Annotated in this window: 54 protein-coding genes (2 of these 54 running past the window's edge); 31 read left to right on the top strand and 23 right to left on the bottom strand. The window is 71.0% G+C overall.

All coding sequences use genetic code 11. The features are described from left to right. The 4 genes from ACGFIB_RS27935 to ACGFIB_RS27920 all read left to right on the top strand — a co-directional run. Positions 1-762 carry the 3' portion of a F0F1 ATP synthase subunit gamma gene (locus ACGFIB_RS27935; protein WP_142571528.1) on the top strand. It extends 138 nt beyond the left edge of the window, so 762 of the gene's 900 nt are visible here — the last part of the coding sequence; its start codon lies beyond the left edge, outside the window; its stop codon occupies positions 760-762. A 1-nt stretch (position 763) separates the two neighbouring features. After that, complete coding sequence (atpD, locus tag ACGFIB_RS27930) at positions 764-2,191, top strand: F0F1 ATP synthase subunit beta (protein ID WP_191053444.1); 1,428 nt, start codon at positions 764-766, stop codon at positions 2,189-2,191. Between the two features lie 71 nt (positions 2,192-2,262). After that, positions 2,263-2,664: a F0F1 ATP synthase subunit epsilon gene (locus ACGFIB_RS27925; protein WP_079320504.1), complete on the top strand. Its 402-nt coding sequence runs from the start codon at positions 2,263-2,265 to the stop codon at positions 2,662-2,664. A 22-nt stretch (positions 2,665-2,686) separates the two neighbouring features. Next, positions 2,687-3,085 (top strand): DUF2550 domain-containing protein, encoded by a 399-nt coding sequence (locus tag ACGFIB_RS27920; RefSeq protein WP_393376088.1) that lies wholly within the window; start codon positions 2,687-2,689, stop codon positions 3,083-3,085. 26 nt (positions 3,086-3,111) lie between these two features. Here the strand turns inward: ACGFIB_RS27920 and ACGFIB_RS27915 are convergent, their stop codons facing one another. The 7 genes from ACGFIB_RS27915 to nucS all read right to left on the bottom strand — a co-directional run bounded on the left by ACGFIB_RS27915 (position 3,112) and on the right by nucS (position 9,121). Next, the gene (locus ACGFIB_RS27915; protein ID WP_393376086.1) at positions 3,112-3,729 is read right to left on the bottom strand and encodes a cob(I)yrinic acid a,c-diamide adenosyltransferase; all 618 of its coding nucleotides are present in this window, start codon (positions 3,727-3,729) and stop codon (positions 3,112-3,114) included. A gap of 55 nt (positions 3,730-3,784) precedes the next feature. Beyond that, complete coding sequence (locus ACGFIB_RS27910) at positions 3,785-4,396, bottom strand: TetR/AcrR family transcriptional regulator (RefSeq protein ID WP_142571523.1); 612 nt, start codon at positions 4,394-4,396, stop codon at positions 3,785-3,787. Positions 4,397-4,609: 213 nt separating this feature from the next. Then, positions 4,610-5,227, bottom strand: a complete 618-nt coding sequence (locus tag ACGFIB_RS27905) for a response regulator transcription factor (protein WP_357244833.1) — start codon at positions 5,225-5,227, stop codon at positions 4,610-4,612. Positions 5,228-5,292: 65 nt separating this feature from the next. Next, on the bottom strand, positions 5,293-6,588 hold the full coding sequence (locus ACGFIB_RS27900) for a sensor histidine kinase (protein WP_357244716.1): 1,296 nt from the start codon (positions 6,586-6,588) through the stop codon (positions 5,293-5,295). Continuing rightward, positions 6,585-7,427, bottom strand: a complete 843-nt coding sequence (locus ACGFIB_RS27895) for an ABC transporter permease (RefSeq protein WP_357261349.1) — start codon at positions 7,425-7,427, stop codon at positions 6,585-6,587. The genes ACGFIB_RS27900 and ACGFIB_RS27895 overlap by 4 nt, the downstream gene beginning before the upstream one ends. Next, on the bottom strand, positions 7,424-8,305 hold the full coding sequence (locus ACGFIB_RS27890; protein WP_393376083.1) for an ABC transporter ATP-binding protein: 882 nt from the start codon (positions 8,303-8,305) through the stop codon (positions 7,424-7,426). Before ACGFIB_RS27890 ends, ACGFIB_RS27895 begins: the two co-directional genes overlap by 4 nt. Positions 8,306-8,446: 141 nt before the next feature. Further along, positions 8,447-9,121: an endonuclease NucS gene (nucS, locus tag ACGFIB_RS27885; protein ID WP_142571519.1), complete on the bottom strand. Its 675-nt coding sequence runs from the start codon at positions 9,119-9,121 to the stop codon at positions 8,447-8,449. Between the two features lie 208 nt (positions 9,122-9,329). Between nucS and ACGFIB_RS27880 the strand changes: the two genes are divergently transcribed. The 3 genes from ACGFIB_RS27880 (at position 9,330) to ACGFIB_RS27870 (ending at position 11,239) form a co-directional block, all read left to right on the top strand. Continuing rightward, positions 9,330-9,656, top strand: a complete 327-nt coding sequence (locus ACGFIB_RS27880) for an ATP/GTP-binding protein (protein ID WP_223867987.1) — start codon at positions 9,330-9,332, stop codon at positions 9,654-9,656. Positions 9,657-9,676: 20 nt separating this feature from the next. Continuing rightward, on the top strand, positions 9,677-10,381 hold the full coding sequence (locus tag ACGFIB_RS27875) for an alpha/beta hydrolase (protein WP_142571518.1): 705 nt from the start codon (positions 9,677-9,679) through the stop codon (positions 10,379-10,381). 78 nt (positions 10,382-10,459) lie between these two features. Then, positions 10,460-11,239, top strand: coding sequence for an alpha/beta fold hydrolase (locus tag ACGFIB_RS27870; protein ID WP_393376081.1), 780 nt, complete (start codon positions 10,460-10,462; stop codon positions 11,237-11,239). 212 nt (positions 11,240-11,451) lie between these two features. Here the strand turns inward: ACGFIB_RS27870 and ACGFIB_RS27865 are convergent, their stop codons facing one another. Further along, a complete protein-coding gene (locus ACGFIB_RS27865) occupies positions 11,452-12,753 on the bottom strand; it encodes a DivIVA domain-containing protein (protein ID WP_142571516.1) in 1,302 nt (433 codons plus the stop codon). Positions 12,754-12,934: 181 nt separating this feature from the next. Beyond that, a complete protein-coding gene (gene mce / locus ACGFIB_RS27860) occupies positions 12,935-13,357 on the bottom strand; it encodes a methylmalonyl-CoA epimerase (RefSeq protein ID WP_393376079.1) in 423 nt (140 codons plus the stop codon). Between the two features lie 105 nt (positions 13,358-13,462). Here mce and ACGFIB_RS27855 point away from each other — a divergent pair, with 105 nt between their 5' ends. Further along, positions 13,463-14,692, top strand: coding sequence for an acetyl-CoA C-acetyltransferase (locus tag ACGFIB_RS27855; protein ID WP_142571514.1), 1,230 nt, complete (start codon positions 13,463-13,465; stop codon positions 14,690-14,692). 12 nt (positions 14,693-14,704) lie between these two features. Further along, positions 14,705-15,763: a methylmalonyl Co-A mutase-associated GTPase MeaB gene (meaB, locus tag ACGFIB_RS27850; protein ID WP_393376078.1), complete on the top strand. Its 1,059-nt coding sequence runs from the start codon at positions 14,705-14,707 to the stop codon at positions 15,761-15,763. Between the two features lie 131 nt (positions 15,764-15,894). Here meaB and ACGFIB_RS27845 read toward each other — a convergent pair whose 3' ends face one another. Together ACGFIB_RS27845 and ACGFIB_RS27840 are read right to left on the bottom strand one after the other, a co-directional pair. Further along, positions 15,895-16,614 carry a DUF4230 domain-containing protein gene (locus ACGFIB_RS27845; protein ID WP_357261370.1) on the bottom strand — a complete coding sequence of 240 codons (720 nt, stop codon included), beginning with the start codon at positions 16,612-16,614 and terminating at the stop codon, positions 15,895-15,897. A 187-nt stretch (positions 16,615-16,801) separates the two neighbouring features. Beyond that, complete coding sequence (locus ACGFIB_RS27840; protein WP_393376076.1) at positions 16,802-18,901, bottom strand: hypothetical protein; 2,100 nt, start codon at positions 18,899-18,901, stop codon at positions 16,802-16,804. A 377-nt stretch (positions 18,902-19,278) separates the two neighbouring features. Here ACGFIB_RS27840 and ACGFIB_RS27835 point away from each other — a divergent pair, with 377 nt between their 5' ends. Beyond that, positions 19,279-19,824 carry a MarR family winged helix-turn-helix transcriptional regulator gene (locus ACGFIB_RS27835; protein WP_142571512.1) on the top strand — a complete coding sequence of 182 codons (546 nt, stop codon included), beginning with the start codon at positions 19,279-19,281 and terminating at the stop codon, positions 19,822-19,824. Positions 19,825-19,977: 153 nt separating this feature from the next. Here the strand turns inward: ACGFIB_RS27835 and ACGFIB_RS27830 are convergent, their stop codons facing one another. Further along, positions 19,978-21,708: a S8 family serine peptidase gene (locus ACGFIB_RS27830; protein ID WP_393376075.1), complete on the bottom strand. Its 1,731-nt coding sequence runs from the start codon at positions 21,706-21,708 to the stop codon at positions 19,978-19,980. 196 nt (positions 21,709-21,904) lie between these two features. Here ACGFIB_RS27830 and ACGFIB_RS27825 point away from each other — a divergent pair, with 196 nt between their 5' ends. Next, positions 21,905-23,587, top strand: a complete 1,683-nt coding sequence (locus tag ACGFIB_RS27825) for an acyl-CoA mutase large subunit family protein (protein WP_393376073.1) — start codon at positions 21,905-21,907, stop codon at positions 23,585-23,587. On the opposite strand, the gene ACGFIB_RS27820 is transcribed toward ACGFIB_RS27825, so the two are convergent. Continuing rightward, positions 23,584-24,975: a pyridoxal phosphate-dependent decarboxylase family protein gene (locus ACGFIB_RS27820; RefSeq protein WP_357244737.1), complete on the bottom strand. Its 1,392-nt coding sequence runs from the start codon at positions 24,973-24,975 to the stop codon at positions 23,584-23,586. The genes ACGFIB_RS27825 and ACGFIB_RS27820 overlap by 4 nt on opposite strands. Before the next feature lie 66 nt (positions 24,976-25,041). On the opposite strand from ACGFIB_RS27820, the gene ACGFIB_RS27815 reads away from it, so the two are divergent. Then, positions 25,042-25,509, top strand: a complete 468-nt coding sequence (locus tag ACGFIB_RS27815) for an Lrp/AsnC family transcriptional regulator (protein WP_393376071.1) — start codon at positions 25,042-25,044, stop codon at positions 25,507-25,509. Between the two features lie 35 nt (positions 25,510-25,544). Here ACGFIB_RS27815 and ACGFIB_RS27810 read toward each other — a convergent pair whose 3' ends face one another. Beyond that, a complete protein-coding gene (locus ACGFIB_RS27810; protein WP_357244835.1) occupies positions 25,545-26,045 on the bottom strand; it encodes a DinB family protein in 501 nt (166 codons plus the stop codon). Between the two features lie 134 nt (positions 26,046-26,179). Between ACGFIB_RS27810 and ACGFIB_RS27805 the strand changes: the two genes are divergently transcribed. The 3 genes from ACGFIB_RS27805 (at position 26,180) to ACGFIB_RS27795 (ending at position 29,415) form a co-directional block, all read left to right on the top strand. Then, complete coding sequence (locus tag ACGFIB_RS27805) at positions 26,180-27,094, top strand: tetratricopeptide repeat protein (RefSeq protein ID WP_142571508.1); 915 nt, start codon at positions 26,180-26,182, stop codon at positions 27,092-27,094. Positions 27,095-27,329: 235 nt separating this feature from the next. Then, positions 27,330-28,739, top strand: coding sequence for an NAD-dependent malic enzyme (locus ACGFIB_RS27800; protein ID WP_357261381.1), 1,410 nt, complete (start codon positions 27,330-27,332; stop codon positions 28,737-28,739). 100 nt (positions 28,740-28,839) lie between these two features. Continuing rightward, positions 28,840-29,415: a YqgE/AlgH family protein gene (locus ACGFIB_RS27795; protein WP_142571506.1), complete on the top strand. Its 576-nt coding sequence runs from the start codon at positions 28,840-28,842 to the stop codon at positions 29,413-29,415. 147 nt (positions 29,416-29,562) lie between these two features. Here the strand turns inward: ACGFIB_RS27795 and ACGFIB_RS27790 are convergent, their stop codons facing one another. Further along, positions 29,563-30,978, bottom strand: a complete 1,416-nt coding sequence (locus tag ACGFIB_RS27790) for a cellulase family glycosylhydrolase (RefSeq protein ID WP_393376069.1) — start codon at positions 30,976-30,978, stop codon at positions 29,563-29,565. A gap of 261 nt (positions 30,979-31,239) precedes the next feature. On the opposite strand from ACGFIB_RS27790, the gene ACGFIB_RS27785 reads away from it, so the two are divergent. Then, positions 31,240-32,277, top strand: coding sequence for a leucine-rich repeat domain-containing protein (locus ACGFIB_RS27785; protein ID WP_393376067.1), 1,038 nt, complete (start codon positions 31,240-31,242; stop codon positions 32,275-32,277). Between the two features lie 15 nt (positions 32,278-32,292). Here the strand turns inward: ACGFIB_RS27785 and ACGFIB_RS27780 are convergent, their stop codons facing one another. After that, entirely contained in the window at positions 32,293-32,934 is a 642-nt protein-coding gene (locus ACGFIB_RS27780) for a TetR family transcriptional regulator (RefSeq protein WP_167748254.1), read from the bottom strand. A 135-nt stretch (positions 32,935-33,069) separates the two neighbouring features. On the opposite strand from ACGFIB_RS27780, the gene ACGFIB_RS27775 reads away from it, so the two are divergent. From ACGFIB_RS27775 to ACGFIB_RS27750, 6 genes are all read left to right on the top strand, one after another. After that, a complete protein-coding gene (locus ACGFIB_RS27775; protein ID WP_357244745.1) occupies positions 33,070-34,635 on the top strand; it encodes a DHA2 family efflux MFS transporter permease subunit in 1,566 nt (521 codons plus the stop codon). Positions 34,636-34,721: 86 nt separating this feature from the next. Continuing rightward, positions 34,722-34,982, top strand: a complete 261-nt coding sequence (locus ACGFIB_RS27770) for a DUF3039 domain-containing protein (RefSeq protein ID WP_142571501.1) — start codon at positions 34,722-34,724, stop codon at positions 34,980-34,982. A 71-nt stretch (positions 34,983-35,053) separates the two neighbouring features. Continuing rightward, positions 35,054-36,475 (top strand): zinc metalloprotease, encoded by a 1,422-nt coding sequence (locus ACGFIB_RS27765; RefSeq protein WP_393376065.1) that lies wholly within the window; start codon positions 35,054-35,056, stop codon positions 36,473-36,475. A gap of 150 nt (positions 36,476-36,625) precedes the next feature. Further along, on the top strand, positions 36,626-37,552 hold the full coding sequence (locus tag ACGFIB_RS27760; RefSeq protein ID WP_167748253.1) for a hypothetical protein: 927 nt from the start codon (positions 36,626-36,628) through the stop codon (positions 37,550-37,552). Positions 37,553-38,064: 512 nt separating this feature from the next. Continuing rightward, positions 38,065-38,619, top strand: a complete 555-nt coding sequence (locus ACGFIB_RS27755; protein ID WP_357244751.1) for a hypothetical protein — start codon at positions 38,065-38,067, stop codon at positions 38,617-38,619. Positions 38,620-38,863: 244 nt separating this feature from the next. After that, a complete protein-coding gene (locus ACGFIB_RS27750; RefSeq protein WP_142571497.1) occupies positions 38,864-40,621 on the top strand; it encodes a DEAD/DEAH box helicase in 1,758 nt (585 codons plus the stop codon). 46 nt (positions 40,622-40,667) lie between these two features. Here ACGFIB_RS27750 and ACGFIB_RS27745 read toward each other — a convergent pair whose 3' ends face one another. The 6 genes from ACGFIB_RS27745 to ACGFIB_RS27720 all read right to left on the bottom strand — a co-directional run bounded on the left by ACGFIB_RS27745 (position 40,668) and on the right by ACGFIB_RS27720 (position 47,955). Then, the gene (locus ACGFIB_RS27745; protein WP_393376064.1) at positions 40,668-41,321 is read right to left on the bottom strand and encodes a hypothetical protein; all 654 of its coding nucleotides are present in this window, start codon (positions 41,319-41,321) and stop codon (positions 40,668-40,670) included. A 243-nt stretch (positions 41,322-41,564) separates the two neighbouring features. Further along, the gene (locus ACGFIB_RS27740) at positions 41,565-42,242 is read right to left on the bottom strand and encodes a hypothetical protein (protein WP_393376062.1); all 678 of its coding nucleotides are present in this window, start codon (positions 42,240-42,242) and stop codon (positions 41,565-41,567) included. A gap of 109 nt (positions 42,243-42,351) precedes the next feature. Beyond that, entirely contained in the window at positions 42,352-43,581 is a 1,230-nt protein-coding gene (locus ACGFIB_RS27735; RefSeq protein WP_393376060.1) for an MFS transporter, read from the bottom strand. A gap of 24 nt (positions 43,582-43,605) precedes the next feature. Beyond that, the gene (locus tag ACGFIB_RS27730; RefSeq protein ID WP_357261402.1) at positions 43,606-45,516 is read right to left on the bottom strand and encodes a KedN5 family methylcobalamin-dependent radical SAM C-methyltransferase; all 1,911 of its coding nucleotides are present in this window, start codon (positions 45,514-45,516) and stop codon (positions 43,606-43,608) included. 509 nt (positions 45,517-46,025) lie between these two features. Continuing rightward, positions 46,026-46,598 carry a nicotinamidase gene (locus tag ACGFIB_RS27725; RefSeq protein ID WP_357244761.1) on the bottom strand — a complete coding sequence of 191 codons (573 nt, stop codon included), beginning with the start codon at positions 46,596-46,598 and terminating at the stop codon, positions 46,026-46,028. 79 nt (positions 46,599-46,677) lie between these two features. Then, entirely contained in the window at positions 46,678-47,955 is a 1,278-nt protein-coding gene (locus ACGFIB_RS27720; RefSeq protein ID WP_191053516.1) for a nicotinate phosphoribosyltransferase, read from the bottom strand. Between the two features lie 45 nt (positions 47,956-48,000). On the opposite strand from ACGFIB_RS27720, the gene clpS reads away from it, so the two are divergent. The 5 genes from clpS (at position 48,001) to ACGFIB_RS27695 (ending at position 50,725) form a co-directional block, all read left to right on the top strand. Continuing rightward, a complete protein-coding gene (gene clpS, locus ACGFIB_RS27715; RefSeq protein ID WP_142571492.1) occupies positions 48,001-48,288 on the top strand; it encodes an ATP-dependent Clp protease adapter ClpS in 288 nt (95 codons plus the stop codon). Further along, a complete protein-coding gene (locus tag ACGFIB_RS27710; protein ID WP_142571491.1) occupies positions 48,288-48,812 on the top strand; it encodes a DUF2017 domain-containing protein in 525 nt (174 codons plus the stop codon). The genes clpS and ACGFIB_RS27710 overlap by 1 nt, the downstream gene beginning before the upstream one ends. Before the next feature lie 10 nt (positions 48,813-48,822). After that, positions 48,823-49,239 carry a M67 family metallopeptidase gene (locus ACGFIB_RS27705; protein WP_142571490.1) on the top strand — a complete coding sequence of 139 codons (417 nt, stop codon included), beginning with the start codon at positions 48,823-48,825 and terminating at the stop codon, positions 49,237-49,239. Positions 49,240-49,498: 259 nt separating this feature from the next. Then, positions 49,499-49,777 (top strand): MoaD/ThiS family protein, encoded by a 279-nt coding sequence (locus tag ACGFIB_RS27700; RefSeq protein ID WP_142571489.1) that lies wholly within the window; start codon positions 49,499-49,501, stop codon positions 49,775-49,777. Then, complete coding sequence (locus ACGFIB_RS27695) at positions 49,778-50,725, top strand: PLP-dependent cysteine synthase family protein (protein ID WP_393376058.1); 948 nt, start codon at positions 49,778-49,780, stop codon at positions 50,723-50,725. A 288-nt stretch (positions 50,726-51,013) separates the two neighbouring features. Here the strand turns inward: ACGFIB_RS27695 and ACGFIB_RS27690 are convergent, their stop codons facing one another. Next, entirely contained in the window at positions 51,014-52,636 is a 1,623-nt protein-coding gene (locus tag ACGFIB_RS27690; protein ID WP_393376057.1) for a DUF3352 domain-containing protein, read from the bottom strand. 239 nt (positions 52,637-52,875) lie between these two features. Here ACGFIB_RS27690 and ACGFIB_RS27685 point away from each other — a divergent pair, with 239 nt between their 5' ends. The 4 genes from ACGFIB_RS27685 to rph form a co-directional block, all read left to right on the top strand. Continuing rightward, positions 52,876-53,670: a thioesterase family protein gene (locus tag ACGFIB_RS27685; protein WP_357261411.1), complete on the top strand. Its 795-nt coding sequence runs from the start codon at positions 52,876-52,878 to the stop codon at positions 53,668-53,670. Positions 53,671-53,836: 166 nt separating this feature from the next. Continuing rightward, positions 53,837-54,673, top strand: a complete 837-nt coding sequence (gene murI / locus ACGFIB_RS27680; protein ID WP_393376055.1) for a glutamate racemase — start codon at positions 53,837-53,839, stop codon at positions 54,671-54,673. Further along, entirely contained in the window at positions 54,670-55,422 is a 753-nt protein-coding gene (locus tag ACGFIB_RS27675) for an MBL fold metallo-hydrolase (protein ID WP_191053480.1), read from the top strand. Before murI ends, ACGFIB_RS27675 begins: the two co-directional genes overlap by 4 nt. A gap of 5 nt (positions 55,423-55,427) precedes the next feature. Next, positions 55,428-56,095: the 5' portion of a ribonuclease PH gene (rph, locus tag ACGFIB_RS27670; protein ID WP_393376053.1), read on the top strand. It continues 49 nt past the right edge of the window; 668 of the gene's 717 nt are visible here — the first part of the coding sequence; it begins with the start codon at positions 55,428-55,430; its stop codon lies off the right edge, out of view.

The raw sequence follows: 56,095 nt of genomic DNA, 5'->3' as shown, positions 1-56,095 counted from the left end.
GAGCGGGAGATCACCCACGCGGTGTCGGCGGTCCTGTCGAACACGACCAACGTCGACCACCCGCTCACGGTGGCCAAGGAGCAGCCGGCCACGGCCGGCGTCCTCATCGTCACGAGCGACCGCGGCTTCGCCGGCGGCTACAACGCCAACATCCTCCGTGAGGCCGAGGCGCTGAAGGGCCACCTGGTGGGTCGCGGCCTGACCGTGAAGCCGTACGTCGTGGGCCGCAAGGGCCTCACCTGGCACCGCTTCCGCGGCCGGGAGATGTTCGGCGAGTGGGACGGCTTCTCCGACAACCCGTCGTACGGCAACGCCAAAGAGATCGCCGGCGCGCTCATCACGGCGTTCAAGGCGGAGGACGGGATCGACGAGATCCACATCGTCTACACCGGGTTCGTCTCGATGCTGACGCAGAACGTGATCGTCAAGCGGATCCTGCCGCTCGAGGTCGAGGAGGCGGAGACGCCCCCGGAGGGCATCCCGCCCTACTACGAGTTCGAGCCGACGGCCGGTGACGTGCTCGACTCGCTGCTGCCGCGCTACATCGAGTCGCGCATCTACAACGCGCTGCTCCAGTCGGCCGCCTCCGAGCACGCCGCCCGGCGCCGCGCGATGAAGTCGGCCACCGACAACGCCAACGAGCTCATCCGCGTGTTCACCCAGCAGATGAACCAGGCGCGTCAGGCCGAGATCACCCAGGAAATCAGCGAGATCGTCGGTGGCGCGAACGCGCTGGCTGACGCCGCAGCGGGGAAAGAGTGAAATGACCGCACAGACTGTTGAGACCACCGTGGGCCGTGTCGCCCGCGTCACCGGTCCGGTCGTCGACGTGGAGTTCCCCGTCGAGGCCATGCCGGACATCTACAACGCGCTCACCGTCGACGTCGCGCTCGGCGGCGAGACCAAGACCCTGACCCTTGAGGTCGCCCAGCACCTCGGCGACAACATCGTCCGGGCCATCTCCATGCAGCCCACCGACGGCCTGGTCCGCGGTGCCGCCGTCACCGACTCCGGCGCCGCGATCTCGGTGCCGGTCGGCGACGTGGTCAAGGGCCACGTGTGGAACGCGCTGGGCGAGCCGCTCGACGCGGACAAGGCCACCATCCAGGTCAGCGAGCGCTGGCCGATCCACCGTCAGGCGCCGGCGTTCGACCAGCTCGAGGCCCGTACGGAGATGCTGCCCACCGGCATCAAGGTCATCGACCTGCTCACGCCGTACGTTAAGGGCGGCAAGATCGGTCTGTTCGGCGGCGCGGGCGTCGGCAAGACCGTTCTGATCCAGGAGATGATCCGCCGCGTCGCGCTGAAGTTCTCGGGCACCTCGGTGTTCGCGGGCGTCGGCGAGCGTACCCGTGAGGGCAACGACCTGTGGCTGGAGATGGAGGAGGCGGACGTCCTCAAGGACACCGCGCTCGTCTTCGGCCAGATGGACGAGCCCCCGGGCACCCGTCTGCGGGTGGCGCTGTCGGCTCTGACCATGGCGGAGTACTTCCGCGACGTGCAGAAGCAGGACGTGCTGCTGTTCATCGACAACATCTTCCGTTTCACCCAGGCGGGTTCGGAGGTGTCCACGCTGCTCGGCCGCATGCCGTCCGCCGTGGGTTACCAGCCGACCCTCGCCGACGAGATGGGTGTGCTCCAGGAGCGCATCACCTCGACCCGCGGTCACTCGATCACCTCCATGCAGGCGATCTACGTGCCCGCGGACGACATCACCGACCCGGCGCCGCACAACGCGTTCGCGCACCTCGACGCGCAGACCGTGCTGTCCCGGCCGATCTCGGAGAAGGGCATCTACCCCGCGGTGGACCCGCTCGACTCCTCCTCGCGGATCCTCGACCCGCAGATCATCGGTGAGGAGCACTACGCGGTCGCCCAGGAGACCAAGCGAATCCTGCAGAAGTACAAGGAACTGCAGGACATCATCGCCATCCTGGGCATCGACGAGCTCTCGGAAGAAGACAAGGTCACCGTTCAGCGGGCGCGCCGCATCGAGCGGTTCCTGTCCCACCCGATGTACGCCGCGGAGGCGTTCACCGGCCAGCCGGGCGAGTTCGTCCCGCTGGACGAGACCATCGCCTCGTTCAAGGGCCTGTGCGCCGGCGAGTACGACCACCTGCCCGAGCAGGCCTTCTTCATGGTCGGCGGCATCGAGCAGGCCATCGCCAAGGCGAAGGAACTCGAGCGCTAGGACGCCTTCGACGCCTGTACGGCACGGCCGTGGCCGCGCCGTACAGGCGTCCGTCGAAAGGGAGCTGAGAAGTGGCAAAGCTTCGCGTGGGCGTCGTGTCGCCGGAACGTGAGATCTGGACGGGCGAGGCCGACATGGTCATTGCCAAGACCGTGGACGGCGAGATCGGTATTATGCCGAACCACGCCCCCGTTCTCGGTGTCCTCGTCGAGGGCGGGGTGCTGCGCGTCAAGCGCGGCGACGAAGGCGACCTCGTGGCCGCGGTGCACGGCGGATTCATCTCCGTCGCCGACAACGACGTGTCGATCCTGGCGGAGGCGGCCGAGCTCGGCTCCGAGGTCGACGTCGCGCGGGCCAAGGACGCGCTGCAGCGTGCTCAGGCCTCGATCGAGGCCGACCAGGAGGACGCGGACGCACGACTGCAGGCCAAGCGTGCGGCCGCCCGGCTGCGGGCGGCCGGCGAAGAGGTCTGACACGACAGGAGGAGGGCGGCCAGTGGCGGCGCTTGGGATACTCACGGGCGTCTTCGCCGTGGTCGCGCTCCTCGTCATCCGGGGCTTCGTCCTGGCACGGGCCCGGGGCACGATCGTCTGCCGGGTCCGGGACGGCCAGGGGGGCTGGAAGAGCGGGGTCGCCCGCTACGTAGGGGGAGAGCTCCACTGGATCCCGTTCCTGGGACTCGGGCTGAGGCCGCGCCACGCGATCGCGAGGCGCGGCCTCACCATTTCCAGCCGGAGGATGCTCGACACGGGTGAGGGCCCCGCCGGCTACTGGACCGTCGTCTGCTCCGTCGAGCGCGGCCCGCTGTCCCTCGCGATGAGCGAGGACGCCCTCACCGGCTTCCTCGCCTGGCTGGAGTCGGCCCCGCCCAGCGCCCACCTCGACGCCGCCTGACCGCGCGCGGGCGGTGTCCGAACGACTCAGCGGGTCGCGCCGGGCTTCCAGAGGATCTCGTCCCCGGCGGAGGCCACGCGGCAGAGGATGAACATCAGGTCGGACAGGCGGTTCAGATACGTGGCGGTCCGGGGGTTCACGTCGTCGTGCGCCTCCAGCGCCGCCCACGCCGACCGCTCGGCCCGCCGTACGACCGTGCGCGCGACGTGGAGGTAGGCGGTGGCCGGAGCCCCGCCGGGCAGGATGAAGCTGCGCAGCGGCTTCAGTTCCGCGTTGAACAGGTCGCACTGCTCCTCCAGCCAGGCGACGTACGACTCCTCGACCCGCAGCGGCGGGACGTAGTCCCTGTGCGCGGCTCCGCCACGACCCACGTCATCGACGACCGGGGTGCACAGGTCCGCGCCGACGTCGAACAACTCGTTCTGCACCCGGCTCAGGACGGCCGTGACGTCCTCGGACAGGCCGCCTGTGGCGAGAGCGACGCCGATGGCGGCGTTGGCCTCCTCCACGTCCGCGTAGGCGGCCAGGCGGGGGTCGGTCTTGCGGGTGCGGCTCATGTCGCCCAGTGCGGTCGTGCCGTCGTCGCCCGTCTTCGTATAGATCTTGGACAGGACGACCGGGTTGTCGTTGTCGGCTCGGGTCATGCCGCTCAGCGTAGCCGCCGGGCCGCGCTCCACCGGGCGCAGCCCGCCACCGGGATCACTGGGCGGAGGCCGCCAGGGGACCCCCGGAGGAGAAGATGCGGCGGAAGATGTACACGGCGGTCTCGATCAGCTGCTCGGTGGGCGGGGACGGTTCGGTCATCACCCACTCGATGAGTAACTCGGTGATGGCGCCGATGACGCAGAGCGCCAGCAGGTGGAGGTCGAGGGGAGGCATGCCGGCCGCCGCGCCCCGCGCCGAGGACTCTATGACCTTGGTGAACGACGCCACCGCCTGCTGACGGGCGCCGCTGAGCACGTTGCCCGCCCGCCGTACCTCCAGATGCATCAGACGGGCGCGCCGTACGTCCTTGGTGACGAAGCGGATGTATTCGGCGATGCCGGCGACGATTCGGTCGTCCAGTGTGGGGGGCGCCGTGTCGATGGCCTGGGTGACCGACGCGAGGGTCTCCTCGATGCACCGCTCGTAAACCGCGCGCATCAGGTCCTCGCGGCTGGAGAAGCATTCGTAGAAGGCGCGATTGGAGATGCGTGCGGTCGCGCACAGCCTCTCGATGGTGGTGGCGTGGAAGCCGGGCTGGGCGAACAGGGCGTATGCGGCCGTTATGAGCCTTTCCCTCCTGTCTGCAAGCCTTTCGGCAGCCGACATCCCCCGATAGTCCCGTCCCGCCACTTTTCACCTCACCCTGTCATGGTCCCCCCAGAAGTCCCCATTATGAACGCAAGATCCTTTTTGTGGAAGTGCTGACAAATAAGCACTTACGGGCTATGCCAAAGATGGTCATTTGCTTGACAAGACCGTCAAGAGGTCAGCAGTCTTACCAATTACGACATGCAGATCACGCTGCAATTGCATCGGCAATTACAGCAGCCCACGCGCCAGAGCGGTGGTCACCGCGGCGGTGCGGTCGGAGACGCCGAGTTTGGTGAAGACCCGCAGCAGATGCGTCTTCACCGTGGTCTCACTGATGAACAGCGCCCTGCCGATCTCGGCGTTGGTCAGACCCCGCCCGACCAGGGACAGCACCTCCGTCTCACGCCGGGACAGCGTCTCGGTCGCCGGCGCCCGCATCCGGGTCACCAGCCGGGTCGCCACGGACGGCGACAGCACGGTCTCGCCCCGCGTCGCCGAGATGATCGCGGCCAGCAGATCCGCCCGGGAGGTGTCTTTCAGCAGATATCCGGCGGCCCCGGCTTCGACGGCCCGGACGATGTCCTGGTCGTTCTCGTAGGTCGTGAGCACGATCACCCGGGTCTCGGGCCGGGCCGCGAGGATGCGCGTCGTCGCGCTCACGCCGTCCCCGCCGGGCATCCGCAGGTCCATCAGGACGACGTCGGGTGCGAGCGCCGCGGAGCGGACCACGGCCTCCTCGCCGGATCCCGCCTCACCGGCCACCGTGATCACCGGATCGGACTCCAGCATCCCGCGCAACCCCTCGCGTACGACGGGGTGGTCGTCGACGATCAGCACGCGGACCACGGGGGCGGCGGACGCGGACGAGGCGGGCGGAACGGGCGTGGCGGCCATGGCGTGCTCCCTGCGGCTCACGGGACTGTCATGTCGGATTCGGCGAGATCACCGGGATGGGCGGCGGGGGAGGGGCGCAAGGTGACGCTGAGGGTGGTGCCCCGGCCGGGGACGCTCTCCACGCCGAATGTGCCGCCCTCCTGCTCGACCCGCGACCGCATCGCCCGCAGACCGTATCCGTGCTCGGCGCCCGTGCGGAATCCCGCCCCGTCGTCGCCGACCCGGAGCGTGACGTGGCAGGGGCCGTACTGCAGGGTCACCGCGACCGACGAGGCCGCTTCGGCGTGCCTGCGCACATTGGCCAGGCCCTCCTGGGCGGCCCGCAGGAGCACCACCTCGACTCCGGCGGGCAGCGGCCGCGACTCGCCCTCCACCGTGAACACGGCGCCGATGCCCGCCTCCTCCCCGAGCCTGGCGGTGACCCGCCGCAGCGCCTCCTCCAGCGTGGAGCCGTCGAGCGGCGCCGGTGTGAGCGCCTCGATCAGGCCGCGGGCCTCGGTCAGGTTCTCCCGTGCGGTCCGTACGGCGAGGGCGAGATGGCGCGAGGGGTCGGGCTGGGCCTGGGCCGCCTGGACGAGCATGATGATGCTCGTCAGCCCCTGGGCCAGAGTGTCGTGGATCTCCCCGGCCAGCCGCTCCCGCTCGGTGAGCGCGCCCCGTTCCGCCGACAGGCGCGCGATCTCGGCCCGGCTCGACTCCAGTTCGGTGATGAGCCGGGCGCGCTCCGCGCTCTGCTCGATGATCCGGGTGATCCACGGCCCGAAGACCAGAGTGAACGTCAGGATCAGCGCCATCGAGCCGGCGAACATCACCACCTCGTCCCGGTCCCACCGGGCGTTCACCAGGAACCGGCAGATCGGGGCGAGGTTGAGGATCAGCGCGACCACGACGGCGCGCCGCACCCGCAGCATCATGAACGCCTGCGGGCACAGGGCGAACAGCACGAACGACGCCGACGAGACCAGGATCGTCGCCGGCACGAAGACCGTCACCACCAGGGCCCAGTAGAGCAGGGCCCGGCGCTCCTCCTCGCCGTCCAGCATCATCGACCGGCGCCCGAGCAGCACGTATGCCACGGTGAGCACCGCGAGCCCGCCGACGGCCGCGGCCCTGGCCGCCACCGGCGCGTCGGCCACGGCGACGAACGCGACGGTGACGGCCAGGGTCAGGCCGAACAGGAGCTCCCACCCGGCCGAGGTCTTCCAGGCGTGCGCGTCCGTAGCGGCCCCTCCGGGCCTCTCGCACGCGGCGCCAGGGCCGGGGCCCCGCCGGATCCGGAACCTGCCGGCGTCGCGCTCCGCGATCGGGCTCATCCGTCGCGCCGCCCCTTCCAGCGGAACGTCGTCGCGCACAGCACGAGACCGCCGACCAGCCAGGCGGCCAGGACCAGGGCGATCTTGCCCAGCTCGTACGACCCGGTCAGCTCCAGGGCGGCCCCCGCGTCGCCCTGGAAGACGGACCGGAACCCCTGGCACATCCACTTCAGCGGGAAGATCGAGGCCGCGTTGACCAGCCAGTCGGGCAGCGCCGTGATCGGGATGAAGACCCCGGAGACGAACTGAAGCACCACGAAGGGCAGGGTGATCACCGCGGTCGCGCTCTTGCCGGAGCGGGGCAGGCCGCTGATGGCGATGCCGAGCACGGACGCCGCCGACACGCCGAGCACGAACACCCAGGCGAACGTCGCCCAGGCCGACACCTCGGCCGGTAGCTCCAGGCCGTAGAACAGCACGGCGATGGCGAGCAGGATGGCCACCTGGAGCACCGTCATGACCAGCACGCTGGCGATCTTCCCGATGAAGTACGCCGCGCGCGGCATCGGCAGCCCGACGAGCCGCTTCAGCGTGCCGTCCTCCCGGTCGCCGGCGATGCCGATGCCGAGGTTCTGGAATCCCGTGCCCATCACGCCCGAGCCGATCAGGCCGGCGGTGTAGAGCTGGGCGACGGTGACGCCGGTCCCCTCGGCGCTGTCGGAGAAGATCGAGGCGAACAGCACCAGGAACACGATCGGTAAGGCGAAGGTGAAGACGACGGCGTCCCGCTCCCGGAACAGCACCTTCGTCTCGACGGCCGCGCGGGCCAGCGCGATCCTGAGCGGGGACGGCAGGGGTGCGGCCGCGCGCGGGACGACGGCCGCGGGGGTGGCGGTCATGACGCACTTCCAATCGTGACGGCGGTCTCCGGGACGCCGCCGGCAGGCGGATCGGCTGAGTCGATGAGGCGGAGGTAGACGTCCTCCAGCGTGGGCCGGGCTACGGACAGTGCGGGGATCTCCCCGTCGTACCTGCGCGACAGCTCCAGGACCGCCGCTGTGGGGTTGTCGGTCTCGATCTCGCCGTCCGACCAGCTCACCCTGGCCTTCGCGCTCGCCCGGCCGCCCAGGGTGGCGGGGTCGCCCTCGGCCACCACGCGTCCCCGTGCCACGACCGCCACCCGGTCGGCCAGCGTCTCGGCCTCCTCCAGATAGTGGGTGGTCAGCACGATCGTCGTGCCGTCGTGCGCCAGCCCCTCGATGAGCTCCCAGAACCGGCGCCGCGCCTCGGGGTCGAAGCCCGTCGTCGGCTCGTCCAGGAACAGCAGTTCGGGACGGCCGATGACGCCGAGGGCGACGTCCACCCGCCGCCGCTGGCCGCCGGAGAGCTGGCGGATGCGTTTGCCCGCGCTCTCGGTGAGCCCGACCTGCTCCATGAGCTCGTCAGGATCGCGAGGGTCGGCGTAGTAGGCGGCGAAGTGCCGCAGGGTCTCCCGCACGGTCAGCTCCGCCCGGTCGTCGGCGGTCTGCAGCACGATGCCGATGCGGGACCGCCACTCGCGCGTCGGCCGGGCCGGGTCCTGCCCCAGCACGGTGACCTCCCCCGCGTCGCGCTTGCGGTAGCCCTCCAGGATCTCGACCGTCGTCGACTTGCCGGCGCCGTTCGGACCGAGGACGGCGAACACCTCGCCGTGCTCGATGTCGAGGTCCAGGCCCGCGACGGCCTGCACCTCGCCGTATCGTTTCGTCAGGCCCCGTACGCGTATGGCGTGTTTCATGCCCCAAGAATCCACCGCGCGAGGATCACGGAACACCCTCGATCGGATGATGGCCCGTGTCCTCCGAACGGTGGACACGGTGGACCCAGCGGACACGGTGGACACGGTGGATACGTGGACCCGGCGGACAGTGGGCCGGGGTCAGAACAGCGTGGGGTTCTCCGGCTCGATGCCGCGCAGGGCGTCGTAGTCGAGCGTCACACACTCGATGCCGCGGTCGGCGGCGAGCACGCGGGCCTGCGGCTTGATCTCCTGGGCCGCGAAGATCCCCTTGACCGGGGCCAGGCGCGGGTCGCGGTTGAGCAGTTCGAGGTAGCGGGTGAGCTGCTCCACGCCGTCGATGTCGCCGCGCCGCTTGATCTCGACGGCGACGGCGCCGCCGAGGTGGTCGCGGCACAGGATGTCCACGGGACCGATGGCGGTCATGTACTCCCTGCGCACCAGCGTCCAGCCGTCCCCGAGCGTGGTGATGTGCTCGGCGAGCAGTTCCTGCAGGTGCGCCTCGACGCCGTCCTTGCGCAGACCCGGATCGACGCCCAGCTCGTGGCTGGAGTCGTGCAGGATCTCCTCGATCGTCAGCACGAGCTTCTCGCCGGTCTTGCCGTGCACGACCGACCAGGTGACCACCCCGTCGATCGACTCCTCGCGGACCTTGCAGGGAGGGTTCATCCAGTTCAGGGGTTTGTACGCGCGGTCGTCGGCGTGTATCGACACGCTTCCGTCCGCCTTCATCAGGATGAGCCGAGGGGCCATGGGGAGATGGGCGGTGAGCCGTCCCACGTAATCCACGCTGCACCGCGCGATGACCAGCCGCATGTGCGCCAACCCTACCGGGGTTGCGGAGGTCAGGAGACGTTCTGGGACACTGTCCGGCATGGCGCGGACGTCGCAGGCGCTCGGAGCCGCCGGGCCCCGGGGCTCGTCACGGCCCCCGGCCGGGGCATCCGTGCGTACGCCGGTTGAGCAAGTGCTGGAAGAATGGGCCGTCATCTCCCGTTCTGCCTGACATGAACCCCCGGGAAGGATGCCCGCCGTGAGCCCCCGCCGTGCCCGCCGCCGCGGCCCGTTCGAACGCCAGGACGGCCGTGCCGTACGGCCGGTGGGCCCGCAGGTGGCCGGGGTGGACCGCGTGGAGAGCGCGCACGACGGCGAGTGGGTCGTCCGCAACGTCTCCGGCGCCGCCCAGGGCAAGGCGTACCGGTGCCCGGGGTGCGAGCAGGAGATCGGGCCCGGGCTGCCGCATGTGGTGAGTTGGCCGGCCTGGTCCGGGGGAGAGGACGAGCGGCGGCACTGGCACACCACGTGCTGGCGCAACCGGGCCAACCGCGGTCCGGGCCGCAGCCGTTACTGACACGAGCTTTCGGAGTGGGAATGGACATCAGGGCGTCCACGGTGCTGCCTGCCCGGCGCAAGGACATCGAGCTGCAGACGGCCGACGGGCTGACCCTCGTCGGCGAGGTCGCGGTGCCGGACAGCAAGCCGCCGGTGGCGACGCTGGTCTGCCTGCATCCTCTGCCCACCCACGGCGGGATGATGGACAGCCACGTGCTGCGCAAGGCGTCCTACCGGCTGCCCGCGCTCGCCGACATCGCGGTGCTGCGCTTCAACACCCGGGGCACGGCCTCCGACCGGGGCACCTCCCAGGGGGCCTTCGACGGCGGTGAGGGAGAGCGGTGGGACGTCGCCGCCGCCCTGGAGTACGCCGACTTCCACGACCTGCCGAACCCCTGGCTGGTCGGCTGGTCGTTCGGCACCGAGCTGGCGCTGAAGTGGGGCCGCGACCCGATCGTGCGGGGCGCGATCCTGCTGTCGCCGCCGCTGAAGCGGGCCGGCGAGAAGGACCTCGTCGCCTGGGGCGAGTTCGGCCGCCCTCTGGTGGCCCTGGTGCCGGAGCACGACGACTACCTGCGGCCGGAGGAGGCCGTGCGCCGGTTCGCGGCGGTGCCGCAGGCGGAGGTCGTCGGGGTGGAGGGGGCCAAGCACCTGTGGGTCGGCGAGCCGTACGTGCGGATCGTGCTGAACGAGATCGTCAAGCGCGTGAACCCGGCCGCCGCGCCGCTGCCGACCACCGTCTGAGCGTGGCGGGCGAGCCGCTGGGGTCGCGAATCGGTGACGAACGGCGGCGGCGGGCGCGCGGCGCGTTACCGTGACCTGATGCAGCTCTACTCGCGTTCCGCCGGGAGCGGCCTGCCAGTCGTCCTGCTCCACGCGTTCCCGCTGTCCTCCGCGATGTGGCTCGCCCAGCGCGAGGGCCTCGCGCCCGTCTGCCGGGTGATCACCCCGGACCTGCGCGGCTTCGGCGGAACGATGCTCGGTGACGACGAGCCCTCGATCGACCTCATGGCCGACGATGTGGCGCACCTGCTCGACCAGGAAGGTGTCGACCGTGCCGTGGTCGGCGGCCTGTCCATGGGCGGCTATGTGGCGATGGCGCTGTGCCGCCGCCACCCGGACCGCGTACGCGGCCTTGTCCTCGCCGACACCAAGGCCCAGGCCGACGCCGAGCCGGCCCGGGCGAACAGAGAGCGGATCGCCGCAGCGGTCCTGGAGAGCGGCACGGGCATCCTCGTGACCGAGTCGCTGCCCCCGATGCTCGGCGAGACCACCAGGGCGCGCAGGGGGATGGTCCTCGGGCGCGTCCGCGGGCTTGTCCAGGCGGCGCCGCCCACGGCCGTCGCGTGGGCGCAGCGGGCGATGGCCGCCCGTCCCGACGCGTTCGGCACGTTGCGGTCCCTGACTGTTCCGGCGCTGGTCGTCGTCGGCGACGAGGACGAGCTGTCGCCGCTCCCGGACGCCGAGGCGATGGCGGAGGCCATCCCGCAGGCCCGGCTCGCCGTCATCGAGAAGGCGGGCCATTTGTCCGCCGTCGAGCAGCCCGAGGCGTTCAACCACGTCGTCGCGGAGTTCGTCAAGTCCCTCGACCGGCTCGACTGAGCCCGGAAGCGGGCACGGCGACACGGGTACCGCGGCACGGGCACGGCGGCACGGGCACGGCGTCGCGGATTCGACAACGCGGACACAGCGATACGGGCCCGATGAACGCGGACATGATGCCCACGGATGCGATGAATACGGACATGAGAACGGGGCCCGGCGGTGCCGGGCCCCGTTCATTCAGCCGTCAGACTCCCCGAATGTCCCAGTGACTACTCCTGCCACCACTCCGCGTCGTCGTCGGTCTTGGCGGAGCTGATCGGCTCGACCACCGGCGTGACGGGCACGGCCGGCTTCTCCACGACCGGCGGGGCCGACAGGGCCGGCTTCGGCGGGGCCGCGGTGACGGGCGCCGGCTCCGAGTCCATGCCCGGCAGCGGAGCGCCGCCGAGCAGCTGACGGAGCTGGGCGAGGTGGCTGGTGATGCTGTCGCGCTGACGGGTGAGCTCGTCCACCTGGCGCTGCATCGACGTACGGGTGCGCTCGGCCTCGTTCTTGGCCTCGGTCACTATCGTGTCGGCGCTGGTCTTGGCGTCGGCCACGAGCTGGTCGGCGTTCTTGCGAGCGTTGGCCAGCAGCTGCTTGGCGTGGGTGTCGGCCTCGCGGCGGGTCTGCTCGGCCTGCTGCGTGGCCTTGGCGGCCCGCTGCTCGGCGGTGGCGGCGCGCTGCTCGGCCTCGGCGACCAGCTTCTGGGTGTTGGCCTGGGCGGTGGCGTGCCGCTCGGCCTCCTGCCGCTCGGCGTCCTCGCGGCGGGCGGCGAGCTGGATCTCGAACTCCGCCTCGTCCTGAGCGCGCTTGGCCTCCGACTCCTCCAGGATCCGCTGCGCCTGGGCCCGCATCTCGTCCGCCTGACGCTTGGCCGTGGTGAGCACCTCGTCGCGCTCGCGCTTGGTCGAGGCCCGCAGCTGGGCCACCTCGCGCTCGGTCGTGGTGCGCAGCTTGGCGATCTCGCGCTCGGCGTCCGCCCGCTTCTCCGCGACCTCGTGGTCGGCGGTGGCACGGATCTTGGCGACCTCGCGCTCGGTGGTGGCGGTCAGCTCGTCGGACTCACGCCGGGCCGTCGACCGGATCTCCTCCGCGTCGCGCTCGGCGGTGCTGCGCATCTCCTCGGCCTCGCGCGTCGCCAACGCCCGCTTCTCCGCCGCCTCGTTCTCCGCTGCCGCCCGCAGGTCGGCGGCGTCCACCTTGGCGGCGGCGCGGATCTCGTTCGCCTCCGACCGGGCAGCCTGGACGAGCTCGGTGGCCTGCTCCTCCGCGAGCCTGAGCAACTGCTCGATGCGGGCGCCGAGACCCGAGTACGTCGGACGCTCCTGCTCCTGCAGCTGGCGCTGAGAGTCGGACAGCTCCCGCTGGAGGGCGCCGACCTGTTCCTTGGCCTGACGCAGTTCGGTGTCGAGAGTCTTCAGGTGGTCGTGGACCTGGTGCCGGTCATAACCCCGGAGCACCACGTCGAATTCGCGAGATGGGGCGTCCTCGAAGAAGTTGTTGAGCTGGGCGTCGATGTCGGACTGCATGAGGCTCGATCCTGGTTGTCGAGACGGCTACAGGGGCCGGACGGGGGGTCGGTTCCGAGGCGGGGAAGCCGGTTTGGCGTCCACGTCCGGTGGTACGCCAGCGTACTCCGGTACTGCCGCCTTGGAGGCCCCCTCCGACTTTCTGCGCGACTTGTTACGTATGAACGTTTCTTGCGTTTGTCTAGCGCCTGGACGTCTCGACGAGCTCGGTGAGAACCCCTCCCACGTCCTTTGGATGCAGGAACGCGATCGAGGCCCCCATCGACCCGTGTCTGGGCCGCTCGTCGATCAGGCGCACGCCCTTCGCCCCGATCTTCTCCAGGGCCTCGGTGACGTCCGCCACGCCGTACCCGATATGATGCACGCCCTCGCCCCGCTTGGCGAGGAACCTGCCCACGGCGGTGTCGGGGTGTAGCGGTTCGAGGAGCTGGACATACGACGCGCCCTGGTCGCCGTCGGCCACGTGCAGCATGGCCTCGCGGACGCCCTGCTCCTCGTTCACCTCGCGGCTGACGACGGTCAGGCCGAAGACGGACTCGTAGAACTCGATCTTTTCTTCCAGGTTGTGGCAGGCCACGCCCACGTGGTCGATGCGCAGCAGCATCGCCGTCTCCCCTCGCCGTTCCCGTCTCACCGCCCGTTCCCGGGCGGCCTCACTACTCCTGGGTATGGTGACACCGTCGCCCCGATCTCGTAGTGGAGGGTCTCAATGTCTGGTTCCGTCATCGTCGCCGGAGCACGCACACCGATCGGACGGCTCCTCGGCTCGCTCTCCGACCTGTCCGCCGTCGAGCTGGGCGGGATCGCGATCAAAGCGGCGCTGGAGCGGGCGGGCGTCTCTCCGGACCAGGTCCAGTACGTGATCATGGGGCAGGTGCTCCAGGCCGGTGCGGGACAGATCCCCTCGCGACAGGCGGCGGTGAAGGCCGGCATCCCCATGACCGTGCCGTCCCTCACCATCAACAAGGTCTGTCTGTCGGGCCTCGACGCGATCGCGCTGGCCGACCAGCTCATCCGCGCGGGCGAGTTCGACATCGTCGTCGCGGGCGGCATGGAGTCGATGACCAACGCGCCGCACCTGCTGCCGGGGCTGCGCAAGGGCGTGAAGTACGGCAACGCCGGGATCGTGGACGCGATGGCCCACGACGGCCTCACCGACGCGTTCGACCAGATCGCGATGGGGGAGTCCACCGAGCGCCACAACGCGCGGCTCGGCCTGACCCGGGAGGAGCAGGACGAGTTCTCGGCGCGGTCGCACCAGCGCGCCGCCGAGGCCACCGAGAAGGGCCTGTTCGACGACGAGATCGTCCCGGTGCCGCTGCCTCGGAGAAAGGGGGCGGCGGGGCGTAGCCATGGGGGTGGGACACAGGGGGACCCGGTGCTGTTCTCCGCCGACGAGGGAATCCGCGAGGACACCACGGTCGAGACCCTGGCGAAGCTGCGCCCGGCGTTCACCAAGGACGGCACCATCACGGCCGGATCGGCCTCGCAGATCTCCGACGGAGCCGTCGCCGTGGTCGTGATGTCGAAGGCCAAGGCCGAGGAGCTGGGCCTCGAATGGCTGGCCGAGATCGGCGCGCACGGCAACGTGGCCGGGCCGGACAACTCGCTGCAGTCCCAGCCCGCCAACGCCATCACGCAGGCGCTGGCCAAGCAGGGGCTGACCGTCGGCGACCTCGACCTGCTGGAAATCAATGAGGCGTTCGCCCAGGTCGTGCTGCAGTCGGCGAAGGAACTGGGCGTTCCGCTCGACAGGGTCAACGTCAACGGCGGCGGAATCGCGCTCGGCCACCCGATCGGCGCGTCCGGCGCCCGGATCGTGCTGACGCTGGCCCACGAGCTGAAGAGGCGCGGCGGCGGCCTCGGCGCGGCTGGCCTGTGCGGCGGTGGCGGCCAGGGCGACGCGCTGATCATCCGGGTTCCCGCGCCCGGCGCCTGAACGGAGCCGCAGGTGGACGTCCGTGAGCTAGTCGGCCAGGCGCGACAGGGACGGCCGCGCGCGGTGGCGCGGCTGATCTCGCTGGTGGAGAACGCCGTCGAAAACGCGGAGAACGCCGCGAAGGCCGCGAACGCCGCGCGGCCCGCCGGTTCCGCCGGTCCTGCTGGTTCCGCTGGTTCCGCGGGGGGAGACCCGGCGGCGCCCGCGGCGGCGAGCCGTGCGCTGCGCGAGGCGATGGCCGCGCTCGCCACCGGCGCCGCGCGGGCACACCCCGCCCGGGTCATCGGCCTGACCGGATCTCCCGGCGTCGGCAAGTCGACCTCGACCGGCATGCTCATCCGGGCGTTCCGCAAACGCGGCAGCACGGTGGGGGTGCTCGCGGTCGACCCCTCCAGCCCGTTCACCGGCGGGGCCCTGCTCGGCGACCGCGTCCGCATGCAGGACCACGCGACCGATCCGGGGGTCTTCATCCGCAGCATGTCGAGCCGGGGGCACCTGGGCGGGCTCGCGTGGGCCACGCCGCAGGCGCTGCGCGTGCTGGAGGCCGCCGGATGCGACGTGATCCTCGTCGAGACGGTCGGCGTGGGGCAGGCCGAGGTGGAGATCGCCCGTCTGGCCGACACGACCGTCGTCATCCTCGCGCCGGGCATGGGCGACGGCGTGCAGGCCGCCAAGGCGGGCATCCTCGAGGTCGCCGACGTCCTGGTGGTGAACAAGGCCGACCGCGACGGCGTCCAGGCGACCGTGCGGGAACTGCGGAACATGACGGGCCTCGTCGAGACGCCGTGGCGGCCGCCGATCGTCACCACCGTCGCCTCCAAGGGCGAGGGCGCGGACGACCTGATGGCCGAGCTGGACAAGCACCAGGCATACCTGGAGGAGTCGGGCGAGGCCCGTAGGCGGCGGCTGGCCAGGGCCCGCGACGAGATCGAGGCGATCGCGCTGGCCCAGCTCCGGTCGCGCTTCGCCGTGCTCCACGGTGACCGCCTCGACGCGCTCGCCGAGCGGCTGCTCGGCGCGCAGACCGATCCCTACGCCGCCGCCGACGACCTCATCGCCGCGCTGCGATGAGACGCCGGTCCGAGGTGCCGCGCCGCGCTGCGGCGCTGGGTCGGGGCGCCGCGCTGCGCTGAGAGGCAGGGCCGAGGCCGGGCCGGTCCGGGCCCGGCCCGTACGGCTCTCGCCTCGCGGCGGCCGACGGGTCAGGGCTGGCCGTCGTATTTGACCGTGACCGTCGTGAAGCCGAGGGACTTCAGCACGCCCTCCAGCATGGCCTTGGTGTTCTGGTCGGCACGGGAGCGCAGGTCACTGGCGGTGGCCGCGTCGGCGATCTTGCGTTCGGCCAGCATGTAGAGCTCCTGCTGGTTCTGCGGCGACGACGACAGGAAGTCGGAGATCCGGTCGAAGATGCCCCGCTCCTGTGCGAAGACGTACGACCGTTTGCTGTCGAGGTTGGGCTTTTCCAGCTCGGCGTGCGGCAGTCGCACCGTCACCCTCGTGCGGTCGGGGGAGACGGTGAAGGCATCTTTGGGCAGCGTGGTGAAGTCCACATATGCGTCCACGGTGCCGGCGCCCACGAAGAGCGTGCGGGTGCCCTTGATCGCGTCCGGCACGAACTTCGCGTCCTTCTCCAGGTCGACGATGACCTGGAAGTCGCCGGTCGCGGCCTCGAAGCGGCTCAGGTTCTGCACGGACCGGAGCAGCGCGGGGCCGCTGCGGTCGATGGTCTGCTCGCCCAGCGGGTTGAGCCAGGACCAGGTCAGCCGGGCGCCGACCACGAGCAGCAGGACCACGAGCAGCAGGCCGGCGAGCACCCGCCAGCCGCGCCGGGAACGGGGTGCGGGGGCCCCGGCGCGTGCCGTGGCGTCGGTGGCGGCGCCGGAGTCGGCCGGCGTGAACGAGGGACGGGTCTGACGGTCCACGGGGGGAATCTTCCCCCTATTCCCGCGATCTCACGTTCGAGAAGATCATTTCTGTCCATAGACGGTGCTTCGGTCCTCCCCAACCCGCCTTTCGTCCGGACCGATGGCCGGACCGGCCCGCCCCGCGGCCGATTCGGCCAGTCGGCCGGTTCTGCCCCGCGGCCGGTTCTGTCGGGCGCGGGGCGGACTACGCGGCGGGCGCCAGGAGCGTGCCGGGGACGCCCATCACGCCAGGGTCGTCCCGGGGGCCCGCGTCGCGGGCGTCGGTGTCGTCCGTGGCAGGCAGGCCGGGGTCCGTGCGACCGGCGTCACGACCGGCGTCTGGACTGTTGCCCGGACCACTGCCTGGACCGCCGGAGCGTACCCCCGGTCGCGCGGTGTGTCCGGGGCGCGCGTCGTGCCCGTCCCGGCCGCGGACCGTGCCGGTGGACCGGGGCCGGCCGGGCCGGTGGTCCTGGACGGGGGAGGTGCTCGCGCCGCCGGGCCGTTCCTGCACGCCGGGTTGCGGGCGGCCGGGGCGGTCCTGCGCAGGTGACGGGCTCGCGCCGACGCCGCCGGGCCGTTCCTGCGTACCGGGCGCACCCGGACGGTCCGGGGATGCGGCGTCGTCACCGCCCCTGCCGGGCCTTCCGGGCCGCCAGGGGTGCGGCGACCGTCCCGGGCCGGGGATCCAGGGGCCGCCTCTCCGGGCGCCTTCGCCGTGCGGCGCGTCCCACGGACCGGGGTAACCCGGGCGGCCCATCGGACCCTGACCCATAGACCCCTGACCCATAGACCCCTGACCCATGGGGCCTTCACCCGTCGGATACCGGCCCGTGGGATACCGGCCGGCGGGGCTCGCGGCGGGAGACGGCCACAACGATGCGGCCGGACTCGGGCCGGTCCATCCCGGACCGGTCTCGCCGCGTGGGTCCGTCCCCTGCTCCCAGCCGGGGTCGAGGCCGGTCGGCATGCCGGTGGCGACGACCGTTCCCGGCGGACTCGGCTCGACCGGATAGTCCGGCGCGTACGCGGGGGTGGGATTGACCGGGTAACCCGACGCGACGGGGTCGGCGGGCCGGGTGCCGCCGCCGAAGTGCTTGGCCTGAAGGCCGCAGGAGACGAAGTCGGAGTAGAACATGCGCAGCCAGTCGTGCCGCTGGCCCTCACTCAGCTCGGAGAACCAGATGGCCGCCTCGTGGTGCTCGCGCAGCGGTCCGCTGGGCAGCGCGACACCCCGCAGCCAGGCGACGACGACGGCACGGTAGCCGGCGGCCCCGGCTCCCGGGCACGGGCGGGCCAGGCGGTCGAGGAACTCGGTGGCCGCCCGCTGGGCGTATCCGGACCCGAGGTCGTCGATGTGGACGACGACCACTCCCGGCCCCGTCGAGCCCTCCTCGCCGTACGCCCGTTGCTCGACCCTCGTGAAGGCGGCCGGCGTGCCGTTCAGGCGCAGCGCGAGCTTGGTGAACACGGTGGCGAGCTCGGCCAGGCCCCCGCGCAGCGCCGGATGCACGCAGACGCTGATGGGCCATTCCTGGCAGACGAGACGCTCGCTCACCGTTATCGTCCGCGGCCCGGTGACGAGCCGGGCCGCGCCGGTCCCGGCGGCCAGCACGGTGATCACCGCGGCGGCCAGTGCCAGCGTCCGCCGGGTCACCAGGGCCACCCACCCGAGCAGCAGCGCGGTGCTGAGGCCGAGCAGCCACAGCGTCTGGTCCGCGTAGGCGGTCTCGCTGACGCCGGAGAGCAGGTCGTACGGCTCCCCGGTGCCGGGCGCGAGCCGGTCGGCCCAGTTGGGCCCGGTGGCCAGCCAGGTGAACAGCCCGAACGTGCCGGCTCCCGCGATCAGCGGGACGACGACGACCGGCACGAGCCAGCCGAGGATCCAGCCGATCACGACATACAGCCCCAGCCCGGCGACGGACATCGCGAGACCGCCGGGCAGCAGCGGCCCGCCCTGCCCGGTCAGCGCGGCACGCAGCCCGAGCAGCAGCACGGTCGCCCCGAAGGAGCCGGTGACGACCGCGATGATCGACAGCGGCGCCCTGGCGGCCCGCCACGGCGTCAGGACACGGCCCTTGTCCGCGCGGCGCCTGCGGAACGCGACCCAGGCCGCGAACGCGGCTCCGAGCGGTCCCGTCAGGCGCAGCGAGCCGATGACGGCCGCCACTATGTCGTCCCAGTCCATGAAACCGGGAATGAGGACGCTCCACGCGGCGACGAGCGCGAGCACGAACAGCACGGTCGCCGCGACCAGCGCGCCGTGTCTCAGCTCACCGCGTGAACCGCCCCTATGCTCACCCACAGCAGGGCGCGGCCCCCGGCCACGCCACCGACGTCCGGCGCGCATGCGGCGCCGGGACAGCGATGCTGTCCATTGAAAATCTCCCCCGTGTCTGTGTGAGCGGTGCGCGAACCGACGCCGTTCCCCGTGGCGCTGATTCACCGGCCGGCCTCGCCTCGCCCGCCATCGGACGCGTCCCCCGCGGACCCCCGTCCGCGAGACGTCCTCTAGCAGACGGGGTTCCCCGTGCCGCCGGGTTTGCCGCCGCCTCACCTTTCGACGTCGCAACCATAACGGAGCGTGACCCGTACGGGGGGAGTTCTGGGGTCAAGGAATCAATCCGGTTACGCTCGGTGCGCCGGTCGATCGTGGCGGGCGCCGCGCTACCGTATATCGCTGTGTCCGTTCCGCCCAGCTCCGAGCCACCGCCCACGGGTGGCCCCCGGCCGCTCAAGCTCCCGTTCGACCCGATCGAAAGGGCTGCCGACACCTGGCGTTCGACGTTCGGGCCGTCGTCCGCCATGGCCGCCGTCACTTCGATCATGAGAGCCCATCAGATCCTGCTGGCGCAACTGGACACGCTGCTGAAGCCGTACGACCTGACCTTCGCCAGATATGAGGCGCTCGTGCTGCTCACGTTCAGCCGGGCCGGGTCGCTGCCGCTGTCGAAGATCGGCGAGCGGCTGATGGTGCACCCGACGAGCGTGACCAACACGGTGGACCGCCTCGAACGGGCCGGCCTGGTCCGCCGCATGCGCAACCCGCGGGACGGTCGCGGCGTGCTCGCGGAGATCACCGACGAGGGCCGGACCATCGTGCGGCGGGCCACGGCCGACCTGATGAACGCGGGTTTCTGCATGGGCATGTACGACGAGGCCGAGCTGGGGGAGATGTTCGGGCTGCTCAGGACCTTGCGCGTCGCCGCGGGCGACTTCAGCTCCTGACGCGGCCCCGCGCCGGTCTCGCGGTGGAAGACCCGGGTGGGCCGGTGACGCACCGCCACGCGGGGTGCGTCACCGGCCCGGGGCAGGCGCACGGGTGCGCCGCCGGTCGGCCCAGTCGGCCCAGTCGGCCCGGCTCGGCTAGCTCAGCTCAGCTCAGTGGCCGACGGCGCGCAGGGCGTCGACGATTCCCTTGCCAAAGAAGCCGTTGTCCGATCGGCCGCCCTCACAGGTGTGCGTGGCGGTCACGGTGGAGCCGGTCGGCAGGATGCGGGTGTAGGTGAACGCGGGCGGGTTCGGGCAGGCCGTCCCGGTGGCCGTGCCCTTGAGGATCGCCTCCACCGTGTCCGGGTTCAGCGTCAGGCCGCCGTGGGCGCGGTCGCGCTTGCCGTACCGGCTGACGATCAGCGCCGCGACGCCGGCCGCCCGGGGCGAGGCCATCGAGGTGCCCTGCAGGTACTGGTAGTAGCCGCAGGCGGCGCCCTTGCAGTCCTTCACGACGTAGTCGACGGTCGGGTCGCCGTTCGCGTCGATCTCGCCGTTGGCGACGGCGAGCGCCTTGGGATAGGCCGAGAGCGTGGCCTTGGTGATGTCCCTGGTGTTGCCGGGGGTGTCGTAGACGTCTCCACCGGGTGAGGCCACGTCGATGTAGCCGTCGCCGAAGCTGGAGTAGTACGCCTTCCGCTTGCTGACACCGGTCGAGGACACCGAGATCACGTGCTCGGACTCACTCGGCAGCGAGACGCAGGACGGGGGGACGGTCCGGGACCTGGCGGCCTGGCCGGGGAAACCGGCGAAGTCGGGACTGGCGGTGTCGACGTTCGTCTTGATGTAGTCGATCGCCTCGTTGCCGGCCGCGCTGACGACCGTCACGCCGTGCGCGTGCGCGTAGTCGATCGCCCGCTGGGTGGCGGCGACGTAGAGCCGCTGCTGGGCCTGCTCCTCGGGGCTGTCGGCCGGGTTGTCCGCGCAGTTGAACAGCCACGGGTCGACGTAGTAGCTCATGTTGACCACGTCGACGCCGATGTTCCCCGCGTAGGTGAGGGCGTCGACCGTGGGCTGGAGGAAGAAGTAGCCCGAGTCCTGGCCGGCCCGCAGGTTCACGATCGTCACCTTCGGCGCGACGCCCGAGATGCCCAGCTTGTTGATGGGCGCGGCGATCGACGAGGCGACATGGGTGCCGTGGCCGTTCTCGTCCACGTCGTTCGGGTCGGTGCAGGAGCCGTCGGGGTCGCTCTCGCAGGGGCCGTCGATCTCGGTGCCGTCGGCGTCCGCCGGCAGATCGACGGTGAAGTTCCGGCTCAGCCTCCGGTCGAAGTTCGGCGCGATGTCGGGGTGGGAGCCGTCGACGCCGGTGTCGAGGATGCCGACGAGGACGCCCTTGTCCCCCTGCTCGAACCTGTGGGCCTGGTCCGCGTGGATCTGCTTCATGTCCCACTGCAGGTCGGCCAGCGGCTCGTCCTTGACGTTGCGTCCCCACGTGCGGGCGGGGCCGCCCCGGCCCTCCTTCTCCACGGTGTGGTTCTTGGCGGCCCGCGCGACGGCCTTCCTCGCGGCGGCGGAGGCCTTGGCGTCGTCGGGCGCGCTGCCGATCGACTGGTTGCGGGCGACCGCTTCGACGGCGGCCGAGCTCTGCAGGGCACCGGCGAAGCCGGCGTTGGTGGTGCTGACCGTGGCCAGTCCGACCTCGGTGTTCACCTTGATCACGCTGCCGCCCGCCGCTTCGATCGCCTTCTGGGCGTCCGCGGCGGCCGCGCCTTCCCTGTACAGGACCACGTATTCGGCCGGGGCCGCAGACCCGGCGGCAGCCGGTTCGGCCTGCGCGGGTGTGGCGAGGGGTGCCGCCACCATCGCCGCGGTCGCGGCGACGACTGTCAAGCGCTTCACATCCACCTCCGTGTGGACTTCAAGGGCGCTGACCATGTTTGGAGATTTCCCGGCTCTGTCAAAGCTCCGTGACAATTCGCGACCAACGTGTGACATGACAGCCATGGAGACGGGGAGTCAACAGGGGACCGGTGGTGGCCGAATTTAGTAGGACGTCCTAGTATCTTCTCGGAGAGTGAGACACGGGGAGGGACGCATGGAGCCGGACGCGACGGGCGCCGAGTCGGTCGAGGCGGGCAGGGCCCGCTGGCAGGCGCGATACGACGCCGCCTTCAAACGGGACCACGAGTTCCGCACCCTGTCGGGGCTGGAGGTGGACCCCGTCTACGGGCCGCCCGGGGAGGACCCGAGGTTCGAGCGCATCGGCTGGCCGGGCGAGTTCCCCTTCACCCGCGGCCTGTACGCCACCGGCTACCGCGGCCGTCCCTGGACCATCCGGCAGTTCGCCGGGTTCGGCAACGCCACGCAGACCAACGAGCGCTACAAGATGATCCTCGGCGCCGGGGGCGGCGGCCTGTCGGTGGCGTTCGACATGCCGACGCTGATGGGCCGCGACTCCGACGACCCCCGCTCGCTCGGCGAGGTGGGCCACTGCGGCGTGGCGATCGACTCGGCCCTCGACATGGATCTGTTGTTCGACGGCATCCCGCTCGGCGACGTCACCACGTCGATGACCATCAGCGGGCCCGCCGTGCCGATCTTCTGCATGTACGTGGTCGCCGCCGAACGGCAGGGCGTGCCGGTGGGCAAGCTCAACGGCACACTCCAGACGGACATCTTCAAGGAGTACATCGCGCAGAAGGAGTGGCTGTTCGCCCCCGAGCCGCACCTGCGGCTGATCGGCGACCTCATGGAGTTCTGCGCCGCCGAGATCCCCGCGTACAAGCCGCTGTCGGTCTCGGGCTACCACATTCGCGAGGCGGGGGCCACGGCCGCGCAGGAGCTGGCCTTCACGCTCGCCGACGGCTTCGGCTACGTCGAGCTGGGCCTGTCGCGCGGGCTCGACGTGGACGTGTTCGCGCCGGGCCTGTCGTTCTTCTTCGACGCGCACATCGACTTCTTCGAGGAGATCGCGAAGTTCCGCGCCGCGCGGCGCATCTGGGCCCGCTGGATGCGCGACGTGTACGGCGCGCGCACCGACAAGGCGCAGTGGCTGCGCTTCCACACCCAGACAGCGGGCGTGTCGCTGACCGCGCAGCAGCCGGACAACAACGTGGTCCGCACCGCGATCGAGGCGCTGGCGGCCGTGCTCGGCGGCACCAACTCGCTGCACACCAACGCGCTGGACGAGGTGCTCGCGCTGCCGTCGGAGAAGGCCGCCGAGATCGCGCTACGCACCCAGCAGGTGATCATGGAGGAGACGGAGGTCGTCAACGTCGTCGACCCGCTGGGCGGCTCCTGGTACGTCGAGGCGCTGACCGACCGGCTGGAGGCCGAGGCGGAGAAGACCTTCGCGAGGATCCGGGAGATGGGCGGCGACGGCACGATGACCGCCGGCATCCTGCGCGGCATCGAGGACGGCTGGTTCATGTCGGAGATCGCCGAGTCGGCCTTCGACTACCAGCGCAAGCTGGAGAAGGGCGACAAGCGGATCGTCGGCGTGAACTGCCACACCTCGACCGTGGAGCAGCCGCTGGAGATCCTGCGGATCAGCCACGAGGTCGAGGTCGAGCAGCGCAGAGCGCTGGCCGAGCGGCGCGCCGCGCGGGACCAGGAGGTCGTCGACGCGGCGCTGACCGCCCTGCGGGCCGCGTCCAGGGGCGACGACAACATGATCCCGCCCATGCTGGAGGCCGTGCGGGCCGAGGCCACGCTGGGCGAGATCTGCGACGTCTTGCGCGAGGAGTGGGGCACCTACACCGAGCCCGCCGCCTTCTAGGCGTCCCCGAGCGAGGCGATGCGGTCGAGGAGGGCTTCGAGGGTCTTGTCGTCGGTGGCCGGGGCGATGACCGTCACCCGCAGGTGGCGGACGCCCCCGACCTCGGCCGAGGTCAGGTGGAAGGAGCCCTCCTCCAGCAGAGTCTCGCGAATGGCGGCCTGGTCGCCGTCGCCGTACCGGAAGCAGACGATGTTGCTCTCCGGCTCGTACGGGCAGTGGAAGCCGGGCCGTTCGCGGGCCAGTTCCCAGAAACGGTGCGCGGTGGCGTACCGCCCTGCCACGTGCTCACCGAGGCCCCGCTCGCCCCGCCAGGCGAGGTTGAGGAAGACCTTCAGCCCGAGCGCGCCCTTGGTGCACTCCACCGTCCTTCCGATCAGGTCGAACCCCTGGTCGCCGTAGAACAGGTAGCTGGCCTGCTGCCGGAACGCGGCGTCCAGGTCGCCCTCGCGGCGGACGAGCACGGCCGCCGCGAGTCCTGAGGTGCGCAGCATCTTGTGCGCGTCCCAGATGACCGAATCGGCCAGTTCGACGCCGTCGAGCAGGTGGCGGTGCTCCTCGGTGAGCAGCGCCGACGCGCCGTGCGCGCCGTCCACGTGGAACCACAGTCCGTGCTCGGCGCAGAACTCGCCGATGGGGCGCAGGTCGTCGTACAGGCCGGTGCCGGTGGCGCAGGCGGCCGCGACCAGGGCCATCGGCCGGCGGCCGGCTCGCCGCGCCCGGTCGAGCCCCTCGCCCAGCCGGGCCACGTCGATCCGGCCCAGTTCGTCCACGTCGAGCGGCACGACCGCGCGCTCGCCGAGGCCGAGGATCGCCGCCGCGCGGGTGATCGAGTAGTGCGCCGACGGCGGCGCGAGGAGGGCGAGATCGCCGGGCACGCCCTCGGTCCAGGCATCAGGGGCGGCGGCGGCCCGCGCGGCGAGCAGCGCGGTCAGGTTGGCCAGCGATCCGCCGTGGGTGAGCACGCCCCCGCCCTCGGGGAAGCCGATCTTGCCGAGCATCCAGCGCAGCACCTCGAACTCGACGGTCGCCGTCGCGGCGCCCATCTCGTAGATCGCCATCGGGTTGTTGATCGCGCCGTGGACGAAGTCGGCCAGTGCCGCGGGGAAGTCGGGCGCGGCCGTCTGGTGAGCCAGGTAGGCCGGATGATGCATCCGCGTGCTCTCCGCGAGATAGGCGTCGAGCCACTCCCGGTAGCTCTCCGTGGCCATGCCGCCCTCGCGGATCCAGCGGGCGAGCCCGAGCCGTCCGGCCAGCTCCCCTGGCGGCTTGCGGCGGATGACCGGCGCCGCCCCGTCCTGGCTCTCGCGGACGTACGCGGCGAGGCCCTGCACGGTCACCTCGGCGGCGTGGACGAAGTCGTCGATGTCCCAGACATGATTCGGGGTCATGACACGATGATGGCCGCAGTGGATGCCCTTTCGCCACAAGCGCCGAATCGACGAAGGGATGAAGGCGTGATAGCCGAACTGGATTCGACCGACAGGAAGATCCTGGAGCTGCTGCAGAAGGACGCGCGGCTGCCCAACAAGGATCTCGCCGAGCGGGTCGGCGTCGCCCCCTCCACCGCTCTCGAACGCGTGCGGTCGCTGCGCCGGCGAGGCCTGATCACGGCCTTCCGCGCGGAGGTCGACACCCAGGCGCTCGGACGGCCGCTGGAGGCCCTGCTGGCAATGCGCGTGCGGCCCCACACGAGCCAGCTGGTGGAGCCGCTGCGGGCGTTCGTGCTCGGGCTCCCCGAGACGATCGCGCTGTTCCACGTGGCCGGCCCGCAGGACTTCCTGGTGCACGTCGCGGTGCCCGACGCCGATCACCTGCACCGCCTGATCCTCGAGCGCATCCTGGTCCGCCAGGAGATCGTCCATCTGGAGACGACGCTGATCTTCCGTACCGAGCGCAGGACCGTCCAGGGCCCGGTGAGCTGACGAAACGGTCGGCTGAAGGGCGGGGACGGGTCGTCTCAGACGCCCACGGTCCCGTCGACGCCCTCGCGCAGGAAGTCGGCGTGGCCGTTGTGCCGGGCGTACTCGTGGATCATGTGCAGCATCACCAGCCGCAGCGAGACGTCCTCCTCCCACCGGGGCGCGTAGGCGATGACGTCGAGCGACTCGGCCGCGCGCTCGATCCTGCGGGAGTGCTCGACCTCCGCCTGCCAGGCGGCGACCGCCTCCGCGCCGGTGGACCCGCTCGGGTCGTACGCCGCCTGGTAGTCGCCCTCCTCCGACCAGACGAGCGGCACGTCCTCCTTGCCGATCACCCGGCGGAACCACGCGCGCTCGACCTCGGCCATGTGCCTGACCAGGCCGAGCAGCGTGAGCGTCGACGGCGGCATCGACCTGCGGCGCAGCTCCTCGTCCGACAGGCCGTCGCATTTCAGCGCGAGCGTGGCCCGGTGGTAGTCGAGAAACGCCCGGAGCATCTCGCGTTCACCGGCGACGGTCGGCGGGCCGATGCGTTCCATTGTCACGTCCTGCTCCCTTTATACGGTGTTTCGTGCGTCGTTCACCTTACGGCGGGCGCCGGCTCGCCCAGATCGCGGAGGAAGGCGGCGCGGATGGCACGGATCACACGGACGGGTACGGCAGGATTGGGGGTATGGCAGCGGACTTCTCTCGACCTGGATCGCTCTACGGCGCCGTGGACCTCGGCGCACGCAAGCAGACACTTGAGGCCCAGGCGCGGCGTGAGGCCGCCGGGCCGTCCGGAGCCGCTTCGGCGGACGTCATCGAGGTGACCTCGGCCACCTTCAACGCCGAGGTGGTGGAGCGCTCCCTGAGCGTTCCCGTGATCGTCGAGGCGACGGTGAGCAGGGCCGAGCAGGTCCGGCAGTTCAGCGGCGTCATGGAGAAGCTGGCCGCGGAGGCGGCGGGCGCGTGGGTGCTGGCGAGGGTCGACGTTGAGGCCGACCCGCAGCTCGCCCAGGCGCTGCGGATGCGCGCGGTGCCCACCGTCTATCTGGCCTTCCAGGGGCAGCTCATGCCCCTGTTCGAGGGCCCGTTGCCGGAGGCGCAGCTCCGGCAGGCGTTGTCGCAGGTGTTCGAGCAGCTCGGCATGGAGCCGGCCGCGCCCGCCGAGGACGAGCCCGCCGAGCCGCCGGTCGACCCCGAGCTCCTGGCGGCCGAGGAGGCCGTGGAGAAGGGCGACCTGGACGCCGCGGCCGTGGCGTACGAGCGCCTGCTGGCGAGGTCGCCGTCGGACGAGGGCGCGAAGATCGGCCTCGCCGGCGTCGGGCTGCTGCAGCGCACGCAGGACCTCGATCCGGCCGACGTGCAGCGCCGGGTCGCCGGGAACGCCGACGACGTGGACGCGCAGACCCAGGCCGCCGACCTGGAGATGGTGAACGGCCAGGTGGACGAGGCGTTCGACCGGCTCGTCGCGGTCGTGCGGCGCACCCGGGGCGCCGACAGGGACAAGGCGCGCGTCCACCTGCTGGGGCTGTTCGACGCGCTGCCCGCCGACGACCCGTCCGTGTCGCGGGCGCGCAGGGCGCTGGCCAACGCGCTCTTCTGATCGGTTCCCGCCCGCGCCCGCCCGGGCCGGCGGCACGGCTGGGTGCGGGACGGGCATGGCGCGTGGTGGGGCAGCCCGGGCACGGGCTGAAACATCCCGCCGGGGATGGCACGATGGATAGCACCCATGAGCCGTCCGGCCGGATGCGCGAGCGTGGCCGCCATGCGGAGGCCACGCCCCACTGGAGCAGCCGGGAGAGCACGGCCAGGCATCACCCGCAAAGGAGCGGATAGACGTGGCCACCGTGCCCAGCGTGTCCTACTCGATCACCGTGCGCCTCGAGGTGCCCGCAGGGGGCAAGGCGGTCAGCCTGCTCACCCACGCGGTGGAGAACGCGGGCGGCGTCGTGACCGCCCTCGACGTGACCAACGCCGGTCACGAGAAGCTCCGCATCGACGTGACGTGCGCGGCCAAGGACGCCGACCACGTGCAGGCGATCGTGGACAGCCTCGGCGCGGTCGAGGGCGTCGCGATCCACAAGGTCTCCGACCGGACCTTCCTCATGCACCTCGGCGGCAAGATCGAGATGCAGTCGAAGGTCCCCCTGCGCAACCGCGACGAGCTGTCGATGGCGTACACGCCGGGGGTGGCGCGGGTCAGCCTGGCGATCGCGCGCAACCCCGAGGACGCCCGCCGCCTCACGATCAAGCGGAACTCGGTCGCCGTCGTCACCGACGGCTCGGCCGTCCTCGGCCTCGGCAACATCGGCCCCGCCGCCGCACTGCCGGTGATGGAGGGCAAGGCCGCCCTGTTCAAGCGGTTCGCCGGCATCGACGCCTGGCCCATCTGCCTCGACACGCAGGACGTGGACGAGATCGTCGCCACCGTACGGGCCATCGCGCCGGGCTTCGGCGGCATCAACCTGGAGGACATCTCGGCGCCGCGCTGCTTCGAGGTGGAGCGGCGGCTGCGTGAGCTGCTCGACATCCCGGTCTTCCACGACGACCAGCACGGCACCGCCATCTGCGTGCTCGCCGCGCTGACGAACGCGCTGAAGGTCGTCGGCAAGGAGATCTCCGAGGTGCGGATCGCGATGGCCGGCGCAGGCGCGGCCGGCACCGCCGTCCTGCGCCTGCTGCTGGCGGCCGGGGCGAGGAACGTCGTCGTCTGCGACTATCTCGGGGCCGTGCACCTCGGCCGCGACGACCTCGACGAGTCGCTGCGGTGGATCGCCGAGCACACCAACGGCGAGGGGTACGGCGGCGACCTGCGCGGCGCGGTCAAGGGCGCCGACGTCTTCATCGGCGTCTCCGCGCCGGGGATCCTGACCGGGGACGACGTCGCCACCATGGCGAAGGACGCGGTGGTGTTCGCGCTGGCCAACCCCGAGCCGGAGGTCTCCCCGGACGACGCCCGCGAGCACGCGGCGGTCGTGGCCACGGGCCGGTCGGACTACCCCAACCAGATCAACAACGTGCTGGCGTTCCCGGGCGTGTTCCGCGGCCTGCTCGACGCTCAGGCGGACGGCGTCACACAGGAGATGCTCCTCGCGGCGGCCCGCGCGCTGGCCGCGGTCGTGACGAGCGAGGAGCTCGGCCCCAACTACATCATCCCCAGCGTCTTCCACCCCGACGTGGCCAACGCGGTGGCGGCGGCCGTACGAGAGTCGGCCGGCGGCAGGGCGCGCGGTTTCACCGAGGCCTGATCGACTCACGATTGGTGACAGAGTGTCACGCTGAGTAATATGACACGGCAAATCGGGGTCGGCGTGCACGAATCCGCAATCCTCCTTCATGATGGGATGTATGGCGGAGGCGATCTACGTCGGCGGGTTGCTTGTAGCGACGCCACTGCTCGACGACCCCAACTTCCGGCGTAGCGTGGTGCTCGTCCTGGAGCACGACGAGGACGGCGGGACGTTGGGCGTGGTGCTCAACCGGCCCAGCGAGGTCTCCGTGACCCAGGTCTTACCGTCCTGGGACGCCCTGGTCACGGGCCCTCCGGTGCTGTTCGAGGGGGGCCCGGTGCAGACGGACAGCGCGCTCGCGCTCGCCGTCGTGCTCAGCGGCGAGGAGCCGCTCGGCTGGCGCCGGCTGCAGGGCAGGGCGGCGGTCTCGCGCCTCGGCACGGTGGACCTCGACGCGCCCCCGGAGATCCTGGCGGGGGAGATCTCCCAGATGCGGATTTTCGCGGGCTACGCGGGCTGGACCGCGGGACAGCTCGACAACGAGCTTCAGGAAGGCGCCTGGTACGTCGTGGACTCCGATCCGGGCGACACCTTCCACCCGAACCCGGACACGCTGTGGCGCACCGTGCTGCGCAGGCAGAAGGGGGACCTCGCACTGGTCGCCACCTTCCCCGACGACCCCCTGCTCAACTGATCCTGCTCAACTGATCCTGCTCAACTGATCCCCGGCACGCCCCGGCCGGGTCGCGCGGTGAGACGTACGGTGACGGGCGGTGACACCCGGTGACACGCCGGGGCCGGGCGCGGGGAGCACGCCCGGCCGTGGGTGACGCGCCGTGTCTCAGCTCGCGGTGCAGCTCACCGCCGGCGCCGCGTTGGCGCCGTTCCAGGAGCCGAGGAACCCGAACGAGGTGGACGCTCCGGCGCCGAGGCCGCCGTTGTAGCTCACGTTCTTGGCGGTGATCGACGATCCGCTCGATGTCACCGTGGCGTTCCACGCCTGGGTGATCGCCTGGCCGTTGGCGTACGTCCAGGTCACGGTCCAGCTGGAGACCGCGCCGGAGCCGGCCGTGACGGTCACCTCGCCCTGGAAGCCGCCGCCCCACTGGTTGGAGACCTTGTACGTCGCCGAGCAGCCCTTGGCGCCACCGCTGGGGGACGGGCTGGGGCTCGGGGACGCGCTCGGCGAGGCACTGGGGGAGGCGCTGGGGGAGGCGCTGGGGGAGGCGCTGGGGGAGGTGGACGGGCTGGGCGACGGGCTCACCGGCGGCTGGCCGCTGTAGATCGTTGCCTCCTTGGCGGTGGACCTGACGCCGTTTGCGCCGTTGAAGAGCCGCTGGCCCCACGAGGTGAGCTGGCTGACGTTGAAGTTCGTCACCTGGTCCAGGTATTCGACGCCGCCGCCGTTGCCGCTCCACGACCAGCCGAGGTAGCCGACGCCCCGCGCCTGGGCCTGCGACATGATCGTGTCCTCGTCGGGGTCGCCGTCCGAGTGCATGTTGCCGAACTCGCCGATCACCAGCGGCAGGCCGGCGGTCTGGAACGCCTGGAGATAACCGGTGACCTCGGCCGCCGTGTCGAAGACGCCGTACATGTGGATCGAGAAGACGGTGTTCTTCTGGGGGTCGGCGGCGAGGACCGAGGCGGCGTTGTCGCGCATGACGAACTGCCAGTCCTGGCCCCAGTTCGGCGCGTCGACCATCAGCAGGTGCTGGAATCCGGCCGTCCGCATTCTGCTGATCGCGCTCTTGGTCGCGCTGGTCCAGGCGGACGGGTTGTTGTTGCCGTACGGCTCGTTGCCGATGTTGATGACGACGTAGTTCTCCTGGCCGGTCAGCACGCTCTTGAGGCCGACCCAGTAGTCGACCGCCTGGTCGAGCGTGTACGCACCGCTCTGCTCGCCGTAGCCGGTGGTGTCGTGGTTCTCCAGCACGCAGATTAACCGGTTCTGCTTGCACAGCGCGATGACGTTGGCGACGTCGCTCGCCGTGTTGGCCGTCCAGCGGCCGCCGCTCAGCACGACGCGGACGGTGTTCGCGCCCAGGGACTTGATGTTCGCGAACGAGCTCGTCTGGCTCGCGTACCAGGTGTGGGCGTGGCTGGTGCCCCGCATGATGAACTGGTTCCCGTTGGCTTCGAGTACCTTCGTGCCGCTGACGTGGAGCCCGGTCGCGGCCTGCGCGCTCTGGGTCATCGCGATCACCGACGTCAGGAGGGCGAGGACGGCCGCGCCCACGGCGATGAAACGTCTTCTCATTTCTGCACCTCGGGTGGGGGGAACGGCGCCTTGGGGGGCGCCTCACGCACGATAGGCAGGGGGAACCGGGGCCGTACAGGAGAGGGCTCCCGTGCGATCGTCGACGGGCCTGGCGCTACTGAACCGGTTCTGCGGCACGTGCCATCGGACCAGCGCGATCTCCCGCCGCGGGCCTCACCCGGGCCGCGTCATCCCGATGAAACGTTCACCGGCCGGCCGCTGCGTGCGAGGCTGCGGAGGTCGTCGGTAGAGTCGGCTGCCATGCCCGATCTCGGTGTGCCCCGTCCCGGCGTGTCCCGTCCCGGTGTGCCCCGTCCCGGCGGGTCAGGACCGCAGTGGGCGCCAGCGGGGGCCGTGCGGTTCGCCGGCGGTGTGCCGGTCGCCCTGGTGGCGCCCGGTGCGGGGCTGTCGTCGTTGCCCGCGGCCGTGGGCAACTTGGCCGCGCTGCGCCACATCGACCTCGACGGGAACGCGCTCACGACGCTGCCCGGCTGGATCGGGAGCCTGGAGCGGCTGCGGGTCCTGCTGCTCTACGGCAACCGGATCGCGGCCCTTCCGCCGGGACTGGGCCGTCTCACCTCGCTCGAACACCTCAGCGCCGGGCGCAACGCGCTGACCGCGGTGCCGGACGCCCTGTGGCGGCTCAGCCGGCTGCGGTCGCTCAACCTGGCGGAGAACGAGATCGCCGACCTTGCTCCCGGCCTCGGCCGCCTTCGCGAGCTGCGCATGCTCGACCTGGGGCACAACCGGTTGTGCGAGGTGCCCGCGGAGATCGGCGACCTGCCCTGCCTCACGGACTACCTCTACCTGAGCGACAACGGGTTCACGTCGGTGCCGGCCTCGCTGGGACGGCTCGACCGGCTCGGCTATCTCAACCTGGCGGACAACCGGCTGGCCGCGCTGCCGGAGACGATCGGCGGCATGACCGGCCTGCACGAGCTGCGTGCCCACGACAACCGGCTGACCACGCTGCCGGAGACGATCGGCCGCCTGACCGGGCTGCGCGAGCTGCACCTCAGGAACAACCGCCTCGCCGCGCTGCCCGAGGCGATCGGAGGGCTGCGCGCGCTGCGTCACCTCGATCTGCGCGGCAACCCCCTGCAACGGCTGCCCGACTCCGTCGCGGGCCTGACCGAACTGACCCACCTCGACCTGCGGGCGACCCGCCTGTCCACACTGCCCGGCGGGCTCGCGGAGCTGCCGCGGCTGGAGAAGCTCGACCTGCGCTGGATCAAGTTCGACGAGGTCCCCGCCTGTGTCCGCCCGCTGCGTGAGCGCGGGTGCGTCGTCCTGCTGTGAGGACGCGCCCCGCGGTCAGCCCGGGGCGGCGACGGGCTCGGCCGCCCCGGAGCGTACGGGCTGGTCCCAGCCGGGACACAGGGAACGCTCGGCCAGCGCGAGCAGGTCCTCCAGCCGGCGCGCCAGCACGGCGGGGTCCTGCGTGCGCTCGTCGAAGCAGGCGAGGGCGACGCTGACGAAGACGGCCACGACGAACTGCGGCTGAAGGTCGCACGGCTCGGCTCCCAGCCTGCGGGCCACCTCGGCGACCATCCTGCGCTCGTTCTCCTTGATCAGCCGCATGGTCCCGGCGAGCAGGGCGGGCGTGGAGTGCACCACCTTCTGGCAACGCAGGTACCTGCCTGCCTCCGCGTCATCCGCCTCTCGTAGTATCCGCAGTAACGAGCGCATCGCCTGACACAGCGCCGTGAACGGCGACTCCGACTCGGGGCGTGCGGCCAGCTCCGCGAGGAGCAGCCGCTGCTCGTCGGCGGTCAGCGAGAGCGCCACGTCCTCCTTGGAGGCGAAGTACCGGAAGAACGTCCGGGGCGAGACCTCCACCTCGGCGGCGATCTGGTCGACGGTCGTCGCCTCGTAGCCCTTGGTGAGGAAGAGATCGAGGGCCGCGTCGATCAGAGCGTCCCGCGTCCGCTGCTTCTTGCGTTCGCGTAGACCCACGGCGGCCACCTCCTCGAAACTGCCAGTTCACAAACTTTCAGATGTCACCGTATGTCGGATAAAAGGATTTGTCATCTGTCATCGACTGACATAAATTGCTGGCGGTTGACTCAGCGGTTCTAAGGGGGACTCTTCATGACTCAAGCCGTATCGGTGGACGCCGACGCGCCTCCGGAACGAGGCCAGGGGCATCCATGGCTCACGCTGCTCGCCGTCTCGCTCGGCGTGATCATGGTCATGCTCGACGGCACGGTCGTGGCGATCGCGAACCCGGTCATCCAGGTCGAACTCAAGGCGACGCTGGCGGACCTGCAGTGGGTGACCAGCGGTTACCTGCTCGCGCTGGCGGTCTTCCTGATCACCGCGGGCAAGCTCGGCGACCTGTTCGGGCACAAACGCGTCTTCCTGATCGGCGTCGCCGGCTTCGCGCTGACCTCGCTCGCCATCGGACTGTCGTCCTCGATCGGTGTGCTGATCGCGCTGCGGGTGCTGCAGGGACTGTTCGGCGCGCTGCTCCAGCCCGCCGCACTCGCGTTGCTCAGGTCGGCGTTCCCCGGTGAGAGGCTCAACATGGCCATGGGCGCGTGGGGCGCGATCATCGGTCTGTCGAGCGCGGCGGGCCCGATCGTCGGCGGGCTCCTGGTGGAGAACGTGAGCTGGCAGTCGGTCTTCTTCATCAACGTGCCGGTCGGCGTGGTGGCTTTGGTGTTCGGGCTGTGGGCGCTGCGGGAGAACAGGGCCTCGATGCTGTCCCGGGTCGACTGGCTCGGCGTCGTGCTGCTGTCCGGCGCGATGTTCTCGCTCGTGTGGGCCATCATCAAGGCCCCCGAATGGGGCTGGGGCGACGCCAAGACGCTCGGCTTCCTCGCCGCCACCGTGGTGATCGGGGCCGTGTTCCTGTTCTGGCAGTCGAAGGCGAGCGAGCCGCTGCTGCCGCTGAGCCTGTTCCGCAACGCCTCGGTCTCGATCGGGACCGTCCTCATGATCCTCATGTCGTTCGCGATGTTCGGCGCGATGTTCTTCCTCACGTTCTTCTTCCAGGGCGTGCACGGGCTCACGCCGCTCGACTCGGGTCTGCGGATGCTGCCGATGAGCGCCGGCATGATCGTCGCCTCGCCCATCGCGGGCGTCCTCATCGGCAAGCTCGGTCCGAGGATCACCATCGCGGGCGGCATGGTGATCACCGCCTTCGCGATGTTCCTCATGTCGCGGCTCAGCGTCGAGGCCGCCTTCGCCGACAGCGCGATTCCGTTCGTGCTGCTCGCGTTCGGCCTGTCGCCGGTGTTCGTCGGCGCCACCGAGATCATCGTGGGCAACGCGCCGGTGGAGCTGAGCGGCGTCGCGGGCGGCGTGCAGAACTCCGCGATGCAGGTCGGCGGCGCCCTCGGCACCGCCATCCTGGGCGCGGTCGTGTCCGCGAAGGTCGCCGACGTGCTGCCCGGCTACCTCGGCCCGGTGGCGCAGGGCGTCAAGCCTGAGGAGATGGCGGGGCTGAAGGCCCTCGCCTCGGTGGGCCAGGCCCCGCCGGGGCTGCCGGCCCAGGTGGCCAAGACGTTCTCCGACGCGGCGCACCTGTCCTTCATGGACGGTCTGCACCTCGGCTTCGTCGTGAGCACGGCGGTCGCCCTGGTCGCGGCGGCGCTGGCCCTGTTCGTCAAGGCCGGCCGCAAGACCGAGGGCGCCCCGGTCCACATGGGCTGACGCCAGGTCCGTTCCGTACGGCCCCCGCCACCCCGGCGGGGGCCGTACGCGCGTCCGGGGCGCGGGCGCCCGCTCGCTCAGTAGACTTGCTATCCGTGAGCGGCACGAAGATTCTTCCCGAGAGCGACGTAACACCCCGGCTCTCGCACGGCGACGGTGACCACGAGCGCTTCTCGCACTTCGCCGACAAGAACAAGATCACTGAGAGCTACGTGACCGGCGCACCGGTGCGGGCCCTGTGCGGCAAGGTCTGGGTGCCCAGCCGCGACCCGAAGAAGTATCCGGTCTGCCCGGAGTGCAAGGAGATCTACGAGGGGTTGCCCAAGGGCGAGCCCTCCGGCGAGTGAGTGTCGATACGGGATCATCGTCTCCCCGGCGGCTAGGGTCTGCCTTCTGACCAGCCGTATCGGGGGAACGAATGGTTCGGCGACCCATCGCCGTCGTCCTTGCATGCCTTTACGCGCTGGGCGGCGCGTGCGCCGCCCAGGCGTCCGCCGCCTCCGGGCCGACCGGTGGTCTCGCCGGCGCCGGACTGCGCGGATCGCCGCCCTCGCGGCCGGACGCCTGCCTCGCCCGTCACCCCGTTCCGCACAGCCGGCACGGCGTGGGCGCGCTCACGCACGGCCTGGAGCCGCGTGAGCCGGGGCCGGACGAGGTCGCCCGGATGGCGGCCGACCTGGCCCGCAGGCTTGGGACGGCGCAGCCGAGTCAACCCGCGCGGCCGAGTCAACCCGCGCGGCCGAGACAGCCCGCGCGGCAGGTAGACGCCGCGCAGTCCGGAGCCACAGCGCCACCGGGTGGCACGGCGGCTCCGGGTGGCACGTCGGGCCTGGGTGGCACGTCGGGCCCGGGTCGCACGGCGGCTCCGGAGGTCACGGCGCGGCCGGGGAGCGGTGCGAACGCCCGGCGGAGCGGTGCCGAGACCGTCGAGCGGATCACCGTCCCGGTGTGGGTGCACATCATCAGGGACCACGCGCTGGGCCTGCCCGACGCCGCCGTGTCCCGGCAGATCGCCGTGCTGAACAGCGCCTACTCCGGCGGGTACGGCGGGGCCGACACCGGCGTGCGCTTCGAGCTCAAGGGCACCACCCACACCGACAACCGGAGCTGGTTCCGCGACCCCCTCGGCTACGAGGAACCGATGAAGAAGAAGCTGCGCGTCGGGGGTCCCGAGACGCTCAATCTGTACATCGCGCAGCTGAGCCGGCTCGTGCTCGGCTACTCCACCTATCCGTACTGGTACGACGACGAGCCCGTGCTGGACGGTGTGGTGATCGACTGGCGGAGCGTCCCCGGAGGCCCGCTGCGCGACTTCGCCAGAGGCTTCACGGCGGTGCACGAGATCGGCCACTGGCTGGGCCTGCTGCACACCTTCGAGAACGGCTGCAAGGCCCCGGGCGACTCTGTGGACGACACTCCCGCCGAGGCGTACCCGACGAACGGCTGCCCCTCCAAGAAGGACACCTGCCCGGCCCCGGGCGGCGACCCGATGCACAACTTCATGGACTACGCCCAGGACCGCTGCATGCGCGAGTTCACCGCGGGCCAGGGCGTACGCGTCCACCAGATGTGGGACGCCTATCGCCGCCCCGAGCCGCAGGGAGCCGACGCGGGGCTTCATGAGGCCGCCGCCGGTGCTACCAGCGGCACCACGGACCGCGCGGAGGGTGCCACGAGCGGTGCCACGAGGGGCGCCACGGAGGGTGTTACGAACGGCACCGCGGACCGCGCGGAGGGCGCCGCGGACGACCCGGTGCCGAACCTCGCCGCACAGGGGCCCGAGGGCCCGGCCGACGACATGGAGGGCGATGCGCAATCGTCAGGAGGAACAGGGCGATGACGAATCGGCCGGAGCCGTTGACGTCGCGGCGCGGGTGTGAGTAACTCCACAGCAGCGTTCATGGTCACGAAGTCTCGCGCCCGGCCCTGAGCGCCGAGTCGCTCGCCGGTTCCGTCCCACGCGCCCGGCCAGGCCGCCCGGGGAGGCTTTGTGGATGACCAGTGGATGCGCCGGGTCTGGCCCCCAGCAGGGGAGGAGACCCCGCCGTCCAAGGAGGGCCCCACCCGCCCGTACGGCGCCCCGGGCGGGCCGCCGCGGTCGTCCACGCCGTCCACGCCGTCCGCGCCGTCCGCGCCGTCCGCGTCTCCCCAGTGGCCCACACGGCCGTACGCCGGCCGTGAACCGGACCGGAACTCCGCAGAGGAGAGCCTCACCGGCCTGTACGGTGCGCCGGTCGCCGAGCGGCGGCAGGCCGACCGCCCGGCCTGGCCCTCGCTGGGCCTGGAGTCCCCGGAGCCCGAGGACGACCTGCCCCCGTCGGCCAGCCGCTACCGCGCGCCCGAGACGCCTCCCCGCCCGATGCCGCGCTGGTTGCGGCGTCTTCTCGTCGGAGGTCTCGCGCTGGTCTGCTCGGCCGCCGTCATCGGCGCGGTGGTGGTGACGGTGCTGCACCGGGCCGAGAGCGCGCCCCCCACAGTGATCCACGACCAGATCGCCGGGGTCTCCTACACGTTGCCGCCGGAGTGGCGGGAGGGCGTGGTCGCGCCGGTGACCGGCTTCACCTCCGTCGCCGCGCGCGGGGACAGCGCCACGGTCATGGCCCGCTCCGGCGACCGGGTGGACCCGCCCAACCTGCGCTCGGCCGTCATCGACCTGAGCGATCTCTACGCGCAACTGCTGCTGCACGGGGACAAGGTCGAGGTGCTGGACGACCGTGCGGTGACCGTCGGCGGGCGGCCGGGTCACACGCGGGCCGTACGCGCCGAGTACACCGACGTGGTGAACGAGCCCGCCTTCATGCGGGTGACCCTGCTGACCCGGCCGGACGGCGGCAGCACGGTCCTGCTGGGGCTGGCCCATCCCGACCGTCCGCAGTCGCGGGCCGAGATCGAGGGCCTGATGTGGGGAGCCCGCTGATCACGCGCTTGGTCCGCCGTTCCCCGGCAACCGCTGGGGGGACGGCGTGACGCGGTCTCCCGGTGGCCGCGGTGCTCGAACGCCTGAGGCCTCCGCATGACGGCGGGCAACGCGAACTCGTGACCACCGGCCGGCGGCCCGAGGGATTTTCGATTTCCGCGGCCGCGGCCGCTCTTCATCCCGTTTGCCCGGCGTCGGCGTCCGACATTTCTCGCCGGAGTGCGCGCGAATTCTGGCATACGTGGGCGATTTTCCGGTTATGGCCTGCTGGTGCCGTTACCAGTAGAGATAGCGCTAATGTCGGGATGCCTTTGGAATAGGCGTAACATCTGTTTGCCAGCATCCGATAAGTGGCTCGCTGCCCGCGTTTCTCCGGACAGGTATCTTCGGTGTCGCATCGCACGAAAAACGCGGTGACCCGGAAAGACCAATTCTCACCATGGGGGGAAATCAAATTGATTTCTCGTAGGAGCAGTTCGGCCTCTGGTTCGCGTGGCGCCGGTCGCCTGCTGATGTGGTCCGCCGCGGCGGCGGTGACCTGCGCGGCGGTTGGACTGTCGGGCTCGATCGCGGCGAATGCCACCACGACGAAGATCGCCCCCGCCGCGCATGCGGCGACCACTCCACAGGGCGGAGGGGAGAAGCAGAAGTTCATTCCCTTCCCGCGTCTCGACAGCACGGACATCGTCACCAACTTCACATTCGCCGCCGGCGCGACGGCCATCGCCCCGACCGCCACGCGGACTTTCACCGGGTCGGCGCGCAGGGGCAACGTGTTCGTCCACGACGGCAGCAGTTGGACGAACCTGACGCCGGTCTTCGGAACCGGCTACTACTACGACATCTCCCTGGCCCGGTCGCCCAGCACGGCGGTCCCGGCCGGGGCCAACGGGGTCGCGTTCCCGGCCACGGGCGCTGCCGCGGGCCAGGTCAGGGTCACCGTGCGCAGGGCGGACGGCGCGATCCTCCGCTCCGACTGCACGGTCAGCTCCCTGAGCGGCGCCGGGACGATCGGCACGTTCCAGCCGCTCACCACGGCCAACTGCACTGCCCCGCAGACGCTGTGACGGCGGGTTCGCACATATAGCACCCAGGGCGGACAGCCGGGGAGAGCGATTGGCTCCCAGGGCTGTCCGCCCTCGTGCGTGAGGACACCGGCGACTCCGATGTGCTCGACGCCACACCAGGCGAATTCCGACCGGGCTGCGTGTGCTCGGCGCGTCCTGTCGGTCCGGCGGGCTAGTCTGAATCCACTGTGAGGGAGCGAACCGATAGAGACACCAGTGTTCCGATGAGTTCGGGGAGGCGTCGTTGAGCGTTTCGGCCGCGTCCCACCTCTCCCCGTCCTACCCCGACAGAGCCGCCTGGGGCACCGCCCCGAAGCTGCGCGCATGGCAGCAGCAGGCATACGACCTCTACTTCAGCCGTGAGCCGCGCGACTTCCTGACCGTCGCCACCCCCGGCGCCGGCAAGACGACGTACGCGCTGCGGATCGCCAGCGAGCTGCTCAGCCGCGGGATCGTGCGCGCACTGACGATCGTCACCCCCACCGAGCACCTCAAGCGGCAGTGGGCCGACGCCGCGGCCCGGGTCGGGATCAGCATCGACCCGGAGTTCAAGAACAGCCAGGGCGCCACCTCACGCGACTACGTCGGAGTGGCGGTCACCTACGCGCAGATCGCGATGCACCCGGCGCTGCACCGGGCCCGCACCGAGGCGCGCAAGACACTGGTGATTTTCGACGAGATCCACCACGCCGGCGACGCGAAGTCGTGGGGCGACGGCATCCGCGAGGCGTTCGAGCCGGCGACCAGACGACTCGGGCTGACCGGCACGCCGTTCCGGTCCGACGACAGCCCGATCCCGTTCGTCACCTACGTCGAGGACGGCGAGGGGGCGATGCGGAGCGTCTCCGACTACTCCTACGGCTACGGCCCCGCGCTGGCCGACAACGTCGTGCGTCCGGTCATCTTCCTGGCGTACTCGGGAGAGATGAAGTGGCGCACGCGCGCGGGCGACGAGATCGCCGCCACCCTCGGCACGCCGCTGACCAAGGACCAGCTCTCGCAGGCGTGGCGGGCCGCCCTCGACCCGAAGGGCGACTGGATCCGCCAGGTCATCCACGCGGCCGACCGGCGCCTCACCGAGGTGCGGCGGGGCGTTCCCGACGCGGCGGGGCTGGTCATCGCCTCCGACCACGAGTCGGCCCGCGCCTACGCCCGGCACATCCGCACGGTGACCGGCGAAGGCGCCGAGGTCGTGCTCTCCGACGACCCGGGCGCGTCCAAGAAGATCAAGGACTTCGGCACATCCGACCGGCGCTGGCTGGTCGCGGTCCGGATGGTCTCCGAGGGCGTCGACATCCCCCGGCTGTGCGTCGGGGTCTACGCCACGAGCACCTCGACCCCGCTGTTCTTCGCCCAGGCCGTCGGGCGTTTCGTCCGCGCCCGCAAGCGGGGGGAGACCGCGTCGGTCTTCCTGCCCTCGGTGCCCGTCCTGATGGGCCTGGCGGGCGAGATGGAGGAAGAGCGCGACCACGTGCTGGGCCGCCGCCGCGACGAGGACGGCCTCGACGACCTGCTGCTCGAACAGGCCCAGCAGGACAAGAAGCAGCCCGACGCCCTCGGCGACGAGCTGCCCTTCCAGACGCTGGAGGCGTCCGCGACCTTCGACCGGGTGCTGTTCGACGGCGGCGAGTTCGGCACCGCCGCCGCGCCGGGCTCGCCGGAGGAGGAGGACTTCATCGGCCTTCCCGGCCTGCTGGAGCCCGACCAGGTGGCCTCACTGTTGCGCAAGCGTCAGGCCGACCAGCAGGCGGCCAAGCGCAAGACCAAGAAGGGGAGCGAGGACGACGCGCCCGCTCTCGCGCCGCACGAGCAGCTCGCCGAGCTCCGCAAGGAGCTGAACGGCCTCGTCGGCGCGTGGAACCACCGCACCGGCCAGCCGCACGGCGTCATCCACGCCGAGCTGCGCCGGGCCTGTGGCGGCCCCGCCATCGCGCAGGCCACCGCCGAGCAGATCCGCGAGCGAGTCGCGATGATCCGTAAGTGGGCCACCCAGCGCAAGTGATCCGGCTCGTCCCTCGCCGCCCCTGACAGGACGGCGAGGGACGTCGTCAGTCTCCGTCGGGCGCGGTTCCAGGCACCGAAGCGTGCTGGTTCAGGCGGACCTGGGCAGACAGGCCGTCCAGTCGCTCGAGGATGGCCTCGAACATCGTCGCGTTGGACGCCGCCATCCTGTCCATCTGCCCACTGAGACCCTCGACGCGTTCAGTGAGTCCGTCGACTCGGTCGTTGAGGCCGTCGACGCGGTTGGTGAGGTCGCCGACCTGCTGGGTGAGCCCGTCGACTCGGTCGGTGAGCCCGTCGACGCGTTCGGTCAGGCCGTCGACGCGGTTGGTGAGGTCGCCGACTTGCTGGGTCAGCCCGTCGACCCGGTTGTTGAGCCCGTCGACTCGTTGGGTGAGTCCGTCGAAGCGTTCGTTGAGACTCTCGACGTTGCGGTCCAGCCGGCTGATCTCGCCGTCAATGCGGTCGAGCCGGATCGTTACGACGCCCATCTGCCGCTTGAGGACGCCGACGTCCGCTCTCGTCTCCCCGGCGACCTGCTCGACCCGGACCAGGCGGTCGCTCATCGCGTCGATCTTGTCCCAATTGATCTGCATCGCGTCATACGCGTGCTCTATCGCCTGCTTGCGGCAATGCACACTCAGCTCCACGAAATCATTCTCCAAGCGCTCGACGCGTTGTTCGAGGGTGGACACGGTCATAGGGCGTCCTCCAACTGTAGGGCAGCGTGGCCGGGGGCTCGCTGCGAAGGCGGGTGCATGGAGGGCATTGCTATCAGCTCCGCACCTTCATCGGAGGGTGATAATCCGGGAAATTCGCGGAGGCATTCTAGGTGGGATAAGGATTACCCATACCGGTGTGATGAATGGTCACCGCAAGCGTGAGTGACACGTGTGTTTGTTTCCACCGGCACTGGAAAACCGACAATAGCGAATCGCCATTCACTATGACATGTGAGACCGAAGTGGGATGCGGTCGCCGGTGTGGCCGTCGATGGCGACGTAGCGGTGATGGTGCCGGGTGACCGGGCTCAGCCGGAGGCTGAGGGAGGCAACGCCCCCCTCCACGCGTATCGGAACGCGGTGCGTCCCCTCCTGCCGCGCGCCCTCAGCGCCCTCCGTGCCCTCCTGCACCCAGATGCGCAGGCGATGCCCGGCCCGGTGCACCGCCACCGTCGCGGTGTCGCACTGTTGCATGGTGGCGGGCCAGTAGACGGTGAGGCCGTGCAGGGCCCGTTTGTGGAACGACAGTCGTACGGCGTCGGGGGTGGTGACCCGCTGGTCGCAGGCGGGCCGGCCGCTCGCCACGGACGGGGACGACGCCGGCGAGGGGGCGGTACCTGCCGGGCCACCCGGCGTGTCCTGCCCGTTCTGCCCGTCCTGTCCGGGCGCGGCCGGGGCGCGGTCCCCGGGGGCGGCGGCGCGGGTGTCCCGTACGGCGACCGTCCGGGCAGGCTCGGCTCCGGGCTGGGCGAACCCCAGGGCGATCGTGGCCGTCTGCAGCGCCGCCAGGGTCAGCGCGCCAGCGGCGCGAAGCGCACCCCGGTGGCCGCGGCCGAAGAGCAGCCAGACACAGGCCGGGGTGAGGACGAGCCAGCACAGGCCGAGCGAGAACGCGAACATCGGGCCCCCAATCCACGAAGGGTCGTCACTCTCGGTAATACGTCAATGACGCTACGCGGTGAAGCTGTTGACGTGGGGGCGCGCCACACCGGGAAACGGGAGACCTTGGTCAGGCCGACGGCTGGGCGGCTGTGCCGGCGTCACCTCCCGACGTGGCCCGCCAGGCGATGGTCAGGGCCGCCGCGCCGAAGACCACGCACAGCCAGAAGGCCGCTCCGCTGCCCGTCCGGTCCGCCAGCCAGCCCCCGCTGAACGCTCCGATGGTGGTGCCCGCGCCCATCCCGGACGAGGCCCAGCTCATCCCTTCCGAAGCTCCGGCCGTCCGACGGCCCAGGAGGGAGAAGCCGGAGCTGAGGGAGGGGGCCGCGCCGATCCCGGCGAGGAAGCAGGCGATCACCAACGGCAGCTTGGGACCGGCCAGCGGCAGGAGCAGGCCGCAACCGGTCATCCAGGCCATGGCGGGCACGAAGACCCGTTCGGGGGCCAGACGGCCGAGGTGGGGCCCGGCCAGCAGAGCCGCCGCCGCGCTCCCGAGGGCCCAGGCCGCCAGCGCGTAACCGGCCCAGTACGGCTCTCCGTCGGCGTCGGCGAGGGCGACGAGAAGGATCTCGATCGAGCCGAGGTAGGCGCCGATGCCCACGAAGGCGGCGACGAGGGCACGCGAACCGGCCATGGTGGTGGGACGCCGGCCGGCCGGGTGGGTGCCGCCCTTCCCGAGGGGAGGGGGGGCCGTGCCGGTCTGACCGGCGAGCAGCAGCCAGCCCACGGCCGGACCGAGGAGGACCACCGCGGGCGCGGCCCAGCTCTGCGCGGAGGTGACGGCGGTGATGGCCATGGGCGCGAGGATGAACATCAGCTCGTCGACCACGGATTCGAGGAGGAAGGCCGTCTGCTGGGAGACGCGGTCCGGCACGGCGTGCGCCCACCGGGCCCGCACCGCGGATCCGATGTCCACCTGGGCGGCGCCGGCCACCGCCGCGGCCGTGATGATTCCCGGGACCTGCCACCATCCGGGCGTGCGGCAGACCAGCATCAGGGAGGCGAAGGCGGCCGCCTGGGCGGTGCCGGCGACGAGCAGCACCCGGCGCTGGCCCATCCGGTCCATCCGCCGGGCGTGCAGGGGCGCCATGACGGATGCCGCGATCACATACAGGGCAGAGGCCGTGCCGGCGAGGCCGTAGGAGTGGGTGGCGCCGCCCGCGGCGAGGACGATCGCCACGCCCGCTCCCGCGAGCGGCAGGCGGGAGAGCGCGCCGGTGACGACCAGCCGTCGCCGGGCGCGAGGGATCAGGAGGGTGCGATAGCTGACCCGTGGGGGGTGGGAGACCTGTGCGTCCATCGACGGTGTCGGCGTGTCCCGTGATCAGCGCGCGACGGGCGGCCGGTGGGCGCCGTCGAGGCGACGGGACCGGGCCACGTAGTGGGCGGTCTCCTCGTGGTTGGTGGACGCCGCCAATTCCGCGAAGCCCGCCTTCCAGCACAGTTCCATGGTGGTGGGGCTGGGACGGGGTCCCTCGTCCCGCCGATCCTCCGGAACCCCGTGGCACATGCCCAGGACGTCGTACTCGTAGTCGCGCACCGCGACCAGCACGTGTTCGCCGTCCCGCACCTCGGTGAGGATCTCGTACGGGCCGCGCGTCGCGGCGTCCGGGAGCGGGCGGGAGTCCAGGTCGAAGCGGACGAGCTCGGACAGCGGCTCCACCCACGGCGCCGCCACGAGGGACGGGCCCTCCGCCTTCCACCAGCCCATCACGAGTTCGTCGAACTCCGGTGAGGTGAAGCAGAACTCCAGGGCCGGTGACAGGGAGTCCGGATCGGCCGTGGAGTTGGCCGCCGCCCGGCGCAGAAGCTGGGCGCCCGCGCCCTGCCGGCCTTCGACGTGGTCGGCGATGGAGAGGATCACCTCCGATTGGCGGCGGCCGCCGACAGCGCGCAGGGCCGGGAACACGTGGCGCAGGACCAGGTTCTCGGCGAGCAACCGGGCCCAGAAGAGGAACCGCTGCATGCTCAGGTTCTGCCGCAGCGTCATGTCCTTGTTCGCCAGCACGTACTCGAAGTCGTCCCGGTCGCCGCGGATGGTGACGAAGCCGTAGAGATCCTTGCGCTCCACGTAGTCGGTGTTCGGCAGGAGGATCAGGGGATAGGCCGCGATCCGGGAGACATGCCGGGCGAGTTCGTCGTATCCCTTGAGGAAGGACTCCGGCGTCTCTCCCGGAGCGCCCCAGATCAGCTCCGCGTAGATGTCCATCCCGTCCGCCGACAGGCGCTCCGTCAGGTCCTTCCAGGCGTTGATCTTCATGTTCGTGCGGTTCATCGTGGCCAGGGCGTCGTCGCTGAGCGTCTGCAGTGCGAGGGTGAAGGAACTGCGGATGCCCTCCCTGCGCATGATGTCGACGATCTCGTAGAAGGTCTTCGACTTGTTCTTGGCCCAGGAACTCTCCAGGGCCCGGGGGTAGCCGTATCTGCGCCGCACCTCGACCAGGTCCTCCACGAACTCCAGGTCCGCGCGCAGGATCCCGAAGTTCGCGTCGCACAGCACCACCGTCTCGGCTCCGGACCGGGCGAGGGCCTCCAGCTCGGCGCGCAGGCGCCCGCGGGAGAAGGACCGCACACGCTGACCGACGGCTCCGCCCCAGTAGCAGAAGGAACAGTGGTAGGGGCAGCCCCGGTTGGTCTCCAGAAGCGCGACGTCGTAACGGAAGGCGCCCGTGTCGTCCTGGAGTGGGAGCACACCGTTCAGGATCGGCGACGGGATGATGTCCAGGTCTTCGATCCGCGCCCGCTCGGCCGTGGTGCGGATGGAACCGTCGGCGTCCCGGTAGGAGATGCCGGCGACGTCGGCGAGGTCGGTCCTGCCGTCGGCGATGTGGGAGAGCAGGTCGACGAAGGTCAGTTCGCCCTCGCCGTTGACGATCACATCGACCACGGGCCACTGGCGCAGGGTGCGTTCCGCCTGGTTCGACACATGGTTGCCGCCGAAGATCACGGTCCCTTTCGGATTCACCTGCTTGAAGGTCTCGGCCAGTGCGCCGAACTGGCGGACGTTCCAGCCCAGCACCGAGAAGGCCAGGACGTCCGGCACATCACCGCCGAGGAGTCGTGTCGCCATCTCCCACTGGCCGGCCGCGCCGGGATAGTTGACGATCTCGACCCGGCTGCGCGCGGACAGCTCCGGGTCGCTCCGCACCATCGCCGCGAGGTAGCCCGCCGCCAGGGGCATCGACTCCTTGGACATGTGCCAGACACCCTGCTGAACGATCGTGACCTGTAGCACGCTTCCCCCTGGGGTGATCCCTGTGGCGTGGGCGCAACCGCCCGGAAGTAACGGTCAGATAAACTCGCGTATCGCGAGATACGCTAGCAAGATCGCTCCGGGTTGGGTAGAAGAGTTTTCGTGGATGAGACGTGGGCGCCCATTCTGAGTCGTCGCGCTCGGAGGTGATTGTTCGCGGTGACCAGGTGTTCCGGCCACCCGGAGGCCCGATGACGTGCGGTGACGGAGATCCAGAGGAGAATTTTCGGCGTACGTTTGGGGCGCGCGAATGCGGCAGAAATGGATTGCGACTAAAGAATTCATCGCAGCCGAATCGTCTGCGGGCCCGGGTTATCGGCTCGCCGATTATCGCCTGCGGGCGCATCCTCGTACGTCACGAATTGTTAAAGCCGTCTCGGCTGTGACGACACGCCGGCCGCGCCGTGCCTCCGCCGTGCCTCCCCTCAGGCTCCGTCCTGAGCGTCTCCCCAGGGCGTGCCGTTGCACGGCCGGGAGCGGCGTCGTGCGGGTCAGGAGCGGAGGACGGGCTCCCCGGTGAGCTCCACCCCGGCCTCGGCGAGGCGGGCGAGCGCCGACTCGGTCGTCTCCCTGGCCACGCCGGCCGTCAGGTCCAGCAGGACCCGTACGGCGAAGCCGTTCGCCGCCGCGTCCACGGCGGTGGCCCGGACGCAGTGGTCGGTGGCGATGCCGACGACGTCGACGGCCTCAACGCCGCGCTCGCGCAGCCACGCGGCCAGGCCCACGCCGTCGGCGGTGGCGCCCTCGAATCCGCTGTAGGCCGCCTGGTGCGCGCCCTTGCTGAAGACCTCCTCGACCTTCGAGGTGTCGAAGGCGGGGTGGAAGCCGGCACCGGAAGTGCCCACGACGCAGTGCGGCGGCCAGGAGTCCGTGTAGTCGGGCTCGGCCGCGAAATGGGCGCCGGGATCGACGTGGTGGTCGCGGGTGGCGACCACGTGGTCGTACGCGTGCTCCTGGACATGGCGGCTGATCGCGGCGGCCACCTCGGCGCCGCCGCCGACCGGCAGGCTGCCGCCCTCGCAGAAGTCGTTCTGCACGTCCACGACGATGAGCGCGGTCTTCATTGGGCCACCTCGCAACGGCGATCCTCAGCGTGGCGATCACGGAGGACCGGCGTCGTCCTCATGCGCCGGTCCTCCGCGATCACTTGAAGATAGTAGGGACTGTGGGGTCTCCGGGGGAGAGGCTGCACGCCTCCAGCGGCAACTCGGCCAAAGTCGCCCGGTGGCGGTCGCGCGCGGCCGCCAGGGGTTCGCGGCCGACGACCTTGCCGTCCCGCACGAGTTCGGCCAGCAGCGGGCGGCCTTCCGTCTCCACCGGCTCGCGGGTGACGACCTCGGCGGTCGCGGTGCCGCCGTCGGTCCTGCGGTAGGCCCACTTGCGCCCGCCGATGCTCGGCTTGCCGACCGACGCCTTGGCGACCGGCTGCAGCCGTCCCGTGCGGTCCTCCCGCGCGACGAGTTTGTAGACGAGGCTGGCCGTCGGATGGCCGGACCCCGTGGCCAGGGCGGTGCCGACGCCGTAGGCGTCCACCGGCGCCGCGGCCAGCGCCGCGATCGCGAACTCGTCCAGGTCGCCGGTGACGACGATCCGGGTGTGGCTCGCGCCCAGCTCGTCGAGTAAGCGGCGCACCTCCACCGCCACGACCGCCAGGTCGCCGGAGTCGATCCGCACCGCGCCGAGGTCGGGCCCGGCCAGCTCCACCGCGGTCCGTACGGCCTTCGCCACGTCGTAGGTGTCCACGAGCAGGGTGGTGCCGAGCCCGAGGGAGTCGATCTGGGCCCGGAAGGCGTCCTCCTCCGAGTCGTGGAGCAGGGTGAACGCGTGGGCGGCGGTGCCCGCGGTCGGCACGCCGTGCAGGTGACCGGCCATCAGGTTGGAGGTGGAGGCGAAGCCGCACAGGTAGGCGGCCCTGGCGGCGGCGACCGCGGCGTACTCGTGGGTGCGGCGCGAGCCCATCTCGATGAGCGGCCGGTCACCGGCCGCCTGGGCCATCCGGGAGGCGGCCCCCGCGATCGCGCAGTCGTGGTTCAGTATCGACAGGGCCAGGGTCTCCAGCAGCACGGCCTCGGCGAACGTCCCCTCCACCACCATGATCGGTGAGCCGGGGAAGAACGCCTCGCCCTCGCGGTAGCCGTACACGTTGCCCGAGAAGCGGTAGCCGGCGAGGAACTCGCCGGTGGGCTCGTCCACGATCCCGGAGGAGCACAGGAACTCGATGTCCTGCTCCTCGAAGCGGAAGTCCTCGAGCGCGTCGAGGAACCGCCCGGTGCCGGCCACCACGCCGTAGCGCCGCCCTCCGGGCAGCCGCCGGGCGAACACCTCGAAGACCGCCCGCCGGTCGGCCGCGCCGCCGGCGAGCGCGGCCTGGAGCATCGTCAGCTCGTACCGGTCGGTGAGCAGGGCCGTGCCCGTGGTCATGCGCACGTGTCGAAGACTACGACGGTCGTGGTGCAGGATGGGTACGTGGGTAGCCCAGCTCCAGCCGAGGTCGAGCGGCCGTCGTCGGACGTGCGTCCCGATCTGCCGTGGCTCACGATCGTGTGGAACGACCCGGTCAACCTGATGTCGTACGTCACGTACGTCTTCCAGACCGTGTTCGGCTACCCCCGGCAGAGGGCCGAGAAGCTGATGATGGACGTCCACCACAAGGGCAGGGCCGTCGTCGCCAGCGGCACCCGGGAGGAGATGGAACGGGACGTGCAGATCCTTCACTCCTACGGCCTGTGGGCGACCGTCCAGCAGGACAAATGATGAGCACGGGATTTCAGGCGACGCGCGACGGGGTGACCGTCCAGCTCGACGCGGGCGAGGTGTCGATCCTGCGCTCGCTGGTGTCGCAGGTGCTCGGCCTGGTCGAGCCGGGGACCACCGGCGACGACCCGCTGGAGCGCGCCCTGGGCATCGGCTCGGCGTCCCCGCCGGCCGACCCCGTGCTGGCGCGGCTGTTCCCCTCGGCGTACGCCGAGGACGAGGAGGCGGCGCAGGAGTTCCGGCGCTACACGGAGGCGACGCTGCGCGACGGCAAGCGCGCCGACGCGACCACGCTGCTGGAGACGGCGGCGCCGGGCAGGCTGGCGCTGACGGCCGAGCAGGGGCAGGCGTGGCTGCGGGCGATCAACGACGTCCGCCTCGCGCTCGGCGTGCGGCTGGAGATCACCGAGGAGGTCCACGAGGAGATCTCCTCGATGTCCGAGGACGACCCCCGCTATCCGGCGTTCGTGACCTACGACTGGCTGACCTACCTGCAGGACACCCTTGTCAGGGCGCTTTGGTAAATTTCCCAGCATGCTGACGATCTCACGCGAGCTGGTCGACAAGATCGTGGCCCATTCCCGGGCCGACCATCCCGACGAGGCGTGCGGCGTCGTGGCCGGGCCCGCCGGGTCGGACCGTCCCGAGCGGTTCGTCCCCATGGAGAACGCCGAGCGCTCGCCGACGTTCTACCGGTTCGACTCGATGGAGCAGTTCCGCGTGTGGCGGGACATGGACGACCGCGACGAGGCGCCTGTCGTGATCTACCACTCCCACACCGCCACCGAGGCGTACCCCTCCCGCACGGACATCAGCTACGCCTCCGAGCCCGACGCCCACTATGTGCTGGTGTCGACCGCCTCCGAGGAGGAGACGCCCTTCCGTTCCTACCGGATCGTGGACGGGGTCGTGACCGAGGAGGAAGTCAAGATCGTAGAGTCGTACGGTTAAACTTGAACCATGGCTAACGATGACGCTCGTCCCGTGTCGTCACCGGCTGTCCTGTCGCGCCGGGTGCGCCCGGAATCTCCTGTTCAGGCGTTCCTCTTCGCGCACACGCCGTCTGTCGTCGTCTACGACTGTCGCTGAACCCGGCCGCCCACTCGGCGCCGGGGAAGAAGACCGCTGGAATCGCCGCCCGCCTGCCCCTGTTCAGAGCAGGTGGACGCCCATCATAACGACGACCACTGATCAAGGAGATTGAGCCGACATGGCCATCGAGGTCCGCATTCCTACCATCCTCCGCAGCTACACCGATGGCGCCAAGGCGGTCAACGCCAAGGGAGCGACCCTCGAAGAGCTGATCGGTGACCTGGAGGCTCGTCACCCCGGCCTGAAGGACCGGCTGGTGGACGACGCCGGGCTGCGCCGATTCGTCAACGTCTACCTCAACGACGAGGACGTACGCTTCCTCGGCGGGCTCGGCACCCCCGTCGCCGACGGCGACACCGTGACCGTGCTCCCGGCCGTCGCGGGCGGAGCGCGCTAGATGCGCTTCGACTCGTTGATCGACTCGGTCGGGCGCACGCCGCTGGTGGGTCTGCCCCGGCTGTCGCCGTCCTCCGACGTACGGGTCTGGGCGAAGCTGGAGGACCGCAACCCGACGGGGTCGGTCAAGGACCGGCCGGCGCTGTGGATGATCGAGCAGGCCGAGAAGGACGGGCTGCTCACGCCGGGCTGCACGATCCTGGAGCCGACCTCCGGCAACACCGGCATCTCGCTGGCGATGTCGGCCCGGCTCAAGGGCTACAAGCTGATCTGCGTCATGCCGGAGAACACATCCGAGGAGCGCCGCCAGCTGCTGCGCATGTGGGGCGCCGAGATCATCTCCTCGCCGGCCGCGGGCGGCTCCAACGAGGCCGTCCGGGTGGCCAAGGGCCTCGCGGCCGAGCATCCCGACTGGGTGATGCTCTACCAGTACGGCAACCCCGCCAACTGGCGCTCCCACTACGAGTCGACCGGGCCGGAGATCCTCGCGGACCTGCCGACCGTGACCCACTTCGTCGCCGGGCTCGGCACGACGGGCACCCTCATGGGCGTCGGCCGATACCTGCGCGAGCAGGTGCCGGACGTGAAAATCGTGGCCGCCGAGCCGCGGTACGGCGAGCTGGTCTACGGCCTGCGCAACGTGGACGAGGGGTTCGTGCCCGAGCTGTACGACGCGTCCGTGCTGACCACCCGCTACTCGGTGACCTCGGCCGACGCGCTGCGCCGGACGCGTGAGCTGCTGGCCACTGAGGGCATCTTCGCGGGCATCTCGACGGGCTGCGCCCTGCACGCCGCCCTCGGCATGGCCCGCAAGGCCGTCCAGGCGGGCGAGCGGGCCGACATCGTGTTCATCGTGGCCGACGGCGGCTGGAAATACCTGTCCACCGGCGCCTACGAGGGAACCCTCGACGAGGCGGAGGACCGCCTCGAAGGCCAACTCTGGGCCTGACCACCCCACCCGCCGACGTGATCTTGTAGTTAGTCGCACGCACGCCTGTGACCTGCGACGGGACCTTTCGTGATCTTGCGCAGGATTGGCCTGCGGTCGCGGGATCGGTGCAAACGCGATTCGTGATCTTGCATTTCGACGCGAAGTGCAAGATCGCGAATCGTGTTTTGCCTGGTATGGCGGCTCTGGCATCGATCGCTGCAAGATCAAGATGCTGATACCCGTAGCTCACCCGCCGTTGGTGCGACAAACTACAAGATCACGGCGGGGGAGAGGGTGGGGTGGGGGTTAGTTGAAGACCAGGCGGAGGGCGAAGGTCGAGCCGTCCTCGCCGTGGGTGCCGCTCAGGCCGACCGCCCGCAGCTTCTCGGCGTCGGCGCGCCCCTGGTCGTTCAGGCCGTCCAGATACAGCTTCTCCAGCCGGTCGAGGTCGGCGTACACGGCGTAGGTCGCGTTCGCGGCGTCAGGGACGGCCAGGCGGAACGTCTCGCTCTCGCCGAGCGTGCCGCCGCCGTTCAGCGCGTCGGCGTACTCCTGGGTGCTCGCGATCACGAACCGCCCGTCGCCCTCGGCGGTGGCGATGCCGGCGGACCTCTCCATGCCGTTCAGGTGGCCCTTGAGCCGGTCCACCACGTCACGCGCCTTGGCGGTGTCCGTCGTGAGTACGGCGCCCACCCGGGGCTGCGCACCGTCGAGGTCCTGCTCGTCCAAAGCGAGCGTGAGGGAGCGGCCCAGCAGCGTCGCGAGGTCGTCCGGCAGGGACAGGCCGTACTGCGTCCGCGCCTCGGCGAGGGCCTGCTGGACCATCTCGCCGCCCGAGCCGCTCGCACTCTGCTCGACGGACGGCCACTGCTCGCGCAGCAGGTCGCCCAGGCCGGAGATCGAGGCCGCCGCGACCGTGGAGGCGGGCAGCTCGCCGATCTTCACCGGCTCGGGCCGTCCCGGTGCGGCCGTGCCGCCGCGGGTGATCCCGGCCAGCTCGGCGTAGTCGCCGGAGAACCGGAGGGCGCCGGCGAACCGCATGCCCCTGATCTGCCGCAGCACGGGCGTCGCCGCGAGCTCGCTCCAGCCGGCGGCGGCGACCTTCTCCGCGTCCATCCAGAACGACAGCACGCCCGGCTCGCCCAGCGCGTCGAGGTCGGCGGCGAAGTGCGGCTCGCCGGACAGCGGCGCCGCCTTGACGTACTCGTCGGCCAGCTTCTGGCTCATGGCGATGATCGCGTACCCCTCGCGGAACGCCAGGCCGCCCTTACCGCCGTCGAGGCCCATCTTGGCGATGCCCGTCCGGGCCGCCGCCTCGTCCTTCACCTGTACGGCGAGTGCTCCGACGGGGTCGCCGCCGCCGTCGGCGGGGAGCACGGCGAGGCCGACGCGGTCACCGAGCCAGGGTTCGACGTCCCTGGCGTAGTCGGCCTTCGAGAGACCCGGCTCACCCTTCTGCAGCGCGCTGACCAGGGCCTCGCGCGGGTCGTCCCCGCCGAAGGCGTCGCGGGTGGCCGAGAACTTGCGGGCGATGCCGAACAACGCGAGCTTCTGCCCGGCCGACGGGTCGAGGTCGAGCCGGACGTAGGCGATCGCGTTCGCGGGCAGCACGTCCTGCGGCTGCGCGCCGCCGCCGCTGAGCTTCGAGGCGGCCCACACGCCGCCGCCGCCGACCACCCCGACGAGCACGGCGGCCACCAGCGCGAGGATCCAGCCACGCCCCCGGCGGCCCCGGCCCGCAGGAGGCGCCGCCGGCCCGGATACGGTGGCGGAGCCGATCTCCTCCGGCTCCGTCCAGGACGGCAGCCGCACGGTGTGCGCCTCGTTCGCGGCGGTGCGGGGAACGCGATAGGCGATGGTGCGGTCGAGGTCGGGTTCGTCACCCGGCCGCCAGGGGCTCGGGGCGTTCGGGGAGGTGTCGGGGGACATGGGGCTCACTCACCTGCGTCGTCGTCGGGGTATGCCGCGACGCTAGGCCCGGCCGGTAGCGCCACGCTTGCAGCCCACTTGACCGCGAACCGGGTGCCCGCCCCGATGCCGCCCCGATGCCGCCCCGATGCCGTCCCGTGCCGCTCCGGCGCGGGCCCCGTGAGCCCACCGCGCGCTTCGTGGGAGCGCCACGCTAGAGTAATGAGCAGAATAATATTCGGTAGAGCGGCGAGGGGCGCATGACCAAGTTCGACGAGGCGACGCAGGCCATCCGGGTCGACGACACCACCTATGACGTGTGTCTCGACGACGGATACTCCATCGGGGGGCCGCTGAACGGCGGCTACCTCATGGCCGCGATGCTGCGCGCCGTGGTGGACGCCTCGCCGCACGCGCACCCGGTCTCCACGAGCGCCCAGTTCCTGCGGGTGGCCCGGCCGGGCCCGGCCCGGGTGCTGCTAGAACCGCTCAAGACGGGCCGTACGGCGGCGATGACCAGGGCGCGGCTCGTCCAGGACGACGCGCCGTTCATCGAGATGCTCGTCACGACCGCGACTTTGGACGGGGAGGCGGCCCCCGACTGGGCGGACGGCCCTTCGGCCGTCATGCCGGACCTGGCGGACTGCGTCCGCCTGCCCGACCCCAAGCCCGAGTCGAACATGAACTTCAGCGCCCAGATGGAGCTCGCGTTCGACCCGCCCACGATCGGCTGGCTCACCGGCGCGCCGACCGGACGGCCCGAGTCGCGGGCCTACTTCCGGCTGGCCGAGCCGCAGGACCCCGACCCGTACGTGCTGGCGCTGGCGGTGGACGCGCTGCCGCCGGTCGTGTTCTCGGCGGGGGCGCGGGGATGGGCCCCGACCGTGGAGCTGACGTGGCACCTGCGTGCCCTGCCCGCGCCGGGATGGCTGACGCTGATCGGCGGCGGACGGCTGATCAGCGACGGCTGGTTCGACGAGGAGGTCGAGGTGTGGGACTCGGCGGGCCGGCTGGTCGCCCAGTCCCGCCAGATCGCGCGTCTGGGCCGTGGCTGAGCCGCGTCTCCGGCACGCGTCTCCGGCACGCGCTGTCCGCCTGCCGTACCTCCGGTACGCGTCTCCGGTACGCGTTGTCCGCTTGCCGTACCTCCCCGCCGCCCGGCGCGCGGTGTGAGCATTCTTACCGTCGGCGGCGGGGATCAGTCCCCTAACCTTGGGAAGCGTGCCGGAGGACAACACCAGGGCGATCGGGATCTTTGACAGCGGGGTGGGCGGCCTGACCGTCGCCCGGGCGATCATCGACCAGCTGCCCCACGAATCGATCTTCTACGTGGCCGACACGGCCCACCAGCCGTACGGGCCCAAGAGGATCGCGGAGCTCCGCGCATACGCGTTGGAGGTCATGGACCACCTTGTCGAGCACGACGTGAAGATGCTGGTCATCGCGTGCAACAGCGCGAGTTCGGCCGTGCTCAGGGACGCCAGGGAGCGCTATGACGTCCCGGTCGTCGAGGTGATCCAGCCCGCCACCCGGCGGGCCGTGCGGGCCACGAGGAACGGCAGGGTCGGGGTGATCGCCACGCGGGCCACCGTGGATTCGATGGCCTACCACGACGCCTTCGCCGCCGCCCCCGACGTCGAGCTGGTCGCGGTGGCCGCGCCCCTGCTCGTGGAGTTCGTCGAACGGGGCGAGACGATGAGCGAGGAGCTCATCGAGGTGGTCAGGGGCTACCTCAAGCCGATCCAGGACGCGGGCTGCGACACGCTCATCCTCGGCTGCACGCACTACCCGCTGCTCACCGGCGCCCTGTCGTACGTCGCCGGGGACGGGGTCACGCTGGTGTCCAGCGCCGAGGAGACGGCCAAGGACGTCTACCGCATCCTGCACGACCGCGGGCTGTCCAACGGGGCGGGCGAGCCGGGGCACCGCTTCCGGGCGACCGGCGACACCGAGCTGTTCGAACGGCTCGGGCAGCGCTTCCTCGGTCCAGAGCTCCAGTCGGTGGAGCGGACCGTCTCCGGCATCGGCGACGTCAGCGGCGTAGGGAGTTCGCGATGAAGTTGACGATCATCGGGTGCTCGGGCAGCTTCCCCGGCCCCGACAGCCCGTCCTCCTGCTATCTGCTGGAGGCCGAGGGCTTCCGGCTACTGCTCGACTTCGGCAACGGATCGCTGGGCGCGCTGCAGCGGCACGCCGGGCTCTACGACGTCGACGCGATCCTCCTGTCCCACCTGCACGCCGACCACTGCTTGGACCTGTGCGCCTACCACGTCGTGCGCACCTACACCCCGGACGGCCCGCTGCCGAAGGTGCCCGTCCACGCCCCCGCCGACGCCTCCAAGCGGCTCAACGCGGCGTACGCGATGCCGGACGAGCCCGTGCTGGAGAACTCCTTCGACTTCGTCCGGCTGTCGCCCGGCATCCGGCACGTCGGGCCGTTCGAGGTGACGGCCGCCCCGATGAACCACCCGGTGGAGACCTACGGCTTCCGGGTCACCCACCAGGGCCGTTCCGTCGCCTACTCGGCGGACACCGGCGAGTCGGCCGAACTGGTCAAGCTGGCCCACGAGGCCGACGTGCTGCTGTGCGAGGCGTCCTTCCTCGACGAACCGGACCTGACCCCCGGCCTCCACCTGAGCGGCAGGCAGGCGGCCGAGCACGCCGCCCGCGCCGAGGCCGGCGCGCTCGTCCTCACCCATCTCGTCCCCTGGTACGACAAGTCCCGCATCCTGGAGGACGCCTCGCGCGGCGGCTTCGCCGGCCCGATGGAGTTGGCGCGGAGCGGGGCCGTGTATGACCTAGGGTGACCCGTATGGCTCGTTCACACGGTCGTCGTTCCGACCAGCTTCGCCCCGTGACCATCACCCGGAACTGGCTCGCCCACGCGGAGGGCTCCGTCCTGGTGGAGTTCGGGGGCACCAGGGTGTTGTGCGCCGCGACGGTGGAAAGCGGCGTGCCCCGCTGGCGCAAGGGCAGTGGTCTCGGCTGGGTGACGGCCGAGTACGCCATGCTGCCCCGGTCGACCAACACGCGCAACGACCGCGAGTCGGTCCGCGGCAAGATCGGCGGACGCACCCACGAGATCTCCCGGCTGATCGGCAGGTCCCTGCGGGCCTGCGTCGACTACAAGGCCCTCGGAGAGAACTCCGTCGTGCTGGACTGCGACGTGCTGCAGGCCGACGGCGGCACCCGCACCGCCGCCATCACCGGCGCGTACGTCGCACTCGCCGACGCGATCGCCTGGATGCGGCAGCGCCGGATGTGCCCGGGCGACCCCCTGGTGAACTCGGTCGCCGCCGTCTCGGTCGGCGTCGTCGGCACCGAGCCGATGCTCGACCTCGACTACAGCGAGGACGTCAAGGCCGAGACCGACATGAACGTGGTGATGACCGGCAGGGGCGACTACGTCGAGGTGCAGGGCACCGCCGAGGGCACGCCGTTCGACCGGACGGCGCTCAACGGCTTGCTCGACCTCGCCGC

The organism is Microbispora bryophytorum, from assembly GCF_043197435.1.
Classification (GTDB): domain Bacteria; phylum Actinomycetota; class Actinomycetes; order Streptosporangiales; family Streptosporangiaceae; genus Microbispora; species Microbispora bryophytorum.
The sequence above is the reverse complement of the archived record's forward strand: the minus strand, read 5'-3'. Positions and strand labels throughout refer to the sequence as shown.

Bases quoted from the DNA above. Each gene is read 5' to 3' on its own strand.
- ACGFIB_RS27675 (WP_191053480.1), top strand. From the start codon at position 54,670: ATGAAGTTGACGATCATCGGGTGCTCGGGCAGCTTCCCCGGCCCCGAC.
- ACGFIB_RS27825 (WP_393376073.1), top strand. From the start codon at position 21,905: ATGGAGCCGGACGCGACGGGCGCCGAGTCGGTCGAGGCGGGCAGGGCC.
- mce (WP_393376079.1), bottom strand. From the start codon at position 13,357: ATGCTGCTGCGCATCGACCACGTGGGCGTGGCCTGCCACAACCTGGAA.
- ACGFIB_RS27710 (WP_142571491.1), top strand. From the start codon at position 48,288: ATGAGCACGGGATTTCAGGCGACGCGCGACGGGGTGACCGTCCAGCTC.
- ACGFIB_RS27775 (WP_357244745.1), top strand. From the start codon at position 33,070: ATGACTCAAGCCGTATCGGTGGACGCCGACGCGCCTCCGGAACGAGGC.
- ACGFIB_RS27685 (WP_357261411.1), top strand. From the start codon at position 52,876: ATGACCAAGTTCGACGAGGCGACGCAGGCCATCCGGGTCGACGACACC.
- ACGFIB_RS27690 (WP_393376057.1), bottom strand. From the start codon at position 52,636: ATGTCCCCCGACACCTCCCCGAACGCCCCGAGCCCCTGGCGGCCGGGT.
- ACGFIB_RS27695 (WP_393376058.1), top strand. From the start codon at position 49,778: ATGCGCTTCGACTCGTTGATCGACTCGGTCGGGCGCACGCCGCTGGTG.
- ACGFIB_RS27810 (WP_357244835.1), bottom strand. From the start codon at position 26,045: ATGGAACGCATCGGCCCGCCGACCGTCGCCGGTGAACGCGAGATGCTC.
- ACGFIB_RS27805 (WP_142571508.1), top strand. From the start codon at position 26,180: ATGGCAGCGGACTTCTCTCGACCTGGATCGCTCTACGGCGCCGTGGAC.
- ACGFIB_RS27895 (WP_357261349.1), bottom strand. From the start codon at position 7,427: ATGACCGCCACCCCCGCGGCCGTCGTCCCGCGCGCGGCCGCACCCCTG.
- ACGFIB_RS27870 (WP_393376081.1), top strand. From the start codon at position 10,460: ATGCAGCTCTACTCGCGTTCCGCCGGGAGCGGCCTGCCAGTCGTCCTG.
- ACGFIB_RS27755 (WP_357244751.1), top strand. From the start codon at position 38,065: ATGTGGTCCGCCGCGGCGGCGGTGACCTGCGCGGCGGTTGGACTGTCG.
- ACGFIB_RS27740 (WP_393376062.1), bottom strand. From the start codon at position 42,242: ATGTTCGCGTTCTCGCTCGGCCTGTGCTGGCTCGTCCTCACCCCGGCC.
- nucS (WP_142571519.1), bottom strand. From the start codon at position 9,121: ATGCGGCTGGTCATCGCGCGGTGCAGCGTGGATTACGTGGGACGGCTC.
- ACGFIB_RS27855 (WP_142571514.1), top strand. From the start codon at position 13,463: ATGTCTGGTTCCGTCATCGTCGCCGGAGCACGCACACCGATCGGACGG.
- ACGFIB_RS27720 (WP_191053516.1), bottom strand. From the start codon at position 47,955: ATGACCACGGGCACGGCCCTGCTCACCGACCGGTACGAGCTGACGATG.
- ACGFIB_RS27745 (WP_393376064.1), bottom strand. From the start codon at position 41,321: ATGACCGTGTCCACCCTCGAACAACGCGTCGAGCGCTTGGAGAATGAT.
- ACGFIB_RS27725 (WP_357244761.1), bottom strand. From the start codon at position 46,598: ATGAAGACCGCGCTCATCGTCGTGGACGTGCAGAACGACTTCTGCGAG.
- ACGFIB_RS27785 (WP_393376067.1), top strand. From the start codon at position 31,240: ATGCCCGATCTCGGTGTGCCCCGTCCCGGCGTGTCCCGTCCCGGTGTG.
- ACGFIB_RS27880 (WP_223867987.1), top strand. From the start codon at position 9,330: ATGCCCGCCGTGAGCCCCCGCCGTGCCCGCCGCCGCGGCCCGTTCGAA.
- ACGFIB_RS27820 (WP_357244737.1), bottom strand. From the start codon at position 24,975: ATGACCCCGAATCATGTCTGGGACATCGACGACTTCGTCCACGCCGCC.
- ACGFIB_RS27705 (WP_142571490.1), top strand. From the start codon at position 48,823: ATGCTGACGATCTCACGCGAGCTGGTCGACAAGATCGTGGCCCATTCC.
- ACGFIB_RS27890 (WP_393376083.1), bottom strand. From the start codon at position 8,305: ATGAAACACGCCATACGCGTACGGGGCCTGACGAAACGATACGGCGAG.
- atpD (WP_191053444.1), top strand. From the start codon at position 764: ATGACCGCACAGACTGTTGAGACCACCGTGGGCCGTGTCGCCCGCGTC.
- ACGFIB_RS27790 (WP_393376069.1), bottom strand. From the start codon at position 30,978: ATGAGAAGACGTTTCATCGCCGTGGGCGCGGCCGTCCTCGCCCTCCTG.
- ACGFIB_RS27915 (WP_393376086.1), bottom strand. From the start codon at position 3,729: ATGACCCGAGCCGACAACGACAACCCGGTCGTCCTGTCCAAGATCTAT.
- ACGFIB_RS27700 (WP_142571489.1), top strand. From the start codon at position 49,499: ATGGCCATCGAGGTCCGCATTCCTACCATCCTCCGCAGCTACACCGAT.
- ACGFIB_RS27900 (WP_357244716.1), bottom strand. From the start codon at position 6,588: ATGAGCCCGATCGCGGAGCGCGACGCCGGCAGGTTCCGGATCCGGCGG.
- ACGFIB_RS27795 (WP_142571506.1), top strand. From the start codon at position 28,840: ATGGCGGAGGCGATCTACGTCGGCGGGTTGCTTGTAGCGACGCCACTG.
- ACGFIB_RS27765 (WP_393376065.1), top strand. From the start codon at position 35,054: ATGGTTCGGCGACCCATCGCCGTCGTCCTTGCATGCCTTTACGCGCTG.
- ACGFIB_RS27910 (WP_142571523.1), bottom strand. From the start codon at position 4,396: ATGTCGGCTGCCGAAAGGCTTGCAGACAGGAGGGAAAGGCTCATAACG.
- ACGFIB_RS27735 (WP_393376060.1), bottom strand. From the start codon at position 43,581: ATGGACGCACAGGTCTCCCACCCCCCACGGGTCAGCTATCGCACCCTC.
- ACGFIB_RS27875 (WP_142571518.1), top strand. From the start codon at position 9,677: ATGGACATCAGGGCGTCCACGGTGCTGCCTGCCCGGCGCAAGGACATC.
- ACGFIB_RS27865 (WP_142571516.1), bottom strand. From the start codon at position 12,753: ATGCAGTCCGACATCGACGCCCAGCTCAACAACTTCTTCGAGGACGCC.